The organism is Pseudomonas sp. HMSC067G02 (assembly GCF_001813485.1).
Lineage (GTDB): Bacteria > Pseudomonadota > Gammaproteobacteria > Pseudomonadales > Pseudomonadaceae > Pseudomonas > Pseudomonas aeruginosa.
In genome coordinates, this window is sequence record NZ_KV812628.1 from 1 (window position 1) to 54,075 (window position 54,075).

The window sequence follows — 54,075 nt, forward strand, 5'->3', positions numbered from 1 at the left end:
GGGCGGTGTCCTAGGCCACTAGACGAAGGGGACGCGGCCCGGAACTTACAACAGATCTTTCCGGCTTCCAGTGTTTCGCGTTTGGCTTCACGCTGGAAGTGGCGCGCATTTTATGGAGCGTCCGGGGAGGCGTCAACCCTTCTGAGAAAATTTTTTTAAATCAAAGACTTCTGTGCAAATAATGAGCTGCTGCTATCAGTGGTAGCACCAAGACATTAGACTGAGAAAATTCTTACAGCGGAGTCCCAAGGTGTCGCCACTCCTCATTACCGCCCTCATCATCGGCGGGATCGCCCTCCTAATCGCCATTGGCTATATCAACCACGTGGTGGAAAACAGCAAGCTGGAGAAAGCGCGCCTGAAAGCCGAACTCAACGACCGGGTCCGGCGCTGCGCGCAGATTTCCGAGAGCCTTCCCGGCCAGTTCGTCAGCCCGTCTCTGAAGCTGTTGATGAGCCAGATCGAGCTCAGCCTCAGCGAGCAGCAACTGGCGCTGGAGAAGAAAGCCGATGCCGGGCTCAAGGCTCGCATAGAAGAGTTGCGCGCGCTGGTCGCCAAGGGCGAGTCGATCCCGGTGCGCAATCCGCCCCAGGCGATCCTGACCGAGGACAAGGCCAAGGAAGTCCGCTTCCTCTTCGAAGCCCTGCATGCCCAGCTCACCCGTTTCACCCAGGACGGCCACCTGCCGCGCAGCGAGGCGCAGATCTGGGTCAAGGAGATTCGCCACCTCCTGGTGCGCCTGCATATCGAGTTCTTCGGCAATCTCGGCCAGCAGGCCCTGCAGCAGAACGAACCGCGCCAGGCGCGCCTGGCCTTCGAGCGCGGCGCCCAGTACCTGCGCAAGCAGCCCGAGCTGGCGCGCTACCAGGCGGAGCTGCAGCAGATGGAAGCGCAGCTGGCCCGCGCCAACGCGATGGTGCTGAACAACAGCCAGCCGGCGAGCGAGGAGCCCAGCGAACTCAACGAGGGATTGAAGGCCCTCGATGCAGACGACCTGTGGAAGAAGAAGAACGTCTACGACTGATTCCGGCCTGCCCACGGCAGCCGTGCTATAACCCAGGCTCATATCGACCGAGGAAATCGTTATGAGCCTGACACTCTACGGAGCCCCGCTGTCTCCGTTCGTCCGCAAGGTCCGCCTGCTCCTGGCCGAAAAGGGCCTCGACTACCAGTTGGAAGCGATCGCCCCGTTCGGCCAGCCGGCCTGGTATCGCGAGATCAGTCCGCTGGGCCGCATCCCGGCGTTACGCGACGGCGACCTGGCCCTCGCCGACTCCAGCGTGATCTGCCAGTACCTGGAAGAACGCTATCCCGAACCGCCGAATCTCCAGGGCGACGCCCCCGCCGGCCGCGCAGCGGTGCGCTGGCTGGAAAAATACGCCGACTACGAGATCGCTCCCCTGGCCACGCTGACGATCTTCCGCAACCGGATACTCAAGCCGGCGATGGGCCAGGCCTGCGAGGAGAACGACGTGCGTCGCGCGCTGGAGGAAAAGCTGCCAGCGCACTTCGATTACCTGGAAAACCATCTCGACGGCCGGGCCTTCTTCGTCGGCGAGCGACTGACCCTCGCCGACCTGGCGATCGCCAGCCAGTTGGTCAACCTGCGTCACGCCGGCGAAAACCTGGACGAGCAACGCTGGCCGGCCCTCGCCGCGCATTTCGCGCGGATGCTCGAACGCCCGGCGATGCAAGCGCTGCTGCCGGGGGAACGACGGACCCTCGACAAGCTCGCAGCGAAAGCCTGAACGCGTCGCTCAGCAGTCCGTCAGGCGCAGGAATATCTCCACCAGGCCTTCGATCCCGGCCTGGTCCTCGGCGCTGAAGCGCGCCACGCTCGGGCTGTCCAGATCGAGCACAGCGACCAGGCGGCCGTCCTTGAGCAGGGGCACCACCAGTTCGCTGCTGGAAGCGCTGTCGCAGGCGATGTGGCCGGGAAACGCGTGGACGTCGTCGACCCGCTGGGTCAGCCGGGTACGCGCCGCGGCGCCGCAGACGCCCTTGGAGAAGGGAATGCGGACGCAGGCGACCTTGCCCTGGAACGGTCCCAGGACCAGTTCCTCGTTGCGGTTCAGATAGAAGCCGGCCCAGTTCAGGTCGCCCAGCTCATGGAAGAGAAAGGCGGAGAACTGCGCGGCGTTGGCGATGAAATCGCGCTCGCCGGCGAACAGCGCCTCGGCCTGCGCCGCCAGCAGGGCGTAGCCGGCCAGCCCGGCGCCAGATTGCTGCAGATCGATCATGCCTGGCGCTCCAGCAGTTGCTTGCCCACCCAGTAGCGGGAGAACTGATAGGCGCAACGGCCGTTGCGGTTGCCGCGGCCAAGCGCCCAGCGGATCGCTTCCTTCTCCAGTTCCTCGCTCCAGCTCCAGGCCAGCCCGGCCTTCTCCGCGAGCACGTCCACCCAGTGGCGAACCACGCTGAGGAAATGCTCCTGGGTGAAGGGATAGAACGACAGCCACAGGCCGAAACGGTCGGACAAGGCGATCTTGTCCTCCACCGCTTCGTTGGGATGCAGCTCGCCGTCCACCATCTTCCAGTTCTCGTTGTCGCTCTGCTTCTCCGAAACCAGGTGCCGGCGGTTGGAGGTGGCGTAGAGCAGCACATTGTCCGGCGCCTGTTCCAGCGAGCCGTCGAGCACGCTCTTGAGTACCCGGTAGTCGCCTTCCCCGGCATCGAACGAGAGGTCGTCGCAGAACAGCACGAAGCGCTGCGGCAGGCCTTGCAGTTGCTCGACCACGCGCGGCAGGTCGGCCAGGTGGTCGCGCTCGATCTCGATCAGGCGCAGCCCGGCGCCGGCCAGCTCAGCCAGCAGCGCACGAACCAGGGAGGACTTGCCGGTCCCGCGGGCCCCCCAGAGCAACGCGTGGTTGGCCGGCTGGCCGGCGACGAACTGGCGGGTGTTGCGTTCCAGTTGCTCGCGCTGCCGCTCTACGCCCAGCAGGTCGGCCAGGCGCAGGTCGAGGCTGACCTCCAGCGGCTGCAGGTAGCCGCTGCGGCCGTCGCGGTGCCAGCGCGCCGCCAGGCTGCGCTCCCAGTCGACGGCTTCGCGTACGGCCGGCAGCAGCGGCTCCAGGCGCGCGAGCACGCTTTCGGCGCGGGCAAGAAAATCGCTCAATCGGGAATCCACTCTGTTCTCCTCGGATCGGACTGACGTCACGGATCGATCATCGGTTGCGCCCAGGAACCCCGACAGACGGTCGGGATGGGCTATGCTAGGCGGCAGAACCTCGCCAAGGCTGATCCCCGCCCCCATGGATATAGCGCTGACCCATCGCCTGTCGTTCAAACAGGCCAGCCTCACCGTGCTGGTGGCCTTTATCCTGGGAACCCTGCTCAGCCTGATTCAGGTTGGCGTCGATTATGCCAGCCAGGACGCATCCATCAATCGCGAAGTGCGCGCGCTGCTGGACGTCAGCCACAACCCCGCCGCGCGAATCGCCTACAACATCGATGCGGAGCTGGCCCAGGAGCTGGTCCTCGGCCTGCTCCGTTCGCCCGCCGTGGTCCGCGCGGAAATCATCGACACCTCCGGCCTGCCGCTGGCCAGCGCCTCGCGCGAACCCGCCGAAAGCCGCCTGCGGCCGCTCAGCGACTTCCTCTTCGGCCACAAGCGGGTCTACGAGGACCCGTTGCATGTCGACCATGCGCCGGGCGAGGCCCTCGGCGTACTGCAGCTGGAAATCGACACCTTCGTGTTCGGCAACGACTTCCTCCGTCGCGCCGGCATCACCCTGCTCTCCGGCTTCGTGCGCAGCCTGCTGCTGTCGCTGATCCTGCTGGTGCTCTTCTATACCCTGCTGACCAAGCCCCTGGTCAGCCTGATCCAGGCCCTCAGCGGACACGATCCACGCTCGCCGGCACGCATGCGCCTGCCCTGCCCCAAGGGCCACGAACGCGACGAGATCGGCGTGCTGGTGGAAGTCATCAACCGCCAGCTCGGGCGCATCTCGGTAGAGATCGAACAGCGCCGGGAGGCGGAGAACCGCCTGACCCAGTACCTGGAGGAGCTGGAAAGCATCGTCGCCGCCCGTACCGCCGAGCTGAAGGCCGCCAACGCGCGCCTGACGCTATCCAACCAGGAACTCGAAGAAGCCCGCCAGACCGCTCTCGACATGGCCCAGGCCCGCGCCAGCTTCCTGGCCAACATGAGCCACGAGATCCGCACGCCGCTGAACGGCCTGCTCGGCATGCTCTCGCTGAGCCTCGACGGCCCGCTCACCCCGGAACAGCGCCAACAGCTGTCGATCGCCCACGACTCCGGCAAGGTGCTGGTGGAATTGCTCAACGACGTGCTCGACCTCTCCAAGTTCGAGGCCGGGCAACTGGTCCTGGAACAGATCCCGTTCGACCTGGGCGTCCTGGTGGAAGACACCGCCAGCCTCCTCTCGCAGAACGCCGCGGCCGGCGTGGAGTTGACCTGCCTGGTCGACCCCGCCCTGCCCGCCCAGGTTTCCGGCGACCCGACGCGGATTCGCCAGGTCGTCAGCAACCTGCTGTCCAACGCGCTGAAGTTCACCCGCCTGGGGCGGGTCGACGTTCGCGTGGAAGCCACCGCCGAGGGTGTGCGCATCAGTGTGCGCGACACCGGCATCGGCATCGCCCAGGAGGCGCTGGATCGCATCTTCCAACCGTTCACCCAGGCCGACGCGGGTATCACCCGCCAATACGGCGGCACCGGCCTCGGCCTGGCCCTCACGCGCAAGCTGTGCGAGGCCATGCAGGGCGAACTGACGGTGGAGTCGACGGTCGGCCTGGGCAGCCTGTTCAGCGTCGGCCTGCCGCTGGCGCCGGTCAGCCCTCCGCTACAGGCGCTGCCGCTGCGCGGCCGGGTGATCGCGCAATGCTCGGCCAACAGCGGGCTGGCGCAGCTGCTGCAAACCTGGCTGCCGCGCTGGGGCCTGGAGTACAAGCGTCTGGAGACCGACGACAGCCTGCTCGGCCACTCGCTCGACGTACTGATATCGGATTGCCCGGACTGCCTGATGGGACTGCGTCCGAGCATCGGTACGCCGATCCTGCTGGTCACCGCCTACGGCAGTTTCCTCGAACCGGAGCTGGCCCGCCGCCTGTCGCCGTTGCGCCAACTGGCCAGGCCGCTGAGTCGCAACCAGTTGTACCAGGCCCTGAAACACGTGCTCGAACACACCGCCATAGCCCCGTCGAGCGCCTCGGACACCGCGGGAGAACAGCGCAACACCCGGGTCCTGCTGGTGGAGGACAACCCGGTCAACCAGTTGGTCGCCAAGGGCCTGCTGCACAAGCTCGGCTGCCAGGTATGGATCGCCGAACACGGGCTGAATGCCCTGAAGATGCTGGAGGAGCATCCCATCGACCTGGTCCTGATGGACTGCAACATGCCGGTGATGGACGGCTACGAAGCGACCCGGCAGATCCGCGACAGCGGACGCTGGGGCGGCCTGCCGATCATCGCGCTGACCGCCAACGCCCTGCCGGACGAGCGCGAACGTTGTCGTGCCGCCGGCATGGACGACTACCTGGCCAAGCCCTTCCACCGCGACGAACTGAAGGCCATCCTCGACCGCTGGTGCCCGCTCACCGCGGGCGACTAGCCGGTCTCGCGACGACGGCTAGCCTCCCACCACCAGGCGAAAACGCGACAGCAACCCGCCCAGGCGCTGGTGCAGGTCGAACATCTCGTTGAGGTCGAAACCGGTGCTGCAGATCAGTTGCTGGCGCAGCGGAATGACCCGTTCGCGCAAGGTGATCCCTGGCACCGTCAGCGCCAGGTGCACCTCCCGCTCATCGTGGCTGGCGCGACGGCGATCCACCAGGCCGAGCTGTTCGAGGCGCTTGAGCAAGGGCGTCAGGGTTCCCGAGTCGAGCAGCAGGCGGTCGCCCAGGGCCTTCACCGTCGGCTGCTCCGGCGGGCTCGCATGCCACTCCCAGAGCACCAGCATGACCAGGTACTGCGGATAGGTCAGGCCGATCTGTTCGAGCAGCGGCCGATAGCCGCGAATCACTGCGCGCGAGGCGGCGTACAGCTTGAAACACAGCTGGTTGTCGAGCAGCAGCGATTCTTCGACGCCATCCGGCCTGGCGACTTTTCCCCGGGTGCTCATTCAAGCAGCGCCTCGATCGCCGAGCTCAGCTCCTCCGGCTTGGTGGTCGGCGCGTAGCGCTTCACCACCTGGCCATCGCGGCCGATCAGGAACTTGGTGAAGTTCCACTTGATGCCCTGGCTGCCGAGCAGGCCCGGCGCGCGCTTCTTCAGGCTGACGAACAACGGGTGGGCGCCGGCGCCGTTGACCTCGATCTTCCTGAACAGCGGGAAGCTCACCCCGTAGTTCAGTTCGCAGAACTGCGAAATCTCGCCCTCGTCGCCCGGTTCCTGCTTGCCGAACTGGTTGCAGGGGAAGCCGAGCACCACCAGTCCGCGCTCACGGTATTTTTCCCACAAGGCCTCCAGCCCCTGGTACTGCGGGGTGAAGCCACATTTGCTGGCGGTGTTCACCACCAGCAACGCCTTGCCGCCGAAATCGGCCAGGGTCTTCTGTTCGCCCTTGATGGTGGTGCAGGGAATGCTCAGCAGCGAATCGCTCATGGCTTGTCTTCCTTGTTGAGGGTGGGTCTCGAAACAAAGTAGCTCGCAATTCAATTGTACACAACTTGATTGAATGAAAAACGACCCGAACCAAAGACGGGTCGTCGCTCTCTAGCTCTCCCGCGGCACCAGCTTCAGCGAGGCCGAGTTGATGCAGTAACGCAACCCGGTGGGCCGGGGGCCATCCGGGAAGACGTGCCCCAGGTGGGCATCGCAGCGGCCGCAGCGGACTTCGATGCGGTGCATGCCGTGGCTGAAGTCGTCCAGTTCGCGGACCGCCTCGGCGTCCACCGGCTGGAAATAGCTCGGCCAACCGCTGCCGGAGTCGTACTTGGCGTCGGAGTCGAACAACGCCGTGCCGCAGCAGGTGCAATGATAGATCCCGGGGGTCTTGGTGGCGTGGTATTCGCCACTGAAGGCGCGTTCGGTACCGCCCAGGCGACAGATGTGGAACTGCTCTTCGGTCAACTCCTCGCGCCAGGAGTCCAGGGGTTTGTCGATCTTGCTCATCGGCTCTACCTCGCGATCTGAAAAATGCCCGGCGCTCCCTTTTCCGGGGGACGGGCCGCACGTATCATGCGTGCTCCTTATAGACGCCAGTCTGTCATCCGCGTTACAGCCTGCCAAGCCGCGATCCAGCGGGCTTTTCGCAGCCTGTTCCACGGTGTTCGCTCACTTCGGGACTCGACACATCATGCAGGTCAGCAAATCGAACAAGCTCGCCAACGTCTGCTATGACATTCGCGGGCCGGTGCTCAAGCACGCCAAACGCCTAGAGGAAGAGGGTCACCGCATCCTCAAGCTGAATATCGGCAACCCGGCGCCGTTCGGTTTCGAAGCTCCCGAGGAAATCCTCCAGGACGTCATCCGCAACCTGCCGACCGCCCAGGGCTACAGCGACTCCAAGGGTCTGTTCAGCGCGCGCAAGGCAGTGATGCAGTATTACCAGCAGAAGCAGGTGGAGGGCGTCGGCATCGAGGACATCTACCTCGGCAACGGCGTGTCGGAACTGATCGTGATGTCCATGCAGGCGCTGCTGAACAACGGCGACGAGGTGCTGATCCCCGCTCCCGACTACCCGCTATGGACCGCCGCGGTCAGCCTCGCCGGCGGCAAGCCGGTGCACTACCTGTGCGACGAGCAGGCCAACTGGTGGCCGGACCTCGAAGACATCAAGGCGAAGATCACGCCGAACACCAGGGCGATGGTGATCATCAACCCGAACAACCCCACCGGCGCGGTGTATTCCAGGGAAGTGCTGGAAGGCATGGTCGAACTGGCCCGCCAGCACAACCTGGTGCTGTTCTCCGACGAGATCTACGACAAGATCCTCTACGACGGCGCCGTCCACGTCTCCACCGCCTCGCTGGCGCCGGACGTGCTCTGCCTGACCTTCAACGGCCTGTCCAAATCCTACCGGGTGGCCGGCTTCCGCTCCGGCTGGGTGGCGATCTCCGGACCCAAGCAGCGGGCACAGAGCTATATCGAAGGTCTCGACATCCTCGCCAACATGCGCCTGTGCGCCAACGTCCCGGCGCAGCACGCGATCCAGACCGCCCTGGGCGGCTACCAGAGCATCAACGATCTGGTCCTGCCGCCGGGGCGCCTGCTGGAGCAGCGCAACCGCGCCTGGGAACTGCTCAACGACATCCCCGGCGTCAGCTGCGTGAAGCCGATGGGCGCGCTGTACGCCTTCCCGCGGATCGACCCGAAGGTCTGCCCGATCCACAACGACGAAAAGTTCGTCCTCGACCTGCTGCTCTCGGAAAAACTGCTGATCGTCCAGGGCACCGCCTTCAACTGGCCGTGGCCCGACCACTTCCGGGTGGTCACCCTGCCCCGCGTCGATGACCTGGAGCAGGCGATCCTGCGCATCGGCAGCTTCCTCAAGGGCTACCAGCAGTAACCCCCCGCTCCCGCGGCGCCGCTGGCGCCGCCCTGCCCGGCGACCCATCCATGGACCTGCAGATCGACGACTTCCACAAGGACGCCGCTGGCGGCCTCCTGCTTCTCTACCAGGCGTTTCCGCGCAAGACCGCGCTCTACGTCGAAGACCTGATCGGCCGCGAGCCGCCGGACGAGTTCGGCCTGCCGAGCAAACGTCACCAAAGTTGTCTGGGCGCGTTGCTCTGGCTCGCCGAGGAAGGCTACCTGCGCTTCGCCAACACCATTCATTACGAGGCTCTCGACCAGGCGGTGCTCAGCGAAAAGGCCTTCCTAAGACTTACCCGTATCGTCCCCCGGGCCGCGGCGGCGCTGGCCGAGGCGCCGGCCAGCGTGCGCCGCGAACAGGCCTGCCTGGCCAACCAGTTGCGCCAGGCGCTGGCGCAGGGCGACGGCGAACGCCTGGCCGGGCTGACCCGCCTGCTATTCGAGGGCAACCTGGGCGCGCAAGGCGACACAGTTTGAAATAGTCCCTCGATTGAATCGCCATGGACCGCCCCTTATATAACCCCGCATGATTATCAGGAGCCCGTTCGCCCGCCCCGGCGGCCTGCGAACCGCGCTCCGTGCCTTCAGCCGTGAGGAGAAGCTTTACACCATGATGCGCATCCTGTTGTTCCTGGCCACCAACCTGGCAGTCCTGGTGATTGCCAGCATCACCCTGAAACTGCTCGGGGTGGACCGCTTCACCGGCCAGAATTACGGCAGCCTGCTGGTCTTCTGCGCCGTGTTCGGTTTCGCCGGTTCGCTGGTCTCGCTGTTCATCTCCAAGTGGATGGCGAAGATGAGCACCGGTACCGAAGTCATCAGCCAGCCGCGCACCCGTCACGAACAGTGGCTGCTGCAGACCGTCGAAGAGCTGTCCCGCGAGGCCGGCATCAAGATGCCGGAGGTCGGCATCTTCCCCGCCTACGAGGCCAACGCCTTCGCCACCGGCTGGAACAAGAACGACGCGCTGGTCGCGGTCAGCCAGGGCCTGCTCGAACGTTTCTCGCCCGATGAGGTGAAAGCCGTCCTCGCCCACGAGATCGGCCACGTCGCCAACGGCGACATGGTCACCCTGGCGTTGATCCAGGGCGTGGTGAACACCTTCGTGATGTTCTTCGCGCGAATCTTCGGCAACTTCGTCGACAAGGCGATCCTGAAGAACGAGGACGGCCCGGGCATCGGCTACTTCGTCGCGACCATCTTCGCCGAACTGGTGCTCGGCATCCTCGCCAGCATCATCGTCATGTGGTTCTCGCGCCGCCGCGAGTTCCGCGCCGACGCCGCCGGCGCCCACCTGGCCGGCACCGGCGCGATGATCGCCGCGCTGCAACGCCTGCGTTCGGAACAGGGCGTGCCGGTGCAGATGCCCGACACCCTGAACGCCTTCGGCATCAATGGCGGCCTCAAGCACGGCCTGGCCGGCCTGCTGATGAGCCACCCGCCGCTGGAAGATCGTATCGAAGCGCTGCGCGCCAGCGCACGCTGATCCGCTTTCACACTTGGGACAGGGCGACCATCGGTCGCCCTTTTTTTATGCCCGGGAAAGCCACCTATCCATGGTCGCTTTGACAGCCGCGAGCCAGCCCCGGAACATGCGGGTCCGTGATTTCGCCCGATGAGGTTCCCATGCAGATCCGCGCCGATTTCGACAGCGGCAACATCCAGGTCATCGATGCCAGCGATCCCCGCCGGATCCGCCTGGCGATCCGTCCCGACCTGGCCAGCCAGCATTTCCAGTGGTTCCACTTCAAGGTCGAGGGCATGGCTGCCGCCACCGAGCACCGCTTCACCCTGGTCAACGCCGGCCAGTCGGCCTACAGCCATGCCTGGAGCGGCTACCAGGCGGTCGCCTCGTACGATGGCGAACGCTGGTTCCGCGTACCGTCGCAATACGACGCCGACGGCCTGCATTTCCAGCTGGAACCGGAGGAAAGCGAGGTCCGCTTCGCCTACTTCCAGCCCTACAGCCGCGAACGGCATGCCCGCCTGGTCGAACGTGCGCTCGGCATCGAGGGCGTCGAACGGCTCGCCGTCGGCACCAGCGTGCAAGGCCGCGACATCGAATTGCTGCGGGTCAGGCGCCATCCCGACAGCCACCTGAAGCTGTGGGTCATCGCCCAGCAGCATCCCGGCGAGCACATGGCCGAATGGTTCATGGAAGGCCTGATCGAGCGCCTGCAGCGGCCGGACGATACGGAAATGCAGCGCCTGCTGGAAAAGGCCGACCTGTACCTGGTGCCGAACATGAACCCGGACGGCGCGTTCCACGGCAACCTGCGCACCAACGCCGCCGGCCAGGATCTCAACCGGGCCTGGCTGGAGCCGAGCGCCGAGCGCAGCCCGGAAGTCTGGTTCGTCCAGCAGGAGATGAAGCGCCATGGCGTCGACCTGTTCCTCGACATCCACGGCGACGAGGAAATCCCCCACGTATTCGCCGCCGGCTGCGAGGGCAACCCGGGCTATACGCCCCGCCTGGAACGGCTCGAGCAACGCTTCCGCGAGGAACTGATGGCGCGCGGCGAATTCCAGATCCGCCATGGCTACCCACGCAGTGCGCCGGGCCAGGCCAACCTGGCGCTGGCCTGCAACTTCGTCGGGCAGACCTACGACTGCCTGGCGTTCACCATCGAGATGCCGTTCAAGGACCACGACGACAACCCGGAGCCCGGGACCGGCTGGTCCGGCGCCCGCTCCAAGCGGCTCGGCCAGGACGTCCTGAGCACCCTTGCGGTGCTGGTCGACGAACTCCGCTGAAAATGGACGGGGCGCCGCGCGGCGCCCCGTTTCAGCCTCTCTCCAGCAGGTAGACGGCCTCGTTCAGCCAGGACACCCCGCGCTCGAGGAATTTCCAGTTGACGCCGAGCACGTCGCCGCGCTCCAGTTCCTCGATCCGCCAACCGCCAGCGTAGTAGCCACGCACCTCCTCGTCGGGCACGGCGAACGGCGGACCGGCCATCTCCGCCTGCGGGTAGTCGATGGTGACCAGCAAGCCGAGGCTGCGCGTCGGCAGGACCGCCTGGAGATGCCCGGCATAGCGCTCGCGCATCTCCGGCGGCAGGGCGATCAGCGCGGCGCGGTCGTAGAACGCCCTGCACTGCGCCAGGTGCTCTGCCTGCAAGGCGAAGAAATCACCCTGCAGCAGGGTGATGCCGGCGACCCGGTAGCGGCGGAAACCACCCAGTTGATCGATCTCGGGGCGCAGGTCGTGCTCCTCGAAGAAGTCGCTCACGGCCTTTTCCGAAAGCTCCACCCCCAGCACCTCCAGCCCCTGGGCGGCCAGCCAGGCCAGGTCCAGGGTCTTGCCGCACAACGGCACCAGGATCCGTTCGCCCGCTTGCAATCGCAGCCGCGACAGGTGGCGCATCAGGTAGGGATTGATCTCGTCCAGGTGGAAGCCGATCTGGTTGTTCGCCCAGCGGGCGTGCCAAAAATCCGCCTGCATCCTGCCCTCCGCATTCGTGGAAAAACCCGCAAGGTGGCGACAATCGGCCGGCAGGTCAACTCCCCTGCGCATCTTCCTCGCGCACTTCCACCAGCACCGGACACGGCGCCTCGCGGATCACCCGGTCGCCAACTGAAGGATCGAGCAGGCGCTCCAGCCGTCCCAGGTGCCGATGGCCGATGACGATCAGCTCACAGCCCAGGCGCCGCGCCTCGCCCAGGATCACCTGCACCGGGTCGCCGGCGCGTAGCTCGGCCCGTACCTCCAGCTCGCACCCGGCTAGCAGCGCACGGGCCTCGTCGAGCACCTGCCGGGCCTCTTCACACTCGTGCGCGGCGGGCGGATAGTCGAGCAGCGTCGGCCGGCCCGGCAACGCATAGCCGGCGTCCACCGCGCACAGCAGGTGGACCCTCGCGCCCGGCGCGGCGGCCTGCCGCGCCAGCTCGGCAATGCGACGGGTCTGCGGGCCGCCGTCGATGGCGACCAGGAGTGTATGGAACATCGGCAAATCCTCGGACAGGGCGTACACCGGCATTCTTCGGTAGCCACCGGCGCGCGTAAAGGCATCGCGGACGCAATCCAGCAATGCAGCGAACGCACGCCTGGGAGAGCAAAAGACTGCACCTTGCGCACTCAAGGGTGCTTATACTTCCACTCCATGCATCTTCCCGATATGAATCTCCTGGTCGCCCTCAACGTTCTTCTCGAAGAGGGCAGCGTGGTCGGAGCCGCGCGCCGCATGCACCTCAGCCCACCGGCGATGAGCCGTACCCTGTCGCGGATCCGCGAGGCGGTAGGCGACCCGATCATGGTCCGCGCCGGCCGCAAGCTGGTGCCCACGCCCCGCGCCCTGGAACTGCAAGAGCAGGTCCGGCAACTGGTGGACCAGGCCCGCGACCTGTTCAACACCCGCGAGACCATCCAACTGGACAAGCTGGAGCGCTGCTTCACCCTGCGTTCCAACAACACCCTGGTCGGCGGTCTGGCCACCCGCATACTGGAAATCTTCAGCAAGGAAGCGCCACGCTGTACCCTGCGCTTCGCCCCGGAATCGGACATAGACGACGAAGCCCTGCGGCAGAACCGCATCGACCTCTACATCGGCGCCTCGTCCTGGATGGAGCCCGAGGTCAAGACCCAGCAACTGCTCACCACCCGCTTCGTCGGCCTGGCCCGCCAGGGGCATCCGATCTTCGACGGCGACATCACCCCGCAGCGCTTCGCCGCCTTCCCCCACATCAGCGTCTCGCGCCGCGGACTCCACCACGGCCCGCTGGACCAAGCCCTGGGAGAGCTGGGGGTGACCCGCCAGGTCAAGCTGGTCTGCGCAACCTTCCACTCGGCGATCTTCGCCCTGCCCGGTTCCGACCTGCTGCTGCCGATCGCCGAGCACTCCCTGTGGCGGGCCAACCGACTGGGCCTGGGCCTGCGCCAGTTCGACATCCCGGTGCCATTGAAGACCGTGATGGTGGTCCAGGCCTGGCATCCACGCTTCGACAACGATCCCGCGCACCGCTGGTTCCGGCAAACGGTCAAGCGGCTTTGCGAGGAAGTGCAGAACGATCCCCATCCGCTGCTGGGCTCCAACTGATATAGATGCGTGTAATGCACTGATTCATTTCGATCATTTCAATTTTCACACTACCGGGACGCTCCTAGACTGCGGCGGAAATCAGAAGAGTTTCCGCCCATGCCTTGTTTCCCCACCCTCGCCGTAGCGAGGTCGCGATGACTTCGCTCGCCACCCCGCTCGGCCAGCCGACGCCAACCTCAGCCCCCGCCGCCCAGCCTTTCGGCGCGCGCATCGTGGTCGGCCTGCTCGGCGTGCTGCTCGCCTCGCTCACCGCCGGTCTCAATGGTCATGTCACCGAGATCGCCATGACCGATGTGCGCGGCGCACTCGCCATCGGCCATGACGAAGGCACCTGGCTGACCGTGCTCTACGAAGCCACCCAGGTCGCCGCCATGGCATTCGCGCCCTGGTGTTCGGTGACCTTTTCCCTGCGCCGCTTCACGCTCTTCGCCATCGGCGGCTTCGCCCTGCTGGCCCTGCTCTGTCCGTTCGCGCCGAACCTCGAGAGCCTGCTGGTCCTGCGCACCCTGCAAGGGTTGATGGCCGGCTGCCTGCCGCCGATGCTGATGACCGTGGCGCTACGCTTCCTGCCGCCGGGGATAAAGCTCTACGGCCTGGGCGCCTATGCCCTCACCGCGACCTTCGGGCCCAACCTGGGCCTGCCGCTGGCGGCGTTCTGGTTCGAATACGTCGGCTGGCAGTGGGTGTTCTGGCAGGTCATTCCGCTGTGCCTGGTAGCGATGGCCGCGGTGTCCCATGGCCTGCCCCAGGACCCGGTGCGCCTGGAACGCTTCCGCCAGTTCGACGGCATCGGCCTGCTCACCGGTTTCCCGGCGATCTGCGCCCTGGTGATCGGTCTGCTGCAAGGCGAACGCCTGGACTGGTTCGAGTCGCCGCTGATCTGCCTGCTGCTGGGCAGCGGCAGCCTCCTGCTGGGGCTGTTCCTGGTCAACGAATGGAGCCACCCGCTGCCGTTCTTCCGCCTGCAGTTGCTGAAGCGGCGCAACCTGACCTTCGCCCTGATCACCCTGGCCGGCGTGCTGGTGGTGCTCGGCGCGAGCATGGGCGTGCCGACCGAATTCCTCGCCGAAATCCGCGGCTACCGCCCCCTGCAGAGCGTACCCATGGTGTTGCTGGTGGCTCTTCCGCAGCTCGTCGCGCTGCCGCTGGTGGCGGCCCTCTGCAACATCCCGCGGGTCGACTGCCGCTGGGTGCTGGCCTGCGGCCTGTGCCTGTGCGCCGGTGCCTGCCTGAGCTTCAGCCAACTGACGGCGGACTGGGTGCGCGAGGACTTCTACCTGCCGATGCTGTTACTGGTGGTCGGCCAGCCGATGGCGGTGATTCCGCTGCTGATGCTCTCCACCAGCGTCATCGCGCCCATCGAGGGGCCCTTCGCCTCAGCCTGGTTCAACACCGTCCGCGGCTTCTCCGGGGTAGTCGCCACCGCGGTGATCGGCGCCCTCGGCACCGCCCGCGAGCACTACCACTCCAACCGCCTGGTGGATCACCTGGGCAATGCGTCCCAGGCCGTCGAACTGCGCCTGCAACAGATCGCCGGCCTGCAACCGGGCGCCGACTCCGGCGCGCACTGGCAGCACCTGGCCGAACAGGCCCGCCAACAGGCCCAGGTGCTGGGCAACGCCGACGTGCTGCTGGCGATGACCGGCCTGGCCTGCGCCCTGCTGATCCTGATTCCGATCCTGCCGCAACGGGCCTACCCGCCCCGCCCGGTCGCTCCCACACACTGAAAGGTCGCTGTATGTCGTTCATCACTTCGCGCAAGGGCAGCCTGCTGCTCGCCGCCCTGCTGGTCCTGATCCTACTGGTCTACCTGCTGTTCCACCTGCTCGCCCCACGGGTCGTGCAGAGCACCGACGACGCCTATGTGCACGCCGATTTCACCCTGGTCGCGCCGAAAGTCGCCGGCTTCGTCCAGGACGTCCTGGTCGAGGACAACCAGCCGGTCAAGGCCGGCCAGTTGCTCGCCCGCCTCGACGACCGCGACTTCCGCACCGCCCTGGCCGCCGCCGAAGCCGACGTGCTCGGTGCCGAGGCCAACCTGGCCAATGCCGAGGCCAACCTGCAACGCCAGCAGGCGCTGATCGAACAGGCGCGGGCCAAGGTCCGCGCCGAGCAGGCCGAGCTGGTCTTCGCCCGTCACGAGCAAAGCCGCTACCAGACCCTCGCCAGCAAGGGCGCCGGCAGCCTGCAGAACGCCCAGCAGGCGCAATCGCGGATCGATACCGCCAGCGCCCGGCTGGCCGAGGGCCAGGCCGCGGTGGATGCCACGCGCAAGCAGGTGAGCGTCCTCGAAGCCCGCGTCGGCCAGGCCCGTGGCGACCTGCAACGCATGCAGGCGCGACGCGACCAGGCCCGCCTGGACCTCTCCTACTGTGAACTCCGCGCGCCCTTCGACGGCCTGGTCGGCCGCCGCCAACTGCGCGTCGGCGCCTATGTCACGCCGGGCAGCGCGCTGCTGGCGGTGGTGCCCCTGCAGCAGGCCTACGTGGTCGGCAATTTCCAGGAAACCCAACTGACCCACGTCTCTCCCGGACAGGCCGTGGAGATCCGCGTCGATACCTTCCCCGGCGAGGTTCTGCGCGGCCATGTCGACAGCATCGCACCGGCCACCGGCCTGAGCTTCGCGCCGATCGCCCCGGACAACGCCACCGGCAACTTCACCAAGGTGGTCCAGCGGATCCCGGTGAAGATCGTTCTCGAGCCGCGCCAGGCCATGGCGGGCAAGTTGCGTGTGGGCATGTCGGTGGAAGCACGGATCGACACCGCGACCGGCACCCACTCCGCCGAGGTCGCCCAGCAATGAAAGGCACTCCGCTCCTGCTTATTGCCAGCCTTGCGCTCGGCGCCTGCAGCCTCGGCCCCGACTTCACCCGCCCGGACCGCCCTGCGCCCGGCGACTGGTCGCTCCAGGCCGCTGCCGGCAACCCCAGCCACCTCGCCGCCGCGCCACTCGCAGCACAATGGTGGACGCTGTTCGACGACGCGCAATTGAACGCCCTGCTGCAACGGGTCCAGCGTGCCAACCTCGACCTGCGCAGCGCCGCGGTGCGCCTGCAGCAGAGCCGCGCGATCCGTCGCAGCCTCGGCGGTGACGCCCTGCCCTCGGTGGACGCCAGCGGCAACTACCAGCGCCAGCGGACCACCAGCGCCGGCCTGTTCGATCCTTCCGGCAAGGCCGGCAAAGGCAACTACAACCACGCCCTGGCCGGCTTCGACGCCTCTTGGGAGCTGGACTTCTGGGGCCGCGTGCGACGCGAGCTGGAAACCGCCGACGCGACGGTGGAAGCCAGCGAGAACGAACTGCGCGACGTGCAGGTCTCGGTGCTGGCGGAAGCCGCGCGCGACTATATCCAGTTGCGCGGCGAACAGAGCCGTGCGGCGATCATCCGTGACAACCTCGAGACCGCACGGCGCAGCCTGGAACTCACCCGCACGCGCCTGGCCAACGGCGTCGCCACCGACCTCGAGGTAGCCCAGGCGCTGGCCCAGGTGGCCAGCATGGAGGCACGCCTGCCCGAGGTGGAAAAGAACCAGGCGCACCTGGTCAATGCCCTTGGCTACCTGGTCGGAGCCAGCCCCGGCAGCCTGCTCGCCGAACTCGGCCCGGCGCGGGAGATTCCGCGTCCGCCGGGCAGCGTGCCGGTCGGCGTGCCGTCCGAACTGGCCCAGCGCCGCCCCGACATCCGTCGTGCCGAAGCGCGCCTGCACGCCGCTACCGCCAGCATCGGCGTGGCCAAGGCGGACTTCTATCCGCGCATCACGCTCAACGGCAACTTCGGTTTCGAATCCCTGCAACTGTCCAGCCTGGGCGACTGGGACCATCGCCAGTTCGCCATCGGCCCGGCGTTCAGCCTGCCGATCTTCGAAGGCGGACGCCTGCGCGGACGCCTGGAGCTACGCGAGGCACAGCAGCAGGAAGCCGCCATCGACTACCAGCGCACCGTGCTGCGTGCCTGGCAGGAAGTCGACGACGCGATGCACGACTACGCCGCCAACCAGCGCCGCCAGGAGCGCCTCGGCGAAGCCGTGGCGCAGAACCGCCGCGCCCTGCAGAGCGCCCGCGAGCAATACCGCGCCGGCGCGGTGGACTTCCTCAGCGTGCTCGACAGCCAGCGGCAACTGCTGGACAACCAGGAACAGCAGGTCGCCAGCGACGAAGCGGTGTCTCTGACCCTGGTCAACCTCTACAAGGCGCTGGGCGGCGGCTGGAGCCCAACGTCCGACCCGGCGTCGGGCTGAGACGACGCCGGGCGCGGACCGGCGAAGGAGTTGGAAATGGACCTGCTGCACGGTATCCGGACCTTCGTCCGCGTGGTGGAGCACGGCAGCTTCACCCAGGCCGCCCAGGCGCTGGGCACCTCTCCGGCGACCGTTTCGCGCCAGGTCGCCGGGCTCGAACAGGCGCTCTCGGCGCGCCTGCTGCAACGCAATACGCGCAGCGTCGTGGTGACGGAAAGCGGTCTGCGCTACTACGAGCATTGCAAGCAGATCCTGCGTACGGTCGCCGCCGCCGCGGCGGACGTCGAAGACAGCCAGTCCCACGCCAGTGGTCGCCTGCGCCTCCACGCGGTGACCGAACTGGGCCTCGAGCACCTGATGCCGCTACTGGTGGACTACCTGGACGGCCATCCGGACGTCTCCGTCGACCTCACGCTGGCCCAGGGCACCCCGGCCCTGCTCGAGGAAGGCCTGGACGTGCTGATCACCCTCGGCCGAACCTTGCCGGACTCGACCCTGGTCGCCCGCGATCTCGGCCAGGTGTTCAGCGTGGTCTGTGCCGCGCCGGAATACCTGGCACGGCATGGCGTGCCGCGCACGCCGGAGGACCTGCTGCGGCATCGCTGCCTGAACGTGGCCGCGCCGTCCTGCCCGCAGGGCTGGGTCTTCGTCGGCGAACGCGGCGAAACGCTGCTCGATCTCGACGAGGCGCTCAAGGTCAACCTCCCCGAGGCCGCCTGCGCCGCCGCCGCGGCCGGGCTCGGCGTCTGCCTGCTGCCCGGCTTCGTCGCCGCCCGCGCGCTGCAGGAAGGCAGCCTGTTGCGGCTACTGCCGGGCCATCGACTGCATGTCCGCGAGGTGTTCGTGCTGTACTCCTCGCGGCGCTACCTGGACGCCAAGATCCGCACCTGGGTGGACTTCCTCAGGGAACGCCTGCCCCTGGCGTTCGAGCGTGACCGGGCGATCCTCGACGATCGGCGCTACTGGGCGGAAAGCCCAACTGGCGTAGCGCGCGAGACCGCGACCTAACGTCTGGATCGATAGGTATCCTCAAAAACATATACTGGTTTTCGATTGATCGAGGGAGGAACATGGCTCATCCGAGTCATGAGGTGAATCATGCTACCGACTCTCTATATTTCCCACGGCTCACCGATGCTCGCCCTCGAACCGGGCGCCAGCGGCGTACAACTGCGCCGCCTGGCTACAGAGCTGCCGCGGCCGAAGGCGATCCTGGTGGTTTCCGCGCACTGGGAAAGCGACGACCTGCGAGTAACCGGCGCCGCGGCGCCGGATATCTGGCACGACTTCTACGGCTTTCCGCCGCCCCTCTACGCCGTGCGCTACCCGGCCAAGGGCGCGCCGGCGCTGGCGCAGCGGACGATCGAACTGCTCCAGGCCGCCGGCCTGCCGGCCCAGGCCGACCCACAGCGACCATTCGACCACGGCACCTGGGTGCCGCTGAGCCTGATGTACCCGCAGGCGGACATCCCGGTGCTCCAGCTGTCCCTGCCGAGCCGCCTCGGTCCGGCCCTGCAGAGCCGCGTCGGCCAGGCCCTGCGCCAACTGCGCGGGGAAGGCGTGCTGCTGATCGGTTCCGGCAGCATCACCCACAACCTGGGCGAACTGGACTGGCACGCCGGACCGGAAGCCATCGCGCCCTGGGCGCGGGAGTTCCGTGACTGGATGGTGGAAAAGCTCCAGGCCGACGACGAGGCCGCGCTTCACGACTACCGCCGGCAGGCGCCCTGGGCGGCGCGCAACCACCCCAGCGACGAGCACCTGCTGCCGCTGTTCTTCGCCCGCGGCGCGGGCGGCGGCGGGATGCGCGTCGAGCACAGCGGCTTTACCCTGGGCTCGTTGGGGATGGATATCTATCGCTTCGATTGACAGAACTTCTCGTGGGACTGGCGGAGAGCATTGGCTTCCCGCCGCAAGCTGGGTGGACTCGGCTGGCAGCCAGGAAATCGCGAGCGATATAGTCCTGTAGCGCGAATAACGCCATAGGCGTTATCCGCGATGTCATGGATAGGCGGCGGATCAGGGCTTCGGTATGTGCAGGTCTGGCATGCACGACGTGGTGCCTGCCCTGGCGGCTGGGCGAGTCTTTTGTTTCCTTTAGACGCTTGCCAGAGGGGCTCGCCCGGGGTGACGAAACGAGAAGCCGGGGCAGGCGCGAAAAACAGCCCGGCCAGCAAACATCAAGCCCATGAAAAAGCCCCGCCGAAGCGGGGCTTTTGTTCATCGCGCTGGACCTCAGTCCTCGCGATAGCGGCGCAGGCGCAGGGCCTTGCCGGCGACGCGGGTGTCCTTGAGCTTGGTCAGCAGGCGCTCGAGGTTGGCCTCGGGCAGTTCGATCAGGCTGAAGGTATCGCGAATCTGGATGCGGCCGATGTCCTCGCGGGACAGGCCGCCCTCGTTGAGGATCGCGCCCAGCAGGTTCTTCGCCGCGACCCCGTCGCGCGCGCCGAGGGCGGTGCGGCAGCGGGCACGGCCTTCGCTCGGCGGCGCCATCGGACGACGCTCGCCGCTGCGCTCCGGACGCTCGCCGCGTTCGCCACGGTCGGCACGCTCGCGCGGTGCCGATGGGGTCAGCGGCTGTTCGCGGCGCACCGACTCCAGGTCCAGCGCCTTGCCGGCGGTCAGGCGCGCCAGCAGTGCGGCGGCCAGGGTCTCGGCATCGCAGCCGAGGCGACGGCACAGCTCGTCGCGCACCGCGCCGCGCTGCTCGACGGCGCTGTCGAGCAAGGGCGTCAGGCTCGCGGCCAGGCGCGCCAGGCGGGCCTCCAGTACGGTCTCGGCATCCGGCAGGCGGACTTCGCCGACCTTCTGCCCGGTGACCCGCTCGATCACCTGCAGCATGCGCCGCTCGCGCGGAGTCACCAGCAACAGCGCGCGCCCTTCCCGACCGGCACGGCCGGTACGGCCGATGCGGTGCACGTAGGACTCGGGGTCGTAGGGCATATCGATGTTCAGCACGTGGGTGATGCGCGGTACGTCCAGGCCCCGGGCAGCAACGTCGGTGGCGATGACGATGTCCAGCGAACCGTCCTTCAGCGACTCGATGACCCGCTCGCGCTGGGCCTGCGGCATGTCGCCGTTGAGCGCGGCGGCGCGGTAGCCCTGGCGCTCGAGCAATTCGGCGTAGTCGAGGGTGGCCTGCTTGGTGCGGACGAAGGCGATCAGCGCGTCGAACTGCTCGACTTCCAGCAGGCGCTGGATCGAACCGGCCTTCTGGTCGGCATGGACCATCAGGTGGACCTGCTCGATGCGCGCCACGGTCTGGGTCTTGGCGGCGATCTTGACGTGCTTGGGCTGCTTCAGGTGGCGCTCGGCGATGCCACGGATGGACGCCGGCAGGGTCGCCGAGAAGAGCACGGTCTGGCGCGATTCGGGAAGCGCCTCGAAGATCACTTCCAGGTCGTCCATGAAGCCGAGCTTGAGCATCTCGTCGGCTTCGTCGAGCACCAGGCGCTGGACGGTGGCCAGCAGCTTCTCGTCGCGGCGCAGGTGGTCGCACAGGCGGCCGGGGGTAGCGACGAGGATCTGTGCGCCCTGGCGCAGGGCCTTCAGCTGCGGCCCCATGGGCGCGCCGCCGTAGACGGCGACCACGCCGACGCCCGGCAATTGCTTGGAATAGGTTTCGCAGGCGGTGGCGACCTGCAGGGCCAACTCGCGGGTCGGCACCAGCACCAGCATCTGCGGCTCGCGGCGGCTCGGGTCGATGCGCGACAGCAGCGGCAGGGCGAACGCGGCGGTCTTGCCGGTACCGGTCTGCGCCTGGCCGATCATGTCGTGGCCTTCGAGGATCAGCGGAATCGATTGAGCCTGGATAGGCGAAGGCTCTTCGTAGCCTACGGCGACGATTGCCGCGAGCACATTGGGGTGAATACCGAGCGCGGCGAAGCCGACGGTTTCCTGAGTCATGGGTTTGCCTCGTATACATCCGCAAAGACCCATGACCCATGGCTGCTCATGCCCTGTACGGCCGAAACGGCCACCCAGGCAGCTGGGGCGGGGATTTGCGAGATTGCTTTTGAATTAGAAGATTACGTAAAGGAAATCCGCAGAGCGGATACACAGCCAGAGCACAGCGCTCCGAAAAATGCAGGTCCTGAACGGGGTCAGTTTTGACCGGCGCGCATCATACCGGAATTTTGACGTTTGTGTGCGTTTTTTCCGACATGCGTCATCGGAGAGACTGACAATGGACATCCCGATTCCAGACGTCTATACCGACGTTGCCCGCCCCCCGCCAGGAAACCGCCGCATGAACGACACCCTCCCAGGACGCATCAGCCGCGAACGGCGCGGCCACCTGCTGCTGCTCGGCCTCGACCGCGTGGCCAAGCGTAACGCCTTCGACCTGCCGATGCTCGACGACCTGGTCGCCGCGCTCGGTGAATACGAGGCCGACGACCAGTTGCGCTGTGCCCTGCTCTTCGCCCACGGCGAGCATTTCACCGCCGGGCTGGACCTGGCCAATGTCGGCGAGACCTTCCGCCAGGGCTGGAAACTCCCCGAAGGCGCCGTCGATCCCTGGGGCACCTTCGGCGGCCGGCGTCCAAGCAAGCCGCTGGTGGTGGCCGTGCAAGGCTACTGCTACACCATCGGCATCGAACTGATGCTGGCGGCCGACATCAACCTCTGCGCCAGCAACGCGCGCTTCGCCCAGCTCGAAGTGCAGCGCGGAATCCTCCCGTTCGGTGGCGCGACACTGCGCATGCACCAGGTCGCCGGCTGGGGCAACGCCATGCGCTGGCTGCTCACCGGCGACGAATTCGACGCCCACGAAGCCTATCGTCTCGGCCTGGTGCAGGAAGTCACCGCCCCGGAAGACCTCCTCGACCACGCCATCGCCCTCGCCGAACGGGTCGCGGCCCAGGCGCCGCTCGGCGTGCGCGCCACCCTCGGCTCGGCGCGCCAGGCCCTGCTGGAAGGCGAAGCGGTCGCCGCCGCTGCGTTGCCGGAAGCCGCCAGGCGCCTGCTCGACAGCGAGGACGCCAGGGAAGGCCTGCGCGCGCTCCAGGAACGCCGCCCGGGACGCTTCGAAGGACGCTAGGCCGGGCCCTTGTCCGCGCGCCCTGGCTACTGGGCCGGGCGCAGGCTGTCGATATAGCCCTGCAACGAATAGCCGAGTTGCGGCTCCAGCGCCGCGGCACGCGTCCGCAGGGCTTCCTGGTCGAGTTCGAGGGCCAGGTTCGCCGGCACCAGCATCACCACGTTGCCCTCGGCCACCGGACACTCCCAGTAATGATGGTGATAGCGCCCGCGCAGCAGCGGCGCGCCCAGCGGCTTGCCATCGGTGCCGCTCCACTGGTTGATCACCAGCCAGCCATCCTCGGCGAGGCGCTCCTGGCAGGCGCCGAGGAAATTCCAGGCCAGGTGCGCGGCCGACGGGCCGGTATCGGTATAGAGGTCGAGGAAGATCAGGTCGGCCTCCGCGCATTCGCCCAGGCTCTCCAGTGCGTCGCCGATGCGCAATCGCAGGCGCGGGTCGTCGCGCAGCCCCAGATGCTCGCGGGCCAGGCGCGGAATCGCCGGGCGCAGCTCGATGGCCTCGGCCTCCTCCAGCGGCAGGTGGCGCAGGCAGGCCTGGGTCAGGCTGCCGGCGCCGAAACCGAGGAACAACGCGCGACGCGGTTGCGAATGGCAGAGCCCGCCTAGCAGCATGGCGCGGGTGTAGTCGTATTCCAGCCAGGCCGGATCGGGCATGAACACGCAGCTCTGCTCGACACCGTCGCCGAACTCGAGGAAGCGATAGTCGCCGGACTCGATGACCCGGATGACCCCGTATTCGTCGCGCTCCTCGACCAGCAGACGTTCTTCGCTCACCACTCACCTCCCCCCGCCGCTTCGCCGGCTATCGCCAGGCGCTCCGGCAAAAGCACCGCAGCATAGCAAAGCCGGCCCGACGATGGATTTCCGCTATTGCAACGATCGCTGGCGGCGCTGCGGCGAGCTGCTCTACCATGCCGCAATCCGCTTTCCCGAGCATTGCCAAGAGTCGTAGATGAGCCAGTCCTGGAGCCCCGAGAGCTGGAGGGCCAAGCCGATCCAGCAACAACCCGAGTACCCCGATGCCGCGCACCTGGCCAGGGTCGAGCAGACCCTCGCCGGATACCCGCCGCTGGTCTTCGCCGGCGAGGCTCGCGAGCTGCGCCGGCAGTTCGCCGAAGTCACCGCCGGACGCGCCTTCTTGCTCCAGGGCGGGGATTGCGCGGAAAGCTTCGCCGAATTTTCCGCGGCGAAGATCCGCGATACCTTCAAGGTACTGTTGCAGATGGCGGTGGTAATGACCTTCGCCGCCGGCTGCCCGGTAGTGAAGGTCGGGCGCATGGCCGGCCAGTTCGCCAAGCCGCGCTCCTCCGGCGACGAAACGCAGAACGGCGTGACCCTGCCCGCCTATCGCGGCGACATCGTCAACGGCATCGGCTTCGACGAGAAGAGCCGCGTGCCGGACCCGGAGCGCCTGTTGCAGGCCTACCACCAGTCCACCGCCAGCCTCAACCTGTTGCGCGCCTTCGCCCAGGGCGGCTTCGCCGACCTGCACCAGGTGCACCGCTGGAACCTCGACTTCATCGCCAACTCGGCGCTGGCCGAGCGCTACCAGCAACTCGCCGACCGCATCGACGAGACCCTCGCCTTCATGCGCGCCTGCGGCCTGGACAGCGCGCCGCAGCTCCGCGAAACCAGCTTCTTCACCGCCCACGAAGCGCTCCTGCTGAACTACGAGGAAGCCCTGACCCGCCGCGACAGCCTGACCGGCGAGTGGTACGACTGCTCGGCGCACATGCTCTGGATCGGCGACCGCACCCGCCAGCTCGACGGCGCTCATGTCGAGATGCTGCGCGGCGTAGGCAATCCGATCGGGGTCAAGGTCGGGCCGAGCATGGACAGCGAGGAGCTGATCCGCCTGATCGATATTCTCAACCCGGACAACGATCCGGGCCGCCTCAACCTGATCGTGCGGATGGGTGCCGACAAGGTCGGCGACCACCTGCCGCGCCTGATCCAGGCCATCCAGCGCGAGGGCCGCCAGGTGCTGTGGAGTTCCGACCCGATGCACGGCAATACCATCAAGGCCTCCAGCGGCTACAAGACCCGCGACTTCGCCCGCGTGCTCGCCGAAGTCCGCCAGTTCTTCGAGGTGCACCAGGCCGAAGGCAGCTACGCCGGCGGCATCCACATCGAGATGACCGGGCAGAACGTCACCGAATGCATCGGCGGTTCGCGACCGATCACCGAAGACGGCCTCAGCGACCGCTACCACACCCACTGCGACCCGCGGCTGAACGCCGACCAGTCGCTGGAACTGGCCTTCCTGATCGCCGAAACCCTGAAGCAGGTACGCCGCTGAGCGCGCCGCGGCCGCTCCCGCCGCCCGGCGGGAGCGTTCGCTAGAGCAGCACCCCGCGCAAGCGCACCGCCAACTCCCCGCGCCCCTCGATCGCCACCGTCGCCAGGCCCAGCCAGGCGGCCATGCTGCGCAACTGCTCGGCCAGCTCGTGCAGGGCGGCATCGTCCATGCCGTTCGCCTCGGCATGCAGCGCATGCACCGCCAGGCGCTCCCGCGCCCGCTCGGCGCGGAGGTCGACGCGGCCGACCAGACGGCCGTTGTACAGGAATGGCAGCACGTAGTAGCCGTACACGCGTTTTTCCTTCGGCGTGTAGATCTCCAGACGATAGCGGAAATCGAACAGGCGCTCGGCCCGCGCCCGCTCCCAGACCAACGAGTCGAAGGGCGAGAGCAAGGCACTGGCGCCTAGCCGCCTCGGCACCTGCGGTTCGCCGGGGCAGTAGGCCGGCTGGCTCCAGCCCTCGACCCGGACCGGCAGCAGCTCGCCAGCCTCCACCAGTTCGGCGAGGCGCGCGCGGCTCTGCGCCGGGCTCAGCCGATAGTAGTCGCGCAGGTCCTTTTCGGTGGCCACGCCCAGGGCGCTCGCCGCCATCCGCAACAGCTCGCGCTGGGCCTGTGCCTCCGAAAGCTCGGGACGCGCCAGCAATTCCGCGGGAAACACTCGCTCCGGCAGGTCATAGAGCCGCTCGAAGCCGCGCCGTCCGGCCACCGTCAGCTCGCCGGCGGCGAACAGCCATTCCAGCGCATGCTTTTCCGCGCTCCAGTCCCACCAGGGACCGGCCCGCTCCTGCCGCGTGCTCAGGCTGCCGGCACCCAGCGCGCCTTGCTCGCGCACCGCCTGCAACACCTGGCGGATCAGTGGCTGCTGTTCCCGGCCGAAACGTGCCAGTTGCTGGTAGATGCCCTGGCCGTCGGCGGCCTGACGCATCCGCCAGCGCATCAGCGGGTAGTGCTCCAGCGGCAGCAGCGAGGCCTCGTGCCCCCAGTATTCGAACAACTGGCGGTGACGGCCGACACTCCAGGCTGCCTCGTCGAGCAGCGTCATGGAGTAGGGACCGAGGCGGGAAAACAGCGGCAGGTAGTGCGAGCGCACCAGCGCATTCACCGAATCGATCTGTAGCAGGCCGAGGCGCGCGAGCATTTCGCGCAGATGCCGCCGCTGCACGCTGCGGCGCGTCCGCCGGCCGTCGAAGCCCTGCGCGGCCAGGGCCAGGCGGCGGGCTTCGGCGAGGGAAAGCGAAAGACTCATGGAGCGCCCCAGTCGATGAAGGAGACTGCGAGTCTATCGTGCCCCCGCCGCCGCGCCAGCCCGGCGCGCCGCTGCGGTTCGCTCAATGCCGACGCAGCGGGTCGTCCCAGAAATGCCGCTCGCCCTCTTGGAAGATATCCGCCCGACTCAGGCCGAGGTCCTTCAGCGCTTCGTCGCTCATCCTCAGCAGTTCCCGGCGCTCGCGGGCCAACTGCAACCAGCGCCGCCAGCGACGCCACAACGACGGCGCAGCGGTCGAGGCGGGATGGGATGCAGCGTGGCAGTGACTGCCGAAATAATCCTGTTGACCTTTCATCGTCTTGCCCTCCGTTCGGGATAGGCACAGTCTCCCGCCAGGCATAGGATCAATCCAACGAATCATTCTGATGCAATGCATCTTGGAGATTGATGAATGAGCTACCAGCCCGGCATCGATACGGAATTGCTCCGCACCTTCGTCGCCATCGCCGAGCACGGTGGTTTCACCCGCGCCGCGGAGGCGGTGAATCGCACCCAGTCGGCGGTCAGCATGCAGATGAAGCGGCTAGAGGAGGACGTCCTGCAGCGCTCGCTGTTCGAGCGCGACGGAAGGCAGACCCGCCTCACCGCCGAAGGCCAGGTGCTGCTCGGCTATGCCCGGCGGATCCTCAAGCTGCACGGCGAGGTGTTCAACACCCTGCGCCGCCCGCACATGGTCGGCTCGGTGCGCATCGGCACCCCGGACGACTACGTGATGCGCTTCCTCCCGGCGATCCTGTCGCGCTTCGCCGAAGCCTATCCGCTGGTGCAGGTCGAGGTGCATTGCGACACCTCGCTCAACCTGCTGGCGCGCAACGACCTCGACCTGTCCATCGTCACCCGTGAGCCGGGCACCGAGATCGGCCAGTTGCTGCGCCAGGAGCCCTTCGTCTGGATGGCCGCCGAGGGCTTCTGCCCCCACGACCAGCGGCCGATCCCGCTGGCCATGTTCAACACCACCTGCTTTTGCCGGGCCTGGGCCTGCAACGCCCTGGAGGCGGCGGAACTGGACTACCGCATCGCCTACAGCAGCCCCAGCCTGTCGGCGCTGTTCGCGGTGGTCAGCGCCGGCCTCGCCGTGACCGTGCAACTGCGTAGCCTGCTCACCGGCAACCTGCGCATCCTCGACGAGAGCGAGGGCCTGCCCGCCCTGCCCTCGGCCAGCATCATGCTGATGCGCAACCCGCACAGCCAGTCGCCGGTCACCGAGAAGCTCGCCGAATACATCGGCGAGGGCTTCCGTCTCTGACTCAACCGCGCGCCAGCAGGAGCACCGCGCACAACGCGAGGAAGGCACAGAAGGCCATGCGCAGGCTGCGCTCGGGCAAGGCGTGGGCCAGCCTCACGCCCCAGGAAATGCTCAGCAGGCCGCCCAGCGCCAGGGGGATTCCCATCCGCCAGTCGACATGACCGTGCATGGCGTAGGTCCCCAGCGCCACCGCCGTGCTCGGCGCGGCCAGGGCCAGCGCGAGGCCCTGGGCGACGACCTGGGCGAGGCCGAACACCGAAGTCAGCACCGGTGTCGCCAGCACCCCGCCGCCCACCCCGAAAAGCCCGCCGAGCGAACCTGCGCCAAGGCCCAGCACGCCCATCCAGGGCAAGCCGTAGCGCGGCGTCGCGCCGCCCTGCGGCGGGCGCCGGAACAGGCGCCAGAACATGTAGCCGGCCAGCGCCAGGAGGAAGATCACGAACGCTTCGCGCATCCGCGCCGCATCGATCCGCGCGGCCACGCTGGACGCCAGGAACGCGCAAAGCAGGCCGGTCAGGGCAAGGACTCCGGCCTGGCGCGGATCGATGCGGTTGCGCTGGTGGTAGCGCCACAACGCCAGCACCACGTTCGGTACCACCATCACCAGCGCGGTACCCTGCGCCAATTGCTGGTCGAGGCCGAAGATCACCCCCAGCGCCGGGATCGCCAGCAGGCCGCCGCCTATCCCGAACAGACCGCCCAGGCAACCGAGCACCATCCCCAGCAGGAAATCGAGAAATACATCCAGCATGTCAGCCCCTCTTTCGACGCCTCCATGCTAGGCAAGCGTGGCTGGATGGGAAACGCACAAGAAAGCACAATGGCTATGCCAATCACGCAAAGGCATGAGCATGTTGCCCGATACCCTCAGCGAACAGTTCGTTCTCTACCTCGATGTCCTCGATGGCGGCAGCTTCTCCGCCGCTGCCCGCAAGCACCCGCTTACCCCGTCCGCCGTGGCGCGCCGGATGGACGCCCTGGAACGCGCCGTCGGCAGCACCCTGCTGGTGCGCACCACCCATGCGGTACGCGCCACGCCGGCCGGCCTGGCCTTCGCCGACCGCGCCCGGCGGATCGTCACCGAACTGCGCCTGGCCCGCGCCGAAGCGGTGTCCCTGAGCACCGCGCCGCAGGGCCTGATCCGTATCGATGCGCCGGTGCCCTTCGGCCGCCGCCACCTGGCCCCGGCGGTCGCCGACTTCCTCAAGGCCAACCCCGGCCTGGACGTGCAATTGCGCCTGATCGGCAGCTTCATCGACCTGCAGGGCGAACATCTCGGCGAGGTCGACCTGGTGTTGCGCGCCGGCCCGCTGCCCGACAGCCGCCTGGTGGCCACTTCGCTGGCGCCGATGGTGCGGGTGGTCTGCGCCAGCCCGGAGTACCTGCGCGAACATGGCGTTCCCGCATCCCCCGGCGAACTGCCGGAGCATGCCGGCATCGATTGGGACAACCTGTCGCCACCCTATGCCTGGCGCTTCCAGCACGACGGCAAGCTCCAGCACCTGCGGCCGAAACGGGCGCGGCTGGCCACCAATAACGCCGAAGCGATGGTCGACGCGGCGCTGGCCGGCCTCGGCATCGCCCACCTGCCGACCTGGCTGTGCAGCGAGTACCTGCTGCGCGGCGAACTGCAGGCGCTGTTCTGCGACGACGGCTTGCCCGCCGCCGAGCCCACCTGCATCTATGCTCTGCGCCTGGAACGCGAAGCCAGTTCGCGAACCCGCCTGCTGCTGGCTTTCCTCCGCGAGCGCTTCGGTTTTCCGCCACCCTGGGACCAGGCCCTGCAGCAGCGTCTCGGCGAGCACTGAAGACACCACCCGGCGGGAAACCTGGAAAGCCAATAGCCACTACGCTAAATTCATGCACAGCGCCCTACTTACTTGGAAGACAGCCATGTCCCGACTGCCCACCACCCCTTGCGAGCAGCTCAAGCTGGACAACCAGCTGTGCTTCGCGCTGTATTCCACCTCGCTGCAGATGACCAAGGTCTACAAGCCCCTGCTGCAAGCGCTCGGCCTCACCTATCCGCAGTACATCGCCATGCTGGTGCTATGGGAACGCGACGGCCTGACCGTGGGCGAAATCAGCGCACGCATGCTTACCGACCCGGGATCGCTCACGCCTCTGCTCAAGCGCCTGGAGGGCGAAGGTCTGATTACCCGCACTCGCAGCAGCGAAGACGAACGCGTAGTCCTGCTGCGCCTGACCGACAAGGGCCGCGCCCTGCAGCGACAGGCCGAGAGCATTCCCGCCTGCATCCTGGAGAGTACCGGCCTCGACTTGCCACAGCTGGTCGCCCTCAAGGATGAGCTGCTGGCCCTGCGCGGCAACCTGCAAGCACCGGACTGAGGGGCTTATACCTACCTGTCTGGTTTTTATCGCCAAATCTTCCAACGATTTATCTTGCGCACAAAATAGCGTGACGATAAATTTCATTTCACGCACTTACTTAGCGCGCAAGAAATTAACGCACAACCTAGACAGGTGACCCTCATGCAAACCATCAAGGCTCTCTACACCGCAAGCGCAACCGCCACCGGAGGCCGTGACGGCCGTGCGGTATCCTCGGACGGCGTGCTCGACGTGAAACTCAGCACTCCGCGCGAACTGGGCGGCCAGGGCGGCGCGGCCACCAACCCGGAACAACTGTTCGCCGCCGGCTACTCGGCCTGCTTCATCGGGGCCCTGAAGTTCGTTGCCGGCCAGCGCAAGCAGACCCTTCCCGCCGACGCCTCGATAACCGGCAAGGTCGGCATCGGCCAGATCCCCGGCGGCTTCGGCCTGGAGGTCGAACTGCACATCAGCCTGCCGGGCCTGGAGCGCGAAGCCGCCGAAGCGCTGGTAGCCGCCGCCCACCAGGTCTGCCCCTACTCCAACGCTACCCGCGGCAATATCGACGTACGCCTGAACGTGTCGGTCTGAAGCTTCTGACTCTCCGCGCCGCGGCGGCGGACAGCGGAAACGAAAAAGCCCGGCATTCGCCGGGCTTTTTCTCGTCGCGCGAAAGGATCAGGCCTTGACGCGGGACTTGTACTCGCCGGTGCGGGTATCGATCTCGATCGAGTCGCCGATTTCGCAGAACGCGGAAACCTGCAGCTCGGCGCCGTTGTTCAGGCGCGCGGTCTTCATCACCTTGCCCGAGGTGTCGCCGCGGACGGCCGGCTCGGTGTAGGCGATCTGGCGAACGATGGTGGTCGGCAGCTCTACCGAGATCACCTTGTCGTTGTAGAACACGGCTTCGCAGATGTCGGTCATGCCGTCTTCGATGAAGGTCAGCACGCCTTCCAGATCGTCTTTCTCGATCTCGTACTGGTTGAACTCGCTGTCCATGAAGACGTACAGCGGGTCGGCGAAGTAGGAGTAGGTCACTTCCTTGCGATCGAGGATGATCGGCTCCAGCTTGTCGTCGGCCTTGAACACGGTCTCGGTACCGGCGCCGGTCAGCAGGTTCTTCAGCTTCATCTTGACGACGGCAGCGTTACGGCCGGACTTGTTGAACTCGGCCTTCTGGATGACCCAGGGAGCGCCATTGATGTTGGCAACCTGGCCGGCGCGGAACTCTTGAGCGGTTTTCATACGAATATCCGATGGATGAAAGACAAAAAATCAGGCCGCGTATCATAGCCAATCTGCGTAAAATTGCACCAGCCTTGCCGCAAGATCCGGACGCATGCCCTGTTCGTCGGCCCAGCGCTGCGCTTCCCTACGCCACTCGGGCAGTTGCCTCTCCAGCCCCTCCCAGGCCCCGGCAAGTCCACCGCCGACGTTCCACGCCAGCCAGAAGGTGCGCAGGTTTTCCGCCAGGTCGGCGGGCAGGCCGGCGCAATAGAGTTCGAGGAATGCCTCGAGCTTCGCCAGGTGCGCCTCCTCTTCCTGTCTATAGATGTGCCAGAGCAGCGGCCGTCCCGCCCACTGCGCGCGAACGAAGGAGTCCTCGCCGCGCACCGCGTTCAGGTCGCAGCACCACAACAGGCGATCGTAGTCGTCCTGCGCCATGAACGGCAGCACCTGGACCCGCAACGCGTCGCGCACGTGGACGTCCCCGACGGCCAGCGTAGCCACCCGCAGCCAATCGGCGACATCCGCCAGCACCCGCCCCTCCGGCACCAGCAGCAGGCTCGGCTGGCGGGCGTCGCGCAGTTGTTCCAGCCAGCCAGGCAGCGCCGGGTTTTCGTAGGCAAACAGCGAAATCAGTCGCTCGCCAACCTTCCGCCGCACGCCGAGGGAGGCGAGAAACTCATCCTGCGCCGAGGCAGAGGCCTGGAAACGGCGCCGACGTTCCAGCAGGCCGGCCTCGCGCAACAGGCCGCCACTGGGCTCGCGGAACCCGGGAAAGAAGAAGTACTTGGAAAGCCCGCACGCCTGCAGCGACGGCAATGCGTGGCAACTGCCGATCCATTCCTCGGCACTCAGGTACTCCAGGTTCAGCCACAGGGACGGCCGCTCGCGCTCGCGCATGGCCTGCCGGTGCGCCTCCGGCAGTTCGCAGGCGAAGGCCTCGATCACCACGTCGGCCGCCACCACCGATGCCCACGGCCGGCCCCAGGCACGCACTTCGACCCCATCCAGGCACTGCACGTGCGCCGCCGGGTCCGCCCGCGGACAGATCCGGGCGAAGGCCTGCGGCTCGTCCACCCACAGGCGCACCGCCTGACCGTGCTCGGCGGCCAGTTGGCGAGCCAGGCGCCAGGTGACGCCGATGTCGCCATAGTTGTCGACCACGCTACAGAAAATGTCCCAGCTCGCCATCCGCCTCTCCTCTTCGTGCCCGGCAGTCTACCAAGGCACCCCGCGGACTTTCCTCCGACGACCTAAGCCGATGAAAAAGTTAAAAAAATATTTGCCAAGCGGGAAATGTTCGAGTAAATTGCGCGCCTCGACAGACACGGCGCTGTCGAGAACCTGGTGAGGTGTCCGAGTGGTTGAAGGAGCACGCCTGGAAAGTGTGTATACGGGAAACCGTATCGAGGGTTCGAATCCCTCCCTCACCGCCAGATCGCAAGAAGGCCCGGCTAATCAAGTTAGCCGGGCCTTTTTCATTTCCGCACCAATACTTACGGCATTTCCGGCAACATGCTGGCAACTTAGTTGTTACTTGCCACTCCCCGCCAAGTCGATAAGCGCCAGCCACTCCGGCGGAACATTCTCGACAACCCGGCAGCCCTCATCCCCCGCCTCTTGCAGCAACTCTACCCAAGGTCCGGGAAATTGCTTACTTGCGCCGCACGCTGGATATTTTTTGAACAAACGACACTCCAACTACTGCTAAAGTCGGGGGGACTAAAAAAAAAGTTGCTCGGCTTGCGCTTGGTCAGTTTACTTACTACAAGTAATGGGTAGTATGTAGCCGGCTAATTTCCCCGGCTGGGGAGATTGCTGTTATGGAAATGTCCACCTTAAGGGGAACACGATGAACAACGTTCTGAAATTCTCTGCTCTGGCTCTGGCTGCTGTTCTGGCCACCGGTTGCAGCAGCCACTCCAAAGAAACCGAAGCTCGTCTGACCGCTACCGAAGACGCAGCTGCTCGTGCTCAGGCTCGCGCTGACGAAGCCTATCGCAAGGCTGACGAAGCTCTGGGCGCTGCTCAGAAAGCTCAGCAGACCGCTGACGAGGCTAACGAGCGTGCCCTGCGCATGCTGGAAAAAGCCAGCCGCAAGTAATAGGTCTCACGACCTGTTGAAAACCGGTCCCTCGGGGCCGGTTTTTTTATGCCTGCGTTTCGCCGGGCATGAAAAAACCCGCGTCCCTTGCGGGTACGCGGGCCTCTGCCTCGACGCTCTCCGTCAGGGCGTAAGCTGGGTAGGATCGCTATCCACCGTCGCGGTCATCGCCGGCGCCGATTCCTGGGCGATTTCCACCGGCACGCCATCCTCCGAGGCCACCACTTCGCGGACCACGTCCCAGTTCAACTGGATACGCTTGGCCAGGTCGTCGCGCTTGAGCAGGGTGTTGATCACCGCGGTGTGCTTGTCCACCACCGACGGGTCGCCATGGTCGTTCAGCGGCGTATGCGCCTCCAGGTAGACCTTGCCGTTGCTCACGCCGAACTTGTAGGGCTCGTTGATGATACGCACGCTGGTGCCGACGCTGATCATCGAGAACAGGTGGGTCACGTCGGCGTTGTACATGCGGAAGCAGCCATGGCTGGTGCGGGTGCCGATGCCGAACTTCTTGTTCGAACCATGGATCAGGTAGCCCGGCACGCCCAGGGTCAGCTTGTACGGCCCCAGCGGATTGTCCGGGCCCGGCGGCACCACGGTCGGCAGCGGATCGCCATCGGCGGCGTGCTCGGCGCGGATCGAGGCCGGCGGATACCAGGCCGGGTCCTTGGTCTTGGCAGTGATGCGGGTGTTCGCGATCGGCGAACCCCAGCCCTCGCGGCCGATGCCCAGCGGATAGGTGTGCACCACGTTCTGCCCTTTCGGGTAGTAGTACAGGCGGTACTCGGCCAGGTTGATCACCACGCCTTCGCGCGGGCCAGGCGGCAGCACGAAGCGGGTCGGGATGATCACCTCGGTGCCGACGCCCGGCAACCAGGGATCGACGCCGGGGTTGGCGGCGACCATTTCGCTGTAGCCCAGGTTGTACTGCTCGCCGAGGTCGGCGAACGTGTCCTCGTACTTGGCCTTGATCACCTGGACCTGGCCGACGACGTCCTCGCCCGGAGGCGGGAGCTGCAGTTCCAGGGCCGATGCGGAGCCGGCCGAAAGCAGCGCGGCGAAAGACAGTGAGACAACGGGTACGCGCGACAACATTCCGGAGAATCCTTGGCGAGTGCGATGAAGGAGTAGGAAAGACAGTGTAACACCCCGCCAGGTTTCACCGGGAGGGCTCAGACCAACCAGGACAGGCGCTCCCCGCGCTTTTCCGCCTCCAGTTGTTTCCGGCAATCGGGACACAGCAGCCGGTCGCGCAGACGCGCCCGTTCCAGCGGCTGCCAGCGCGGCTGGGCCGGCAGCAGCTTGCCGCAAAGCGTGCGGTCCGCCGGGGTATCCAGCTCCAGCTGACGCGCCACCACATGCACCCGGACCTCGCGACAGGCGAACAGGTCCAGCTGATCGTCGGGCTCGATCAGTTGATAGGCGTAGAGGGTCCAGGCGGGACGCGGCATGGGGGGCTCCTGAGGGGTGCGCAACCTTAGCCGAAAGCGGTTTCCCGGGGAAGTCTCAAAGCAGCGGTTTCAGCGTCGGCCAGACATTTTCCAGGAGCCTCGGCTGGGCGGCGAGCGCCGGATGGATGCCATCCGCCTGCATCATCCCCTGGACCCCGCCGACCCCTTCGAGGAAAAACGGCACCAGGGCGGTCTTTTCCTGCGCCGCGACCGCGCCGTAGACCTTGGAAAAGGCCTCGATGTAGCGCGGGCCGTAGTTCGGCGGCAACTGGATACCCAGCAGCAGCACCTTCGCCCCTTCCGCCCGGGCCTTTTGCGCCATGCTGGCAAGATTCTGTTGCAATTGCGCCGGCGCCATTCCGCGCAGCCCGTCGTTGCCTCCCAGCTCGATCACCACCAGCGCCGGCTTCTCCTCGGCAAGCAGCGCCGGTAGGCGCGCCAGGCCGCCCGCGGAGGTGTCGCCGCTGATCGAGGCGTTCACCACCCGGTAGTCGTAACCTTCGTCGGCGAGGCGCTTCTGCAACAGGGCGACCCAGCCCTGGCTGGTATCCAGTCCCAAAGCGGCGCTGATACTATCGCCCACGACCAACAGCGTCTGCGCCGCGGCCTGCTGGGTCAGCAGGACCAGGGCCAGGCAGCCGCTCAACAGCAATGCACGCATCGGAACCTCCATGAGCGCCAGCATTCTCAACGCGCAGAACCTTAGCAAGGTTGTCGGTAGCGCGGAAGGCAAGTTGACCATCCTCCACGACCTCTCCCTCGACCTCGCCCGCGGCGACAGCCTGGCGATCGTCGGCAGTTCCGGCTCCGGCAAGTCGACCCTGCTCGGCCTGCTCGCCGGGCTCGACCAGCCCAGCGGCGGCGAGGTCCGTCTCGCCGGGCACGCCCTCGGCGACCTCGACGAGGACCAGCGGGCGCGCGTCCGCGCGGCCCATGTAGGCTTCGTGTTCCAGTCGTTCCAGTTGCTCGACAGCCTCGATGCGCTGGAGAACGTGATGCTGCCCCTGGAGCTGGAAGGCCGCGCCGACGCTCGCCAGCGCGCCAGAGAACTGCTCGAGCGAGTCGGCCTCGGCCAACGCCTGGGCCACTATCCGCGCCAGCTCTCCGGCGGCGAGCAGCAGCGGGTCGCCATTGCCCGTGCCTTCGCGGCGGAGCCGGACGTGCTGTTCGCCGACGAACCCACCGGCAACCTCGACAGCGCCACCGGCGAGCGGATCAGCGACCTGCTCTTCGAACTCAACCGCGAACGCGGTACCACCCTGGTCCTGGTTACCCACGACGAGCGTCTGGCGCATCGCTGCCGGCGCCTGATCCGTCTGGAAAGCGGACGCCTGATCGACCGGGTCGAACCCTGATGAAGCCGGTGCCCCTCTCCCGCCTGCTGAGCCTCGCCGCTCGCCAATTGTTCCGCGAGTCGCGCAGCGGCGAGCTGCGCGTGCTGTTCTTCGCCCTGCTGATCGCGGTCGCCTCGAGCACCGCCATCGGCTATTTCAGCGCCCGCCTGAACGGCGCCATGCTCGCCCGCGCCGCCGAGTTCCTCGGCGCCGACCTGGTGCTCAACGGTACCCAGCCGGCAAGCGCCGAACAGATCGAACGCGGCACCCGTCTGGGCCTGCGACACGCCGACAGCGTCGAGTTTTCCAGCGTGATCGCCACCGACCAGGGCATCCAGCTCAGCAGCATCAAGGCGGTCGGCGACCGCTACCCCCTGCGCGGGCAGCTCAAGAGCGCTGCCGCGCCGTTCGCCGCCGAGCAGGCCGGCGGTCGTCCGCAGGCGGGCGAGGTATGGGTCGAATCGCGCCTGCTGGTCAGCCTCGACCTGAAGGTCGGCGACAGCATCGAGATCGGCCGCAAGCCGCTGCGCATCGCGCGCATCCTTACCTACGAGCCGGACCGCGCCGGCGACTTCTACAGCCTGACGCCCCGCGCCATGATGAGCCTGGCCGACCTCGATGCCACCGGGGTGGTCCAGCCGGGCAGCCGGGTGCGCTACCGCGATCTGTGGGAAGGCCCGCCGGAAGCCCTCCAGGCCTATCGCCAGCAGGTCAAGGGCAGCCTCGCCGCCAACCAGCGCCTGCAGGATGCCCGCGACGGCAACCGCCAGGTGGGCGATGCCCTCGGCCGCGCCGAGCGCTACCTGAACCTGGCCAGCCTGGCCGCGGTGCTGCTCGCCGGCGTCGCCGTGGCGCTGTCCGCCGCTCGTTTCGCTGCACGGCGCTACGACGCCAGCGCGCTGCTGCGCTGCCTCGGTCTGTCGCGCAGCGAAACCCTGCTCCTCTACGCGCTGCAACTGTTGCTGCTGGGCCTGCTCGCCAGCGCCATCGGCGCCCTGCTCGGCTGGTTGGCGCAGCTCGGCCTGTTCCGCCTGCTCGCCACGCTGCTGCCGCCGGACGTACCGGCCGGCGGCCTGTTCCCCGCCTTCGCCGGGATCGCCACCGGCCTGGTAGCGCTGGCCGGCTTCGCCCTGCCGCCGCTGGCAGCCCTGGGCCGGGTACCGCCGTTGCGGGTCCTGCGCAGCGACCTGCTGCCGGTGCCGATGCGCACCTGGATGGCCTACGCCTGCGCCCTGCTCGCCCTGGGCCTGATCATGTGGCGGTTGAGTCTCGACCTGAAGCTGACCCTCGCCCTGCTCGGCGGCGGCCTGGTCGCCACGCTGGCGCTCGGCGCCCTCCTGCTGCTCGGCCTGAACGGCCTGCGCCGGGCACTGGCGCGTGCCAGCCTGCCATGGCGGCTGGGACTCGGCCAGTTGTTGCGGCACCCGCTGGCCGCCGCCGGACAGAGCCTGGCCTTCGGCCTGATCCTGCTGGCCATGGCCCTGATCGCCCTGCTTCGCGGCGAACTGCTGGATACCTGGCAGGCCCAGTTGCCGCCGGACGCCCCCAACCATTTCGCCCTGAACATCCTGCCGACGGAAAAGGACGCCTTCGAACGTCGCGTGCAAAAGCTCTCCCCCGGCGCCGAGCCGCTGTTCCCCATGGTTCCCGGGCGCCTGGTAGCGGTGAACGGCAAGCCGGTCCAGGCGCTCGACGAAGACGTGCGCAGCGAGCGTGCCCTGCAGCGCGACCTCGGCCTGACCTGGTCGGAGCGACTGCCCTCCGGCAACCAGCTCACCGCCGGACGCTGGTGGAGCGCGCCGCAGCCGGGGGCCCTGCCCGGCGTGTCGGTGGAAGAGAAGCTGGCCGCCAACCTGCGTATCCAGGTCGGCGACCGGCTCACCTTCAGCGTCGCCGGGCAGAATCGCGAGGTCCAGGTCCAGAGCCTGCGCAAGGTGAAGTGGGACAATTTCCAGCCGAACTTCTTCATGGTCTTCCAGCCCGGCACCCTGACCGACCTGCCGGTGACCTACCTGACCAGCTTCTACCTGCCGGCCAGCCAGGAACGCGACCTGATCGAACTGGCCCGCGCCTTCCCCACCGTCACCCTGCTGCCGGTAGACGCCCTGCTGAGCCAGCTGCGGAGCATCCTCGACCAGGTCACCCTGGCCGTGGAGTACGTGCTGGTGTTCGTTCTCGCGGCGGGCTTCGTGGTGCTCTTCGCCGGTCTCCAGGCGACCCTCGACGAGCGCGTGCGCCAGGGTGCCCTGCTGCGCGCGCTGGGTGCCGAGCGCGAGTTGCTGCAACGTACCCGGCGGGTCGAGTTCGCCCTGCTCGGCGCAGTCAGCGGCCTGCTCGCGGCGCTCGGCTGCGAGGCGGTCAGCCTGCTGCTCTACCGACTGGTCTTCGACCTGCCGTGGCAAGCGCACCCCTGGTTGCTCGCGCTGCCTCTGGTAGGCGCCGTGCTGGTAGGCGGCGCCGGCCTGCTGGGTACCCGTCGCGCCCTCAACAGCAGCCCGCTGCGGGTCCTGCGCGAGGGCTGATCGGATACACTGGCAGGCTTTCATCCGTTCATTTGTGGAACCACCCGAACCATGAGTCGCTATCGTCCACCGCGCACCGCCGGCACCCCGCTGATCACTCCGGAGGGCGCCGCGCGGTTACGCGCAGAGCTGCATGAACTCTGGCACGTGCGCCGTCCCCAGGTGACCCAGGCGGTCAGCGAAGCCGCCGCCCTCGGCGATCGCTCGGAAAACGCCGAATACATCTACGGCAAGAAGATGCTGCGCGAGATCGACAGCCGCGTGCGCTTCCTGCGCAAGCGCCTGGAGAACCTGAAAGTGGTCGGCGAGCGGCCGGCGGATCCGAACCGGGTGTACTTCGGCGCCTGGGTGACCCTGGAAGACGAAGACGGCGAGCAGGCCCGCTATCGCATCGTCGGCCCCGACGAACTGGACCTGCGCAACAACCAGATCAGCATCGACTCGCCGCTCGCCCGCGCACTGGTCGGCAAGGAGCTGGACGCCGAGGTGCTGGTGCGCACCCCGGCCGGGGAAAAGCTCTGGTTCGTCGTCGAGATCGAGTATCCACCGGCGCCCTGAGGGGCCACGCGCTCAGCGCAGGATACGGCGGGTGATCAGGCCCTGGCGGGCGACCCGGATCAGTTGCCGGACCACCAGGTCCAGGTCTTCCGCCCCGGGGGCCTGGACCACGGCGAAGTCGAACGCGTCGCTGGGGAAGCGCGCCAGGTCCTTGCCGTCCTGGGCGAACTGGATAAGGAAGGTACGCGAACCGTTCCAGCGCTTCGGCCAGCCTTCGAGGTAACGGACGAGGGTCGGCTGGTGCGGCCCGCTGAGGAGAATCCTCGGGTTCCGCCGGACCAGGCCGGTGGTGATGGGTGCCAGGCGCAATTGCGTGCTGGGACAGGTCATGACGTCATGTCTCCGCCTCTTCGGTCCCGCTGGACAGCGGTGAGAGGCAACACCGAGCCAGCGCTTTAGCGGTATTTCGGCTGCTGCCGGGCGCCCCGCAAGTTGCTGTTTAAATCGGCGCACGCGCATCCTAGAAAAGCCGCATGGAGACTGTCAAGAAACACGCGGAGGCGCCCATGCTCGATCGCTCTCTTCGCCTGTTCTTCGCCCTGCCCTGTCCACCTCCCCTCGCCGAGCGGATCGGCCGGTGGCGCGATGACCAGCCACTGCCCGGACGCCAGGTGGCGACGGCGAACCTGCACCTGACCCTGGCCTTCCTCGGGCAGGTCCCGTCCGCTCGGCTCGAGGCCCTGCTGGACATGGCCGCGGCCATCGAGGCCGCGCCCTTCGACCTGTGTCTCGACCGCCTGCTGCGCTGGAGGAACGGCATCCTGCTGCTGGCCCCCAGCCAACCGCCCGGCGCCCTCCTGCGCCGCGCCCTGCGCTCCGGCCTTGCCGAACTGGAGCTGCCCGTGGAAACCCGCCCATTCAGCGCCCATCTGACCCTGGCTCGCGATGCCGCGCCGCTGGAGGACGTCCCGCCACCCCCAACCTTCGTATGGCAGGTCGACCATTTCAGCCTGTTTTGCTCGCAAAACGACGCCGCGGGCGTGCGCTACCGCACACTCGGTCGCTGGGCGTTGTGCGGGGAAGATTCAAACGAGCGTTTCGCGCCGTAACAACCCGCCTCTTCCGCTCTGCCACGCAGGTTATGACCGGCCGCCAGGAAGCCGCGGATTTCCTGGCCTGGAGGAAAAAAGCCGAAGCTGGCACGGTTCCTGCGCAAGGGACAGCGAAGCGGTTCTCCCGGAAGGATTCGGGCGATGGCTGGCAGGACGCGCCCCTCGGCCCCATCAACCTGAGATGAGAACAACATGAAGAAGAAGTCTCTGCTCCCCCTCGGCCTGGCCATCGGCCTCGCCTCTCTCGCTGCCAGCCCTCTGATCCAGGCCAGCACCTACACCCAGACCAAATACCCCATCGTGCTGGCCCACGGCATGCTCGGCTTCGACAATATCCTCGGGGTCGACTACTGGTTCGGCATTCCCAGCGCCTTGCGCCGTGACGGTGCCCAGGTCTACGTCACCGAAGTCAGCCAGTTGGACACCTCGGAAGTCCGCGGCGAGCAGTTGCTGCAACAGGTGGAGGAAATCGTCGCCCTCAGCGGCCAGCCCAAGGTCAACCTGATCGGCCACAGCCACGGCGGGCCGACCATCCGCTACGTCGCCGCCGTACGTCCCGACCTGATCGCTTCCGCCACCAGCGTCGGCGCCCCGCACAAGGGTTCGGACACCGCCGACTTCCTGCGCCAGATCCCACCGGGTTCGGCCGGCGAGGCAGTCCTCTCCGGGCTGGTCAACAGCCTCGGCGCGCTGATCAGCTTCCTTTCCAGCGGCAGCGCCGGTACGCAGAATTCACTGGGCTCGCTGGAGTCGCTGAACAGCGAGGGGGCCGCGCGCTTCAACGCCAAGTACCCGCAGGGCATCCCCACCTCGGCCTGCGGCGAAGGCGCCTACAAGGTCAACGGCGTGAGCTATTACTCCTGGAGCGGTTCCTCGCCGCTGACCAACTTCCTCGATCCGAGCGACGCCTTCCTCGGCGCCTCGTCGCTGACCTTCAAGAACGGCACCGCCAACGACGGCCTGGTCGGCACCTGCAGTTCGCACCTGGGCATGGTGATCCGCGACAACTACCGGATGAACCACCTGGACGAGGTGAACCAGGTCTTCGGCCTCACCAGCCTGTTCGAGACCAGCCCGGTTAGCGTCTACCGCCAGCACGCCAACCGCCTGAAGAACGCCAGCCTGTAGGACCCCGGCCGGGGCCTCGGCCCCGGCCCTTTCCCGGAAGCCCCCTCGCGTGAAGAAAATCCTCCTGCTGATTCCACTGGCGTTCGCCGCCAGCCTGGCCTGGTTCGTCTGGCTGGAACCTTCCCCCGCACCCGAGACGGCGCCCCCGGCCAGCGCGCAGGCGGGCGCAGTCCACGCCCCGCCAGCAGCCTCCGCGGGAGAAGCGGTGCCGGCCCCCCAGGTCATGCCGGCCAAGGTCGCGCCGCTGCCAACCTCCTTCAGGGGCACCAGCGTCGATGGCAGTTTCAGTGTCGACGCCAGCGGCAACCTGCTGATCACCCGCGACATCCGCAACCTGTTCGACTACTTCCTCAGCGCCGTCGGCGAAGAGCCCCTGCAGCAAAGCCTGGACCGCCTGCGCGCCTACATCGCCGCCGAACTCCAGGAGCCGGCGCGCGGCCAGGCGTTGGCGCTGATGCAGCAATACATCGACTACAAGAAGGAACTGGTGCTGCTCGAACGCGACCTGCCGCGCCTGGCCGACCTCGACGCCCTGCGCCAGCGGGAAGCCGCGGTGAAAGCCCTGCGCGCGCGGATCTTCAGCAACGAAGCGCACGTGGCGTTCTTCGCCGACGAGGAAACCTACAACCAGTTCACCCTGGAGCGCCTGGCGATCCGCCAGGACGGCAAGCTCAGCGCCGAGGAAAAGGCCGCCGCCATCGACCGCCTGCGCGCCAGCCTGCCGGAAGACCAGCAGGAAAGCGTGCTGCCGCAACTGCAAAGCGAACTGCAGCAGCAGACCGCCGCCCTCCAGGCCGCTGGCGCCGGCCCGGAAGCCATCCGCCAGATGCGTCAGCAACTGGTGGGCGCCGAAGCCACCACCCGCCTGGAGCAACTCGATCGGCAACGCTCGGCCTGGAAGGGCCGGCTGGACGACTATTTCGCCGAGAAGAGCCGGATCGAAGGCAATACCGGGCTGAGCGAAGCCGACCGCCGCGCGGCGGTCGAACGCCTGGCCGAGGAGCGCTTCAGCGAACAGGAACGCTTGCGCCTGGGCGCGCTGGAACAGATGCGCCAGGCCGAGCAGCGCTGACCGACACGGAAACGCCAAGAACGCGGCGAAGGGCGCTTCGGCGGATAACGCTACCCTCAGGGGTGCAGCCCTGGCGTGGCCGGCGAGGCGGAAACCTTGTGCTGCGCGCCGCAACGAAAAAGGGCGGCCACCCGAAGGTGTCCGCCCTTTTTCGTCGCCAGCCCGGTTCAGCGGGACAGCTTGCCGTCCAGCGAGAACTTGCCGGCGCCATCGATCAGCAGCGCCACGCTGATCATCAGCAGGGTCAGGGCATATTCATAGCCGTTGTCGGTGATGAAGAAGCCATTGCCGATGTGCACGCTGAAGATCGCCACGATCATGGTGAAGCCCACCACCACCGACGCCGGACGCACCAGCAGGCCGATCACCAGCGCCAGGCCGCCGAAGAACTCGGCGCTGCCGGCCAGGGTCGCCAGCAGGTAGCCAGGGGTCAGGCCGATGGATTCGAACCACTGCGCCATGCCGTTCAGGCCGGCGCCGCCGAACATGCCGAAGAGCTTTTGCGAACCGTGGGACATCAGGGTAAGACCGGTGACGATACGCAGGATGGCCAGGCCGGCACCGGCGTTGGTCGACAGGATGGTCTTGATCAGTGGATTCATGGTGCGTCCTCAGGTGTGGGATAAGATGGGCACACTATAGGCAAGATAATTCGATATTAAAACCGCAAAAAACGCGTTATCAATATCGAATTTATAGATTATTTTTGAGCCGTCGCCGTCTTCGCACGCACCCCGGGCTCCAGGCGAACCCGTTCGCGTTCATATGCAAGGTAGTACTTGTTGACGCTGCTGACATAACTCACCACACCCATGCCTATCTCTTCCGCAGCCACCCGCTCGACCTGGAAGAACCAGCGATTCGGATCGAGCCCCCGGCGACGCGCCTGGGTGCGCAGGTTCTGCACCCGCTCCGGGCCCATGTTGTAGGCCGCCAGGGTGAACGCCAGGCGCTCGCGTTCGTCGAGGTGCTTGCTGGAGAAGAACTGCTTGCGGATCTTGGTCAGGTAGCGACTGGCGGCCAGCACGTTGCTGTCCTTGTCGTGCACATTGCCGACCCCGACGCTGCGCGCCGCCGCCGGGGTGATCTGCATCAGCCCGCTGGCGCCGCCGGAACCGCGCGCCTTCGGGTTCAGGTGCGACTCCTTGTAGGCCACCGCCGCCAGCGCCAGCCAGTCCATGCTGCTCTGCTGCGCGTAGCGCTGCAGCAGTGGACGGACCGCTTCCAGGCGCTTGCGGTCCGCCGCGCCGAGGGGGTTGCGGACCTTGTAGGCGCGCCGGTAGACGCGCTGGAAAGCCACGTCCTGGTCGGCCGGCGCGCGGTAGTCGGCGAGGAAGCGGTCGATGGTCGCGCGCAGGGTGCTGGCATCGCGGCGCACGTACCAGGCCATGTCGGCGCGATTGTCCAGCACCAGGTGGCGGTCGACGCGCAGCTTCGGCAGCACCTTGGCCCAGCGTTCGGCGATGGGCTGCTCGACCACGGTGAAGCCGAGGATGCCTGCCTGGACCATTTCCATCACATCCTCGACGGCCAGGGAAGCGTCCAGCTTTTCGATCCGGATCGGTGCCATGCGGCGTTGCGCCAGGCGCTGGTTGACCAGTTCGATGGCGCCCTCGGCGGCGCTGCCGGCCGGCAGCGGGATGGTCCGCCCGGACAACTGCTCCAGGCGCGTGTAGCGCCGGTTGCCCTTGCGCGCCACCAGCACCAGCGGCACATCGGCGCGCACCGGTGCGCTCGGGCTGACCTGCAGGCCGTCGTGCGCCGGCAGCAGTTCGCCGGGGGCGACCAGGTCGCCTTCGCCACGCTGCAGGGCGGCAAGCAACTGGTCCTTGGGCTTGGGTATGAGCTTGAGGGTGAGGTTCCGCGCGGACGGCGAGCGGCTGTTGAGGTATTGCTCGAAGGCGCGCAGGCGACGGTACTCGACGCCGATCGGCTCGCCCTTCACCTCGCCCGAGCTGTTGCGGCTCTGGTTGACCAGCACCTTGAGCACGCCAGCGCGGCGGATGCTCGCCAGGTCGCGGGTCTCCGGCTGTTCCTTGTGCCAGTTGTCCGGCTGGCCGGTGATGCGCGCAGCCGCCGGCAAGGGTGCGAGCACCAGCAGGCAAAGCGAAAGCAGCAACAGACGCGTCATCCAGGTCTCCAGAGGCCAGGCTCGATGTCCCTCTCCGGGGGACCGGATCAATCAGAGCATGGCAGTCTTGGCAAGTTCCTCTCCGACAGCGGCTGCAAACGGAGGCATTGGGTAGATAATCCGGGCGCCGAAGAACCCGATCTGCGATTATAACGGATTGTTCTACAAGCGGTTTGCCACCCATCCCCCGGCGGGTCCGGCGCGATCGAGGGGGCGCCGCCTCGCTGCGAATTCCAGGAAGGCACCATGCAACTCATCGATATCGGCGTCAATCTGACCCACGCCAGCTTCGCCCCGGAACGTGAAGCACTGCTCGCCCGCGCGCGCGCCGCCGGGGTGGTGCAGATGGTGATCACCGGCACCAGCCTGGCCGACAGCGAACAGGCGCTGCAGCTTTGCGGCGAACTCGACGAGGGCGGCCGGCTGTTTACCACCGCCGGCGTCCACCCCCACGAGGCCAGCCACTGGAACGGCGACACCGCTCGCGGCCTGCGCGCCCTGTTCGACGACCAGCGGGTACGCGCGGTGGGCGAATGCGGTCTCGACTTCAATCGCGACTTCTCTCCCCGTCCGGCCCAGGAAAAGGCCCTCGAGGAACAACTGGCACTGGCCGTCGAGCTACAGCGTCCGGTGTTCCTCCACGAACGCGACGCCAGCGAGCGCCTGCTGGCGATCCTGCGCGACTTCCGCGATCGCCTGCCGGCCGCCGTCGTACATTGTTTCACCGGCGAGCGCCGGGCGCTGTATGGCTACCTCGACCTCGACCTGCACATCGGCATCACCGGCTGGATCAACGACGAGCGCCGCGGCACCCACCTGCATGATCTGGTAGGCGAGATCCCGGTCGGCCGTCTCATGCTGGAAAGCGACGCGCCCTACCTGCTGCCGCGCAGCCTGCGGCCGAAGCCGAAGAACGGGCGCAACGAGCCGGCCTACCTGGTCGAGGTGCTCGACTGCGTGGCCCGCCATCGCGGCGAGAGCGCGGAGCGCCTGGCCGCTCACACCAGCGCCGCGGCGCGGGCGTTCTTCGGCCTGCCGACGATCGACTGAGATCGCCCTCAAGCTCCCGGCGGATCGGCCGCTAAGCTGACGAACGGTCTCGTTGACCCGCATCAACGATTGCCCCTTACTCAGCTTTCAAGATAATGGCGCCTTGCCATTAGCTTGCCGATAAGAAGAAATCCCCCTATGGGCACCTGGATCAGCGACATTCCACTGAAATACAAGTTCTGGGCCGTCAACGCGGTGGCCTTCTTCACCACCCTGCTGCTGGTGTTGTTCGCCATGCAGCAGGAAGCCGCCGGGCGCAACGCTTCCGCCCAGCGCGCCGCCGCCGCCGAGGGCGAGCTGGTTCAGAGCTGGCCGGCGGGCAGCGCCCTGCCCGCCCGCAGCAACCTGCTGCCGCTGGAACAGGCCGCGAGCCTGGGCGGCACCGCTGCCCAGGCGCTGGGCAAGGGGCAGGGTTGGATCGAGTTGTCCGGCGCGCGCCAGGGCGATACCCCGCTACTCGGCGCCTGGGTCGGCCAGACCGGCTCCGGCCAGCGCTTCGCCGTGCTTGCCCCGGCCAGCGACCTGTGGCAGGTCTTCGCCGACCGGGCCGGCGCTTACGCCGTCGCCGTGCTGGTGCTGATGCTGGCGCTGCTGGCGGCCTCGCAACTGCTGATCCGCTTCATCCTCACCCACCTGCATACCCTCAAGGACGTGATGCTGCACGTCGAAAAGAGCGGCGACCTGTCCGCTCGCGTACCGCTGCAGGGACGCGACGAAGTCGGCCAGATGGCCAGCGCCTTCAACGCCATGCAGGCCGGCTACCAGCGCATCGTCGGCACCGTCGCCGCGGCCGCTACCAAGCTCGACGAAGGCGCCCAGGCGCTGGCCCGCAGCATGGGCCAGGTACGCCAGGGCATGCTCGGCCAGCAGAGCGAGACCGACCAGACCGCCACCGCGATCAACGAAATGTCCACCACGGTCTTCCATATCGCCCAGCACGCCGCCGATACCCGTGACCAGTCGCAGGAAGCCGACCGCCTGGCCGGCGCCGGCCAGCAGGCGGTGAGCCGGGTCAGCGCGTCGATCGCCGGGTTGTCCCAGGGCGTCCAGGACACCGCCGAGATGATCCAGAAGCTGGCCGAGGACAGCCAGAAGATCAGCGGCGTGGTCAACGTGATCCACGGCATCGCCGAACAGACCAACCTGCTTGCCCTCAACGCCGCCATCGAGGCCGCGCGGGCCGGGGAAATGGGCCGCGGCTTCGCCGTGGTGGCCGATGAGGTGCGCAACCTCGCCCGTCGCGTGCAGGACTCCACCGACGAGATCACCCAGATGATCCTCGCCCTGCAGTCGGGTACCCGCGACGCCGTGGAGTTCATGCAGGAAAGCTCGCTCAAGGCAGACGGTTGCGTCAGCCAGGCCGGCGACGCCGGCGAGGCGCTGGCGGCGATCGCCAACGCGGTGGCGCAGATGCGTGAAAGCAACACGCAGATCGCCGTCGCCGCGGAACAGCAGAGCCAGGTCGCGGAAGAGATGACCCGTTCGGTGGTGGGCATCCGCGACGTCACCGAACTCACCGTGCAGCAGACCGTCGAGTCGGCGGCCACCAGCCAGCAACTGGTCGACCTGGCGGGCGATCTGACCCGCGCCATCGGCCAGCTACGCCTCTGATCCGCAGGCGCACCTGCCTATCGCCCGGATAGGCAGGAATCATTCGCCGCGCTGCCGCACCCCGCCTAGACTCGACGACATGCAACGACCCGCCTCGCGGGTCGCCGTCACGGAGTACCGAGAACATGGGCAAACGTCATCCCAACCTGCTCGCCTGGCAATGGCGCGGCTATGCCGCCAACCACCGCAACCCGACCAACCTGGTCCTGCACCTGATCGCCGTGCCGCTGTTCGTCGTCGCTGCGATCCTGCTGCTCGGCGGCCTGTTCGGCCTGGACCTGCTGCAGGTGGTGCTCGGTGTCATCGGCATCGGCGCCGGCCTGGCGATCCAGGCCAAGGGACACGCGCTGGAGGAACAGGCACCCGAGCCATTCAGCGATCGGCGCGACGCTGTCAGTCGCCTGCTCGTCGAGCAGTTCGTCACCTTCCCCCGCTTCGTCCTCAGCGGCGCCTGGTGGCGGGCCTGGCGCGAACGGCATAAGTGACAGTTCGTCCGGGATTTTGCACAGCCCTTCAGTTTTAGCGCGACGCTGCCGATATAATCGACGGAATCCTGTCGTGGACCGACAACATGCCGTCAACGCGTCAATTAATCGTCTTTTCCTGCTGCCTGGGGCTGCCTCTTGCCCAGGCCGCGGAACCCGTGCCGCTGGGCGGACGTCCGATCGTCACCCTGCAGCGGTCCGGCGGCGCTCCCGTACGGCTGACCCTGTCCGACCTCGAAGCCCTGCCCAGCGAGACCCTGGAAGCCCAGCTCCCCGGCGAGGCCAACGCCCGCTGGCAAGGCGTGCGCCTCAGCCTGTTGCTGCGCCACCTGGACCTGGCGCCGCCCAAGCGCCTGCGCGTGCTGGCGCTGAACGACTACTCGGCGATCATCCCGTACAGCGACCTCGACAGCTACCAGCCCATCCTCGCCTATCGCCGCAACGGCGCCTACATGGCGATCCGCGAACGCGGACCGCTTTTCATCATCTACCCGATGGCCCGCTATCCTGAGTTGAGAAACCAGGTCTACTACAACCGTACCGTCTGGCAGGTCAGCTCCATCACTCTTGAGTAAGTAACGGACATGACTGTGCCGCTGCTCGATCCGACAAAGCTGCGCCGGCAACGCCAGATCATGGGGCTGTTGCTCGGCCTGGTGCTGCTCATGGCGCTGATCGCCGGGGCTGCGCTGTGGCTGGCGGTGCGCCAGGCCCAGCAACTGGCCCAGCCGAACCTGCACAACGAGCTGTGGCAGACCTACTCGCTGCGCGCCGAACTGGATCGCACGCTGGACGCCGCGCGGCACACCGAGAGCGGCGAAGGCCAAGCCGACGACCTGGCGATCCGTCTCGAAGTCCTCGCCAGCCTGATCGCGCCGCTGCGCCGCCAGTCGTTGTTCAGGCATCTCGCCGAACCGCGTCCGGAGGTACAGGCCACCCTGCAACGCCTGATCGAGCTCAGCGATCGCTGGTCGGACCAGGCCCCCTGGGGCGATCCCGTCGCCGCGCGCCGCCTGGCCGCGGAGATCGTCCAGCAGGTCCCGCCCTTGCTCGAACCGACCCACCAGATCGTCGTCGCCAGCAACATCGCCCTGACCAACCAGTTGGACGTCGACCGCAAGCGCCTGCACCGGGCGTTCTACGCGTTGTTCTGGGCGCTGCTCGGGATCGGTGCCGGCGGTGCCCTGCTGGTGCTGCGCCTGGTCGCTGACTTCAAGCGCGCGCAGCAACTGGCCGGGCATCTGATCGAGCTTAACGCCACCCTGGAGAAACGCGTCGGCGAGCGCACCCGCCAGCTCAGCGAAGGCAAGGCGCTGCTGCATTTCATCCTCGAGGCCAGCCCGAGCGACGTGGTCCTGCTCAGCGCCTGCGGCGCCAGCATCCATTACGTCAGCCCGCGCCTGCTCAAGCGCCTGGGTTGCCAGGCCCAGGACGACTTCAACCTGCCCCGGCTGTTCGCCAGCGCCAGCGAATACAGCCGCCTGCAGAACGCCCTGGAGGCGCGCGGCCAGGTGGATGGCTGGGAAGCCCAGCTATGCGGGGAAACGCCTTGCTGGGCGGTGATCTGCGCGCGCCACCTGGAAATCGACGGCGAGCCGGCGACCCTGATCTGGTGCTACGACATCAGCCGGCGCAAGGCCATGGAACAGGAACTGCGCCTGCTGGCCAGCACCGATACCCTGACCGGCCTGCACAACCGCCACTCGTTCCTGCACCAGGCGGAACTCATGCTCAAGGCCGCCGAACGCTTCCGCCACCCCTGCGTGGCGCTGATGCTGGACATCGACCATTTCAAGAACATCAACGACAGCCACGGCCACCTGACCGGCGACCGCGCCCTGCAACGTGTCGCCGAGACCCTGCGCCAGGGCCTGCGCGAGGTGGACCTGCTCGGCCGCCTGGGCGGCGAGGAATTCGCCGCGCTGCTTCCGGAGGTCAGCCTGGACCAGGCGCTGGACGTCGCCGAACGGCTGCGCGCCGGCGTCGAGGCGCTACGGGTGAGCAATCCCGACGGCGAACCGTTGCGAATGACCGTGAGCATCGGCGTCGCCCTGCGCAGGGACGCCGGGGACGACCTGGAAAGCCTGCTGGTGCGCGCCGACAGCGCGCTCTACCAGGCCAAGAGCGGCGGGCGCAACCGCACCGAGTACGCGCCCGCCTGACATGCGCCTCAGCCGAACACCGTGACCATCTGCCGGCTGATCGCCAGCAACTGGCCGTCGGCGCTCCACATCCGCGCCGCCACGTGGCCGTAGCCGTCGCGCGCCTCCTCGATCTCCGCCAGGTAACGGCACCAGTCGCCGCTGCGCTGCTGCGGCAGCGGCTGGAGGAACTCGGCGGTCCAGGTCAGCGAGCTGGCCATCGCCGGGGTACCCAGGTGCGGCAACAGCGCCGGCGGCCAGGAGTCGAGCAGCGCCAGCAAGTGGGAAACCTCCATGGTCTCTCCCTCGGGTTCGTCGCGGAAACGCATCCAGCCGCCCATCTGGCGCGACTTGTTCGAAGAGAACGGCAGGCCGCCCACTGCCCAGCGCATGGCGATGTAGCGAGTGAACTCCGGGGTCACGTTACGGATATAGGGCAGCTCCTGGCTCTCTTCAGGGCCCTTCATCCCGGCCGCCGGCAACGCTTCCACCGCCACCGCCGACGCGCGGGCGACGCCGAAACTGGCCTGGACCAGCGTCACCACCTGCTCGCCCTGACGGACCTCGACCTGTACCTGGCTCACCGCCTTGCCCTCGCGCAACAGCCGGGCGCTGAAGCTCGCCGGCTGCTCGGGGGCCAGCGGTCCGACGAAGCTGACGCCGATGGAGCGCAACGGACGCCCCGCCTCGACCACCGCAAGCATGGCCTCGTAGGCCAGTGCCACCACCAGGCCGCCGAAGGTGGCGCGGCCCTGGCCCCAACTGGCCGGTACTACCACCGAGGAAGGGTCGCGGCGGACCGCCTGGATCAATTCGGAAAAATTCATGTGTGCCTCGCGAGGGGATTCGAGGGCCCATCTTAGGCGAGGCGATCCTTGGGAAAAAGCCGATCGGAATACCGGCGGCCTCAGTGCCCGGCAAGCGCCTGCTGCAATGTCGACAGGGCCCGTCCGGCACGCTCCCGGGCCAGTTCGAAGCGTGCCGTCCAGACCTCTCGCACAGGCGCCAGGTCCGGCTCGCGCTGGCATCGCAACAGCCACTGTTCGAGGTCGTGCCAATCGCCCAGCGCCGACTGGGCCGCCTTGAGCGGCGCCAGCAGCGAACCGGGAATGCTGCAATCGTGCGGATAGGCCTCCAGCCCGTAGCGCACGCGCTTGATCCGCAGCCGTAGCGGGTGCCAGTGCTCGTAGGTGGTGTCCGCCAGCTCGGCGCGCAGGGTCTTCCATTGCCGGCGCAGGCGCTTGCGCACCCGGCCGTGCAAGCCATCCAGCACGGCATGCCGCTGGGCCGTACGCAACAGGGCCGGCCAGACGTCCAGGCAAAGCTGCAGGCGGTGCAGCGGCTGGCTGGCGAGAACCGCCACGTAGCCGGACTCCAGCACCGGCCGGCGCACCGCCAGCGCATCCCGCAGCCCTTCGGCGGCGAGCGCCGGCAGCAGCACCTCCAGGTCGCGGATCGGCCCGCTGAGCCGCCCGACCTCGGCGGCGGCATGCTCCAGCTCCTCGACGCCGGGGACTCCGCGGATCGGCCGCAGCAGGCTGCGCAGACGGCGCAGGGCGATGCGCAGGTCGTGCAGTGCCTCGCCATCCGTGCGCGCCTCCAGGCGGGCGACCGCCGACATCAACGCCACCTGCTGGCCGATCACCTCGGCCAGCAGTTCATCGATGAACCCCGTCATGCCTTCTCCTCTCCCCGGCCATCCCGCGTGGGCGCGCGCACCAGGCGCCAGGGCAGCGCCCGGCGCAATGCGCGCAGACGCAACCCTGGATCATCGGCACCGCCGTGTCCATAGCGTTGCGCTTCGAACGCGCCGACGAAGGCCGCGATGGCTGGCGCCTGCGCCGGCAGGACGCGGGCGGCGCGCTCGCCGTAGGAGCGTAGTCCTTCGCCGGGGGAACGGCGCAGGCCATGCATCTCCAGCAGGCGTTCGAAGCGGCGCAGTTGGCGGCTGCGCAGATCGCCACGGCCTTGCCAGGGCTTGAGCAGGAACAGCGCGAGCAGACCGACCGACAATATCGCCGCGGCACCGAGCAACAGGCCCAGTCGGGTCGGATCGAGCCCGCCGAACCAGCGCTGCAGGAAGGCGCCCTGCTGCTCACCCTGGTAGGCCAGGACCCAGCGTTGCCAGCCGTAGTTCAGGCTGTCCCAGGCCAGACGCATGTCGTTGAGCCAGGGCAGGCCACGGTAGCGCAACGGCGACAGCGGCGCGTCGGCGAGGTACTCGCTGTCTCCGGCCAGGGCCTGCTCCAGCCCCTGTTCGATCCGTTCGGGCGCCACCTGGTAGGTCGGGTCGACGCTCAGCCAGCCCTGCTCCGGCTGCCAATACTCGACCCAGGCGTGGGCGTCGAACTGATGCACCAGCAGGTAGTTGCCCGCCGGATTCAGCTCGCCGCCCTGGTAACCGGCCACCACTCGCGCAGGAATGCCCGCGGCGCGCAGGACGAAAGCCATCGCCCCGGCGTAATGCGCGCAGAAGCCGCTGCGCGTGTCGAACAGGAAATCGTCCACCCCGTCGGCGCCGGTCGCTGGCGGTTTCAGGGTGTAGGCGAAGGGCTCGTGGTTGAAGCGCTGCAACAGGGCCGCGACCAGCGCCTGCGGTTGCGCATGGGCCTGGCGCAACTCGTCGGCCAGCGCGCGCGCGCGCGGATTGCCGTGCATCGGCAACTGCAGGTTGCGCCAGCGCGTGCGCGGATCGATGCTGGACTCGCGCAGCGCCTGTGGCCAGGAACTGACTCGGTAGAACAGACGTTGCTCGACCGGCTGCCGCCGCTGCAGGTGGAAATCGCTCATCAGGCGCGTGTCGGTCTGGTCGGTCTGCGCCACGTCGAGGGCGAACAGCCAGGGCTGCGAACTGGGCTGCATGATCACGTCGTAGCGCAGCTCAGGGCCACGCTTCTGCCAGTGCAGAGCATCCTCGCCCGACCATTGCGGCGCCTGAGCCCAACGTCGTCCGTCGAAACGCTCCATGGTCAAGGCGCGCCAGTAGAGCTGCTCGCGCGGCGGCGGTGCGCCCTCGAAGCGGACCCGGAACGCCAGTTCGGCGGAGCGCCCAAGCTCGGCGATATCCCCTGGCGCCATGCTCTCCGAGAGTCCGGTGACCCCCTTGTTGCCGGGCATCGGCAACGACCACAGCGGCCCCAGGCGGGGGAAGAACAGGAACAGCAGGAGCATCAGCGGCAGCGCCTGCAGCAACAGCCCGCCGGCCAGCCGCAGGGTCGGCCAGGGCCGGCTGGCGAAAGCGCTCTGCTGCAAGCCGATCAGCGCCGCCAGCAACGCGGTCACCGGCAGCAGGCTGTACAGCGCGGCGAGGAAACCGTCGTCGAACAGGTAGCCCACCACCACTGCGAAGAAACCGAGGAACACCAGTACCAGCGCATCGCGGCGGGTCTTCATTTCCACCAGTTTGAGGATGAACGCGGCGATCAGCAGCACCGCCCCCGCGTCCAGGCCCACCAGGCTGCCGCGCGACAACCAGACCCCGGCCCCGGCGAGCAACGCCAGGGCCAGCTTGACCCAGGCGCGCGGATAGCCGGCACGCATGCGGAAGACCTGCACCCGCCAGGCCGCGCAACCGAGCCACATGGCCGCGATCCACAGCGGCATGTAGGCCAGGTGCGGCAGGATCACCAGTACCTGCGCCACCAGCAGCCAGACCAGCGCGACCCGCGGAATCGCGTTCATCGCGCCGCTCCGAACAACGCCAGCGCGCGCAGGCAGGCCTCGCGCTGGGCCTCGCCGCTGGCCGGTTGCAGGCGCGTGCCGGGCAGCGCCAGGCCATAGGGCTGCTGCCGCGCGGAGAGTTCCAGGACTGCATGGCACAAGCGGCCCAGGCGACTTTCGAGGTCCCCGCCGAGGCGCTCGAATTCCAGCCACAGGTCTTCCCCGCCGAGCGCGGCGAAGTCCTTCACCAGCAGCCCCTGGCCACGGGAAAATGCCTTCCAGTGCAGGCGCCGCCGCGAGTCGCCCGGCTGGTAGGCGCGCAGCCCCTGGTAGTCGTCGACGCCCGCGCTCGCCAGCGCGCGCCCCTGGTCCTCGGCATCCTCCGCGCCCGGCGCGAGGAACGACTCGCCGGCCAGCGGCCGAGGGTAGACCAGCGCCTGCTGGCGCAGGTCGACCCAGCTCCAGGCCACCAGCAGGCCGAGGGGAAAGCGACTCTCCACCCGCAGGCGCCCCGGCCGCAGCCAGCCGCGTCGCTCGGTCGGGTGGAACAGCAGCACCTCGGCAGCCGCGTCGCCTGCCAGGTCGGCGTATTCC

The 54,075-nt window shown here is 67.4% G+C and carries 55 protein-coding genes and 1 tRNA gene (1 of these 56 only partly in view); 32 read left to right on the plus strand and 24 right to left on the minus strand.

Features of this window, described 5'->3' with window-relative positions; genetic code table 11:
• The first annotated feature begins 250 nt into the window (after window positions 1-250).
• Both HMPREF2914_RS03095 and HMPREF2914_RS03100 read left to right on the plus strand, forming a co-directional pair.
• Window positions 251-1,024 carry a hypothetical protein gene (locus tag HMPREF2914_RS03095; protein ID WP_003090903.1) on the plus strand — a complete coding sequence of 258 codons (774 nt, stop codon included), beginning with the start codon at window positions 251-253 and terminating at the stop codon, window positions 1,022-1,024.
• 61 nt (window positions 1,025-1,085) lie between these two features.
• Window positions 1,086-1,748 (plus strand): glutathione S-transferase family protein, encoded by a 663-nt coding sequence (locus HMPREF2914_RS03100; RefSeq protein WP_003098798.1) that lies wholly within the window; start codon window positions 1,086-1,088, stop codon window positions 1,746-1,748.
• A gap of 9 nt (window positions 1,749-1,757) precedes the next feature.
• Here the strand turns inward: HMPREF2914_RS03100 and HMPREF2914_RS03105 are convergent, their stop codons facing one another.
• Together HMPREF2914_RS03105 and HMPREF2914_RS03110 are read right to left on the minus strand one after the other, a co-directional pair.
• A complete protein-coding gene (locus HMPREF2914_RS03105) occupies window positions 1,758-2,240 on the minus strand; it encodes a GAF domain-containing protein (RefSeq protein WP_003109686.1) in 483 nt (160 codons plus the stop codon).
• A complete protein-coding gene (locus tag HMPREF2914_RS03110) occupies window positions 2,237-3,127 on the minus strand; it encodes an ATP-binding protein (RefSeq protein ID WP_003090906.1) in 891 nt (296 codons plus the stop codon). Before HMPREF2914_RS03110 ends, HMPREF2914_RS03105 begins: the two co-directional genes overlap by 4 nt.
• A gap of 82 nt (window positions 3,128-3,209) precedes the next feature.
• Here HMPREF2914_RS03110 and sagS point away from each other — a divergent pair, with 82 nt between their 5' ends.
• Window positions 3,210-5,570 carry a two-component system sensor histidine kinase/response regulator SagS gene (gene sagS / locus HMPREF2914_RS03115; RefSeq protein ID WP_003130830.1) on the plus strand — a complete coding sequence of 787 codons (2,361 nt, stop codon included), beginning with the start codon at window positions 3,210-3,212 and terminating at the stop codon, window positions 5,568-5,570.
• An 18-nt stretch (window positions 5,571-5,588) separates the two neighbouring features.
• Here the strand turns inward: sagS and ospR are convergent, their stop codons facing one another.
• The 3 genes from ospR to msrB form a co-directional block, all read right to left on the minus strand.
• Entirely contained in the window at window positions 5,589-6,080 is a 492-nt protein-coding gene (ospR, locus tag HMPREF2914_RS03120) for a hydroperoxide stress response transcriptional regulator OspR (RefSeq protein WP_003090908.1), read from the minus strand.
• Complete coding sequence (locus HMPREF2914_RS03125) at window positions 6,077-6,562, minus strand: glutathione peroxidase (RefSeq protein WP_003090910.1); 486 nt, start codon at window positions 6,560-6,562, stop codon at window positions 6,077-6,079. Before HMPREF2914_RS03125 ends, ospR begins: the two co-directional genes overlap by 4 nt.
• A 111-nt stretch (window positions 6,563-6,673) precedes the next feature.
• On the minus strand, window positions 6,674-7,072 hold the full coding sequence (gene msrB, locus HMPREF2914_RS03130) for a peptide-methionine (R)-S-oxide reductase MsrB (protein ID WP_003090911.1): 399 nt from the start codon (window positions 7,070-7,072) through the stop codon (window positions 6,674-6,676).
• 184 nt (window positions 7,073-7,256) lie between these two features.
• Here msrB and HMPREF2914_RS03135 point away from each other — a divergent pair, with 184 nt between their 5' ends.
• From HMPREF2914_RS03135 to HMPREF2914_RS03150, 4 genes are all read left to right on the plus strand, one after another.
• Window positions 7,257-8,468 (plus strand): pyridoxal phosphate-dependent aminotransferase, encoded by a 1,212-nt coding sequence (locus HMPREF2914_RS03135; RefSeq protein WP_003090913.1) that lies wholly within the window; start codon window positions 7,257-7,259, stop codon window positions 8,466-8,468.
• A gap of 50 nt (window positions 8,469-8,518) precedes the next feature.
• On the plus strand, window positions 8,519-8,971 hold the full coding sequence (locus HMPREF2914_RS03140; RefSeq protein ID WP_003109682.1) for a hypothetical protein: 453 nt from the start codon (window positions 8,519-8,521) through the stop codon (window positions 8,969-8,971).
• Window positions 8,972-9,104: 133 nt separating this feature from the next.
• Window positions 9,105-9,980, plus strand: coding sequence for a protease HtpX (gene htpX, locus HMPREF2914_RS03145; RefSeq protein WP_003090915.1), 876 nt, complete (start codon window positions 9,105-9,107; stop codon window positions 9,978-9,980).
• A 140-nt stretch (window positions 9,981-10,120) separates the two neighbouring features.
• The gene (locus tag HMPREF2914_RS03150; RefSeq protein ID WP_023091617.1) at window positions 10,121-11,248 is read left to right on the plus strand and encodes a M14 family metallopeptidase; all 1,128 of its coding nucleotides are present in this window, start codon (window positions 10,121-10,123) and stop codon (window positions 11,246-11,248) included.
• Window positions 11,249-11,279: 31 nt separating this feature from the next.
• On the opposite strand, the gene HMPREF2914_RS03155 is transcribed toward HMPREF2914_RS03150, so the two are convergent.
• Window positions 11,280-11,936 carry a thiopurine S-methyltransferase gene (locus HMPREF2914_RS03155; RefSeq protein WP_003109680.1) on the minus strand — a complete coding sequence of 219 codons (657 nt, stop codon included), beginning with the start codon at window positions 11,934-11,936 and terminating at the stop codon, window positions 11,280-11,282.
• A gap of 55 nt (window positions 11,937-11,991) precedes the next feature.
• Entirely contained in the window at window positions 11,992-12,438 is a 447-nt protein-coding gene (locus HMPREF2914_RS03160; RefSeq protein ID WP_003138749.1) for a universal stress protein, read from the minus strand.
• Window positions 12,439-12,594: 156 nt separating this feature from the next.
• On the opposite strand from HMPREF2914_RS03160, the gene HMPREF2914_RS03165 reads away from it, so the two are divergent.
• From HMPREF2914_RS03165 to HMPREF2914_RS03190, 6 genes are all read left to right on the plus strand, one after another.
• The gene (locus tag HMPREF2914_RS03165) at window positions 12,595-13,527 is read left to right on the plus strand and encodes a LysR family transcriptional regulator (protein WP_003090919.1); all 933 of its coding nucleotides are present in this window, start codon (window positions 12,595-12,597) and stop codon (window positions 13,525-13,527) included.
• 137 nt (window positions 13,528-13,664) lie between these two features.
• Entirely contained in the window at window positions 13,665-15,257 is a 1,593-nt protein-coding gene (locus HMPREF2914_RS03170; protein ID WP_003130821.1) for an MFS transporter, read from the plus strand.
• Window positions 15,258-15,268: 11 nt separating this feature from the next.
• Window positions 15,269-16,333 carry an HlyD family secretion protein gene (locus HMPREF2914_RS03175; RefSeq protein ID WP_003109676.1) on the plus strand — a complete coding sequence of 355 codons (1,065 nt, stop codon included), beginning with the start codon at window positions 15,269-15,271 and terminating at the stop codon, window positions 16,331-16,333.
• Entirely contained in the window at window positions 16,330-17,769 is a 1,440-nt protein-coding gene (locus tag HMPREF2914_RS03180) for an efflux transporter outer membrane subunit (RefSeq protein WP_023091616.1), read from the plus strand. Before HMPREF2914_RS03175 ends, HMPREF2914_RS03180 begins: the two co-directional genes overlap by 4 nt.
• Before the next feature lie 36 nt (window positions 17,770-17,805).
• On the plus strand, window positions 17,806-18,777 hold the full coding sequence (locus HMPREF2914_RS03185; protein ID WP_003109674.1) for a LysR family transcriptional regulator: 972 nt from the start codon (window positions 17,806-17,808) through the stop codon (window positions 18,775-18,777).
• 90 nt (window positions 18,778-18,867) lie between these two features.
• Complete coding sequence (locus HMPREF2914_RS03190; protein WP_003109673.1) at window positions 18,868-19,638, plus strand: DODA-type extradiol aromatic ring-opening family dioxygenase; 771 nt, start codon at window positions 18,868-18,870, stop codon at window positions 19,636-19,638.
• A gap of 366 nt (window positions 19,639-20,004) precedes the next feature.
• Here the strand turns inward: HMPREF2914_RS03190 and HMPREF2914_RS03195 are convergent, their stop codons facing one another.
• On the minus strand, window positions 20,005-21,708 hold the full coding sequence (locus HMPREF2914_RS03195) for a DEAD/DEAH box helicase (protein ID WP_003119873.1): 1,704 nt from the start codon (window positions 21,706-21,708) through the stop codon (window positions 20,005-20,007).
• A gap of 310 nt (window positions 21,709-22,018) precedes the next feature.
• Here HMPREF2914_RS03195 and HMPREF2914_RS03200 point away from each other — a divergent pair, with 310 nt between their 5' ends.
• Window positions 22,019-22,810: a crotonase/enoyl-CoA hydratase family protein gene (locus HMPREF2914_RS03200; protein ID WP_023980174.1), complete on the plus strand. Its 792-nt coding sequence runs from the start codon at window positions 22,019-22,021 to the stop codon at window positions 22,808-22,810.
• A gap of 26 nt (window positions 22,811-22,836) precedes the next feature.
• Here the strand turns inward: HMPREF2914_RS03200 and HMPREF2914_RS03205 are convergent, their stop codons facing one another.
• Window positions 22,837-23,586, minus strand: a complete 750-nt coding sequence (locus HMPREF2914_RS03205) for a spermidine synthase (RefSeq protein ID WP_003119872.1) — start codon at window positions 23,584-23,586, stop codon at window positions 22,837-22,839.
• A 175-nt stretch (window positions 23,587-23,761) separates the two neighbouring features.
• Here HMPREF2914_RS03205 and HMPREF2914_RS03210 point away from each other — a divergent pair, with 175 nt between their 5' ends.
• Window positions 23,762-25,108 (plus strand): class II 3-deoxy-7-phosphoheptulonate synthase, encoded by a 1,347-nt coding sequence (locus HMPREF2914_RS03210; RefSeq protein WP_003117352.1) that lies wholly within the window; start codon window positions 23,762-23,764, stop codon window positions 25,106-25,108.
• A 40-nt stretch (window positions 25,109-25,148) separates the two neighbouring features.
• Here the strand turns inward: HMPREF2914_RS03210 and HMPREF2914_RS03215 are convergent, their stop codons facing one another.
• Window positions 25,149-26,357 (minus strand): winged helix-turn-helix domain-containing protein, encoded by a 1,209-nt coding sequence (locus tag HMPREF2914_RS03215; RefSeq protein ID WP_003110986.1) that lies wholly within the window; start codon window positions 26,355-26,357, stop codon window positions 25,149-25,151.
• A gap of 82 nt (window positions 26,358-26,439) precedes the next feature.
• Window positions 26,440-26,673, minus strand: a complete 234-nt coding sequence (locus HMPREF2914_RS03220) for a DUF1127 domain-containing protein (RefSeq protein ID WP_003090935.1) — start codon at window positions 26,671-26,673, stop codon at window positions 26,440-26,442.
• Between the two features lie 96 nt (window positions 26,674-26,769).
• Between HMPREF2914_RS03220 and HMPREF2914_RS03225 the strand changes: the two genes are divergently transcribed.
• The gene (locus tag HMPREF2914_RS03225) at window positions 26,770-27,624 is read left to right on the plus strand and encodes a LysR substrate-binding domain-containing protein (protein ID WP_003090936.1); all 855 of its coding nucleotides are present in this window, start codon (window positions 26,770-26,772) and stop codon (window positions 27,622-27,624) included.
• Between the two features lies 1 nt (window position 27,625).
• On the opposite strand, the gene HMPREF2914_RS03230 is transcribed toward HMPREF2914_RS03225, so the two are convergent.
• Window positions 27,626-28,375: a sulfite exporter TauE/SafE family protein gene (locus HMPREF2914_RS03230; protein WP_023091614.1), complete on the minus strand. Its 750-nt coding sequence runs from the start codon at window positions 28,373-28,375 to the stop codon at window positions 27,626-27,628.
• Between the two features lie 100 nt (window positions 28,376-28,475).
• On the opposite strand from HMPREF2914_RS03230, the gene HMPREF2914_RS03235 reads away from it, so the two are divergent.
• The 3 genes from HMPREF2914_RS03235 (at window position 28,476) to ohrR (HMPREF2914_RS03245) (ending at window position 30,546) form a co-directional block, all read left to right on the plus strand.
• Entirely contained in the window at window positions 28,476-29,432 is a 957-nt protein-coding gene (locus HMPREF2914_RS03235; protein WP_023091613.1) for a LysR family transcriptional regulator, read from the plus strand.
• 85 nt (window positions 29,433-29,517) lie between these two features.
• Complete coding sequence (ohrR, locus tag HMPREF2914_RS03240) at window positions 29,518-29,973, plus strand: hydroperoxide stress response transcriptional regulator OhrR (RefSeq protein WP_003090940.1); 456 nt, start codon at window positions 29,518-29,520, stop codon at window positions 29,971-29,973.
• 144 nt (window positions 29,974-30,117) lie between these two features.
• Window positions 30,118-30,546 (plus strand): organic hydroperoxide resistance protein OhrR, encoded by a 429-nt coding sequence (ohrR, locus tag HMPREF2914_RS03245; RefSeq protein ID WP_003090941.1) that lies wholly within the window; start codon window positions 30,118-30,120, stop codon window positions 30,544-30,546.
• Window positions 30,547-30,633: 87 nt separating this feature from the next.
• On the opposite strand, the gene efp is transcribed toward ohrR (HMPREF2914_RS03245), so the two are convergent.
• Window positions 30,634-31,200, minus strand: coding sequence for an elongation factor P (gene efp, locus HMPREF2914_RS03250; protein WP_003090942.1), 567 nt, complete (start codon window positions 31,198-31,200; stop codon window positions 30,634-30,636).
• Between the two features lie 42 nt (window positions 31,201-31,242).
• Window positions 31,243-32,373, minus strand: coding sequence for an elongation factor P maturation arginine rhamnosyltransferase EarP (gene earP, locus HMPREF2914_RS03255; RefSeq protein ID WP_023091612.1), 1,131 nt, complete (start codon window positions 32,371-32,373; stop codon window positions 31,243-31,245).
• A gap of 155 nt (window positions 32,374-32,528) precedes the next feature.
• Between earP and HMPREF2914_RS03260 the strand changes: the two genes are divergently transcribed.
• Both HMPREF2914_RS03260 and oprI read left to right on the plus strand, forming a co-directional pair.
• Window positions 32,529-32,618 (plus strand) — tRNA-Ser (locus HMPREF2914_RS03260).
• 416 nt (window positions 32,619-33,034) lie between these two features.
• Window positions 33,035-33,286: an outer membrane lipoprotei OprI gene (oprI, locus tag HMPREF2914_RS03265; protein ID WP_003090944.1), complete on the plus strand. Its 252-nt coding sequence runs from the start codon at window positions 33,035-33,037 to the stop codon at window positions 33,284-33,286.
• Window positions 33,287-33,409: 123 nt separating this feature from the next.
• Here the strand turns inward: oprI and HMPREF2914_RS03270 are convergent, their stop codons facing one another.
• From HMPREF2914_RS03270 to tesA, 3 genes are all read right to left on the minus strand, one after another.
• Window positions 33,410-34,381: a L,D-transpeptidase family protein gene (locus HMPREF2914_RS03270; RefSeq protein WP_003090946.1), complete on the minus strand. Its 972-nt coding sequence runs from the start codon at window positions 34,379-34,381 to the stop codon at window positions 33,410-33,412.
• A 77-nt stretch (window positions 34,382-34,458) separates the two neighbouring features.
• Complete coding sequence (locus tag HMPREF2914_RS03275; RefSeq protein ID WP_003090947.1) at window positions 34,459-34,737, minus strand: hypothetical protein; 279 nt, start codon at window positions 34,735-34,737, stop codon at window positions 34,459-34,461.
• Window positions 34,738-34,792: 55 nt separating this feature from the next.
• Window positions 34,793-35,398 (minus strand): esterase TesA, encoded by a 606-nt coding sequence (gene tesA, locus HMPREF2914_RS03280; RefSeq protein ID WP_003119867.1) that lies wholly within the window; start codon window positions 35,396-35,398, stop codon window positions 34,793-34,795.
• A 10-nt stretch (window positions 35,399-35,408) separates the two neighbouring features.
• Between tesA and HMPREF2914_RS03285 the strand changes: the two genes are divergently transcribed.
• The 3 genes from HMPREF2914_RS03285 to greB are packed head-to-tail and all read left to right on the plus strand — an operon-like array spanning window position 35,409 to window position 39,151.
• A complete protein-coding gene (locus HMPREF2914_RS03285; RefSeq protein WP_003090949.1) occupies window positions 35,409-36,092 on the plus strand; it encodes an ABC transporter ATP-binding protein in 684 nt (227 codons plus the stop codon).
• Between the two features lie 8 nt (window positions 36,093-36,100).
• Entirely contained in the window at window positions 36,101-38,593 is a 2,493-nt protein-coding gene (locus HMPREF2914_RS03290; protein ID WP_078452310.1) for an ABC transporter permease, read from the plus strand.
• A 51-nt stretch (window positions 38,594-38,644) separates the two neighbouring features.
• Window positions 38,645-39,151: a transcription elongation factor GreB gene (gene greB / locus HMPREF2914_RS03295; protein ID WP_003090951.1), complete on the plus strand. Its 507-nt coding sequence runs from the start codon at window positions 38,645-38,647 to the stop codon at window positions 39,149-39,151.
• 12 nt (window positions 39,152-39,163) lie between these two features.
• Here greB and HMPREF2914_RS03300 read toward each other — a convergent pair whose 3' ends face one another.
• Window positions 39,164-39,481: a hypothetical protein gene (locus HMPREF2914_RS03300; protein ID WP_003090952.1), complete on the minus strand. Its 318-nt coding sequence runs from the start codon at window positions 39,479-39,481 to the stop codon at window positions 39,164-39,166.
• Window positions 39,482-39,657: 176 nt separating this feature from the next.
• Between HMPREF2914_RS03300 and thpR the strand changes: the two genes are divergently transcribed.
• The 3 genes from thpR to HMPREF2914_RS03315 all read left to right on the plus strand — a co-directional run bounded on the left by thpR (window position 39,658) and on the right by HMPREF2914_RS03315 (window position 42,403).
• Window positions 39,658-40,200: an RNA 2',3'-cyclic phosphodiesterase gene (thpR, locus tag HMPREF2914_RS03305; RefSeq protein WP_023091610.1), complete on the plus strand. Its 543-nt coding sequence runs from the start codon at window positions 39,658-39,660 to the stop codon at window positions 40,198-40,200.
• A 195-nt stretch (window positions 40,201-40,395) separates the two neighbouring features.
• Entirely contained in the window at window positions 40,396-41,331 is a 936-nt protein-coding gene (gene lipA, locus HMPREF2914_RS03310; RefSeq protein WP_014602739.1) for a triacylglycerol lipase, read from the plus strand.
• Window positions 41,332-41,380: 49 nt separating this feature from the next.
• Complete coding sequence (locus tag HMPREF2914_RS03315) at window positions 41,381-42,403, plus strand: lipase secretion chaperone (protein WP_003160579.1); 1,023 nt, start codon at window positions 41,381-41,383, stop codon at window positions 42,401-42,403.
• A 167-nt stretch (window positions 42,404-42,570) separates the two neighbouring features.
• Here HMPREF2914_RS03315 and HMPREF2914_RS03320 read toward each other — a convergent pair whose 3' ends face one another.
• Together HMPREF2914_RS03320 and HMPREF2914_RS03325 are read right to left on the minus strand one after the other, a co-directional pair.
• Entirely contained in the window at window positions 42,571-43,005 is a 435-nt protein-coding gene (locus HMPREF2914_RS03320; protein WP_003090958.1) for a DoxX family protein, read from the minus strand.
• A gap of 98 nt (window positions 43,006-43,103) precedes the next feature.
• Window positions 43,104-44,534 (minus strand): MltF family protein, encoded by a 1,431-nt coding sequence (locus HMPREF2914_RS03325; protein WP_003138728.1) that lies wholly within the window; start codon window positions 44,532-44,534, stop codon window positions 43,104-43,106.
• A gap of 246 nt (window positions 44,535-44,780) precedes the next feature.
• On the opposite strand from HMPREF2914_RS03325, the gene HMPREF2914_RS03330 reads away from it, so the two are divergent.
• The 5 genes from HMPREF2914_RS03330 to HMPREF2914_RS03350 all read left to right on the plus strand — a co-directional run bounded on the left by HMPREF2914_RS03330 (window position 44,781) and on the right by HMPREF2914_RS03350 (window position 49,842).
• The gene (locus tag HMPREF2914_RS03330; protein ID WP_023091609.1) at window positions 44,781-45,584 is read left to right on the plus strand and encodes a TatD family hydrolase; all 804 of its coding nucleotides are present in this window, start codon (window positions 44,781-44,783) and stop codon (window positions 45,582-45,584) included.
• A gap of 138 nt (window positions 45,585-45,722) precedes the next feature.
• A complete protein-coding gene (locus HMPREF2914_RS03335) occupies window positions 45,723-47,195 on the plus strand; it encodes a methyl-accepting chemotaxis protein (protein WP_003110283.1) in 1,473 nt (490 codons plus the stop codon).
• Between the two features lie 125 nt (window positions 47,196-47,320).
• Window positions 47,321-47,680: an Mpo1-like protein gene (locus HMPREF2914_RS03340; RefSeq protein ID WP_009313874.1), complete on the plus strand. Its 360-nt coding sequence runs from the start codon at window positions 47,321-47,323 to the stop codon at window positions 47,678-47,680.
• An 86-nt stretch (window positions 47,681-47,766) separates the two neighbouring features.
• Window positions 47,767-48,255, plus strand: coding sequence for a putative pterin-binding protein (locus HMPREF2914_RS03345; protein WP_020750795.1), 489 nt, complete (start codon window positions 47,767-47,769; stop codon window positions 48,253-48,255).
• A 9-nt stretch (window positions 48,256-48,264) separates the two neighbouring features.
• Window positions 48,265-49,842, plus strand: a complete 1,578-nt coding sequence (locus tag HMPREF2914_RS03350; RefSeq protein WP_003114745.1) for a GGDEF domain-containing protein — start codon at window positions 48,265-48,267, stop codon at window positions 49,840-49,842.
• Window positions 49,843-49,850: 8 nt separating this feature from the next.
• On the opposite strand, the gene HMPREF2914_RS03355 is transcribed toward HMPREF2914_RS03350, so the two are convergent.
• The 4 genes from HMPREF2914_RS03355 to HMPREF2914_RS03370 form a co-directional block, all read right to left on the minus strand.
• Window positions 49,851-50,648, minus strand: coding sequence for an acyl-CoA thioesterase (locus HMPREF2914_RS03355; RefSeq protein ID WP_003138725.1), 798 nt, complete (start codon window positions 50,646-50,648; stop codon window positions 49,851-49,853).
• Between the two features lie 80 nt (window positions 50,649-50,728).
• Window positions 50,729-51,499 carry a CHAD domain-containing protein gene (locus tag HMPREF2914_RS03360; protein WP_003114744.1) on the minus strand — a complete coding sequence of 257 codons (771 nt, stop codon included), beginning with the start codon at window positions 51,497-51,499 and terminating at the stop codon, window positions 50,729-50,731.
• Entirely contained in the window at window positions 51,496-53,502 is a 2,007-nt protein-coding gene (gene tgpA, locus HMPREF2914_RS03365; RefSeq protein ID WP_023091608.1) for a protein-glutamine gamma-glutamyltransferase TgpA, read from the minus strand. Before tgpA ends, HMPREF2914_RS03360 begins: the two co-directional genes overlap by 4 nt.
• Window positions 53,499-54,075 carry the 3' portion of a DUF58 domain-containing protein gene (locus HMPREF2914_RS03370; protein WP_023091607.1) on the minus strand. Its footprint extends 377 nt past the window's final position, so 577 of the gene's 954 nt are visible here — the last part of the coding sequence; its start codon lies beyond the right edge, outside the window — the gene reads right to left on this strand; the stop codon is at window positions 53,499-53,501. Before HMPREF2914_RS03370 ends, tgpA begins: the two co-directional genes overlap by 4 nt.

Excerpts from the sequence above, each read along its gene's own strand:
- HMPREF2914_RS03100 (WP_003098798.1), top strand. The coding sequence starts at position 1,086 with ATGAGCCTGACACTCTACGGAGCCCCGCTGTCTCCGTTCGTCCGCAAG.
- HMPREF2914_RS03105 (WP_003109686.1), bottom strand. The coding sequence starts at position 2,240 with ATGATCGATCTGCAGCAATCTGGCGCCGGGCTGGCCGGCTACGCCCTG.
- sagS (WP_003130830.1), top strand. The coding sequence starts at position 3,210 with ATGCTAGGCGGCAGAACCTCGCCAAGGCTGATCCCCGCCCCCATGGAT.
- ospR (WP_003090908.1), bottom strand. The coding sequence starts at position 6,080 with ATGAGCACCCGGGGAAAAGTCGCCAGGCCGGATGGCGTCGAAGAATCG.
- HMPREF2914_RS03125 (WP_003090910.1), bottom strand. The coding sequence starts at position 6,562 with ATGAGCGATTCGCTGCTGAGCATTCCCTGCACCACCATCAAGGGCGAA.
- msrB (WP_003090911.1), bottom strand. The coding sequence starts at position 7,072 with ATGAGCAAGATCGACAAACCCCTGGACTCCTGGCGCGAGGAGTTGACC.
- HMPREF2914_RS03135 (WP_003090913.1), top strand. The coding sequence starts at position 7,257 with ATGCAGGTCAGCAAATCGAACAAGCTCGCCAACGTCTGCTATGACATT.
- HMPREF2914_RS03140 (WP_003109682.1), top strand. The coding sequence starts at position 8,519 with ATGGACCTGCAGATCGACGACTTCCACAAGGACGCCGCTGGCGGCCTC.
- htpX (WP_003090915.1), top strand. The coding sequence starts at position 9,105 with ATGATGCGCATCCTGTTGTTCCTGGCCACCAACCTGGCAGTCCTGGTG.
- HMPREF2914_RS03150 (WP_023091617.1), top strand. The coding sequence starts at position 10,121 with ATGCAGATCCGCGCCGATTTCGACAGCGGCAACATCCAGGTCATCGAT.
- HMPREF2914_RS03155 (WP_003109680.1), bottom strand. The coding sequence starts at position 11,936 with ATGCAGGCGGATTTTTGGCACGCCCGCTGGGCGAACAACCAGATCGGC.
- HMPREF2914_RS03160 (WP_003138749.1), bottom strand. The coding sequence starts at position 12,438 with ATGTTCCATACACTCCTGGTCGCCATCGACGGCGGCCCGCAGACCCGT.
- HMPREF2914_RS03165 (WP_003090919.1), top strand. The coding sequence starts at position 12,595 with ATGCATCTTCCCGATATGAATCTCCTGGTCGCCCTCAACGTTCTTCTC.
- HMPREF2914_RS03170 (WP_003130821.1), top strand. The coding sequence starts at position 13,665 with ATGACTTCGCTCGCCACCCCGCTCGGCCAGCCGACGCCAACCTCAGCC.
- HMPREF2914_RS03175 (WP_003109676.1), top strand. The coding sequence starts at position 15,269 with ATGTCGTTCATCACTTCGCGCAAGGGCAGCCTGCTGCTCGCCGCCCTG.
- HMPREF2914_RS03180 (WP_023091616.1), top strand. The coding sequence starts at position 16,330 with ATGAAAGGCACTCCGCTCCTGCTTATTGCCAGCCTTGCGCTCGGCGCC.
- HMPREF2914_RS03185 (WP_003109674.1), top strand. The coding sequence starts at position 17,806 with ATGGACCTGCTGCACGGTATCCGGACCTTCGTCCGCGTGGTGGAGCAC.
- HMPREF2914_RS03190 (WP_003109673.1), top strand. The coding sequence starts at position 18,868 with ATGCTACCGACTCTCTATATTTCCCACGGCTCACCGATGCTCGCCCTC.
- HMPREF2914_RS03195 (WP_003119873.1), bottom strand. The coding sequence starts at position 21,708 with ATGGGTCTTTGCGGATGTATACGAGGCAAACCCATGACTCAGGAAACC.
- HMPREF2914_RS03200 (WP_023980174.1), top strand. The coding sequence starts at position 22,019 with ATGAACGACACCCTCCCAGGACGCATCAGCCGCGAACGGCGCGGCCAC.
- HMPREF2914_RS03210 (WP_003117352.1), top strand. The coding sequence starts at position 23,762 with ATGAGCCAGTCCTGGAGCCCCGAGAGCTGGAGGGCCAAGCCGATCCAG.
- HMPREF2914_RS03215 (WP_003110986.1), bottom strand. The coding sequence starts at position 26,357 with ATGAGTCTTTCGCTTTCCCTCGCCGAAGCCCGCCGCCTGGCCCTGGCC.
- HMPREF2914_RS03220 (WP_003090935.1), bottom strand. The coding sequence starts at position 26,673 with ATGAAAGGTCAACAGGATTATTTCGGCAGTCACTGCCACGCTGCATCC.
- HMPREF2914_RS03225 (WP_003090936.1), top strand. The coding sequence starts at position 26,770 with ATGAGCTACCAGCCCGGCATCGATACGGAATTGCTCCGCACCTTCGTC.
- HMPREF2914_RS03230 (WP_023091614.1), bottom strand. The coding sequence starts at position 28,375 with ATGCTGGATGTATTTCTCGATTTCCTGCTGGGGATGGTGCTCGGTTGC.
- HMPREF2914_RS03235 (WP_023091613.1), top strand. The coding sequence starts at position 28,476 with ATGTTGCCCGATACCCTCAGCGAACAGTTCGTTCTCTACCTCGATGTC.
- ohrR (WP_003090940.1), top strand. The coding sequence starts at position 29,518 with ATGTCCCGACTGCCCACCACCCCTTGCGAGCAGCTCAAGCTGGACAAC.
- ohrR (WP_003090941.1), top strand. The coding sequence starts at position 30,118 with ATGCAAACCATCAAGGCTCTCTACACCGCAAGCGCAACCGCCACCGGA.
- efp (WP_003090942.1), bottom strand. The coding sequence starts at position 31,200 with ATGAAAACCGCTCAAGAGTTCCGCGCCGGCCAGGTTGCCAACATCAAT.
- earP (WP_023091612.1), bottom strand. The coding sequence starts at position 32,373 with ATGGCGAGCTGGGACATTTTCTGTAGCGTGGTCGACAACTATGGCGAC.
- oprI (WP_003090944.1), top strand. The coding sequence starts at position 33,035 with ATGAACAACGTTCTGAAATTCTCTGCTCTGGCTCTGGCTGCTGTTCTG.
- HMPREF2914_RS03270 (WP_003090946.1), bottom strand. The coding sequence starts at position 34,381 with ATGTTGTCGCGCGTACCCGTTGTCTCACTGTCTTTCGCCGCGCTGCTT.
- HMPREF2914_RS03275 (WP_003090947.1), bottom strand. The coding sequence starts at position 34,737 with ATGCCGCGTCCCGCCTGGACCCTCTACGCCTATCAACTGATCGAGCCC.
- tesA (WP_003119867.1), bottom strand. The coding sequence starts at position 35,398 with ATGCGTGCATTGCTGTTGAGCGGCTGCCTGGCCCTGGTCCTGCTGACC.
- HMPREF2914_RS03285 (WP_003090949.1), top strand. The coding sequence starts at position 35,409 with ATGAGCGCCAGCATTCTCAACGCGCAGAACCTTAGCAAGGTTGTCGGT.
- greB (WP_003090951.1), top strand. The coding sequence starts at position 38,645 with ATGAGTCGCTATCGTCCACCGCGCACCGCCGGCACCCCGCTGATCACT.
- HMPREF2914_RS03300 (WP_003090952.1), bottom strand. The coding sequence starts at position 39,481 with ATGACCTGTCCCAGCACGCAATTGCGCCTGGCACCCATCACCACCGGC.
- thpR (WP_023091610.1), top strand. The coding sequence starts at position 39,658 with ATGCTCGATCGCTCTCTTCGCCTGTTCTTCGCCCTGCCCTGTCCACCT.
- lipA (WP_014602739.1), top strand. The coding sequence starts at position 40,396 with ATGAAGAAGAAGTCTCTGCTCCCCCTCGGCCTGGCCATCGGCCTCGCC.
- HMPREF2914_RS03320 (WP_003090958.1), bottom strand. The coding sequence starts at position 43,005 with ATGAATCCACTGATCAAGACCATCCTGTCGACCAACGCCGGTGCCGGC.
- HMPREF2914_RS03325 (WP_003138728.1), bottom strand. The coding sequence starts at position 44,534 with ATGACGCGTCTGTTGCTGCTTTCGCTTTGCCTGCTGGTGCTCGCACCC.
- HMPREF2914_RS03330 (WP_023091609.1), top strand. The coding sequence starts at position 44,781 with ATGCAACTCATCGATATCGGCGTCAATCTGACCCACGCCAGCTTCGCC.
- HMPREF2914_RS03335 (WP_003110283.1), top strand. The coding sequence starts at position 45,723 with ATGGGCACCTGGATCAGCGACATTCCACTGAAATACAAGTTCTGGGCC.
- HMPREF2914_RS03340 (WP_009313874.1), top strand. The coding sequence starts at position 47,321 with ATGGGCAAACGTCATCCCAACCTGCTCGCCTGGCAATGGCGCGGCTAT.
- HMPREF2914_RS03345 (WP_020750795.1), top strand. The coding sequence starts at position 47,767 with ATGCCGTCAACGCGTCAATTAATCGTCTTTTCCTGCTGCCTGGGGCTG.
- HMPREF2914_RS03350 (WP_003114745.1), top strand. The coding sequence starts at position 48,265 with ATGACTGTGCCGCTGCTCGATCCGACAAAGCTGCGCCGGCAACGCCAG.
- HMPREF2914_RS03355 (WP_003138725.1), bottom strand. The coding sequence starts at position 50,648 with ATGAATTTTTCCGAATTGATCCAGGCGGTCCGCCGCGACCCTTCCTCG.
- HMPREF2914_RS03360 (WP_003114744.1), bottom strand. The coding sequence starts at position 51,499 with ATGACGGGGTTCATCGATGAACTGCTGGCCGAGGTGATCGGCCAGCAG.
- tgpA (WP_023091608.1), bottom strand. The coding sequence starts at position 53,502 with ATGAACGCGATTCCGCGGGTCGCGCTGGTCTGGCTGCTGGTGGCGCAG.